The following is a 44,643-nucleotide window of genomic DNA, read 5'->3' as shown; positions in this document are numbered from 1 at the left end:
TTCCGCACGATCTCTTCCGCGGAATGCCGTTTCCGTCCAGCCATGGTTCTCAGTGTCCCCTTCCGGCCCCTCACCGGGGCCAACGGGACTCTAGTTCGAGGTGGTCTCATTCACCGGGGACAGGCCACTCCGACATGTCCGCGAGACTCGTGGCGAGACTGTCGATAGTCCCCGACCGATTCCAGCATCGAATCCACGGCCGACTTCCTCCGCCACAACTCCCGAGGATGGGGCGGTGCGGCGCGGTCGTCACCGAACACCGATGTCTTTCTCAACCAGCAGGAGGAATCGCAGCAATGATCAGGTTCGCTTTCGCCGGGCGGGTCTCCACCGAAGACCAGCAAGATCCGGAAGCGTCTCGCAACTGGCAGCTCGGACGAGCGAACGCTCTGGTCGGTCAGCACGGGCAGATCGTCGCGGAGTTCTTCGACATCGGGCAGTCGCGGTCGATTCCGTGGAAGCGCCGCCCCGCAGCCGGGCGGTTGCTCGAGCTGCTCAAAGAGCCCGAGCGAGGGTTCGACGCGGTCGTGATCGGGGAACCGCAGCGCGCGTTCTACGGCAACCAGTTCGGGCTGACGTTTCCGGTCTTCGTCCACTACGGCGTGCAACTGTGGGTGCCGGAGGTCGGCGGCCCGATCGACCCGGACTCCGAAGCACACGATCTGATCATGTCGGTGTTCGGCGGCATGTCCAAAGGCGAACGCAACCGCATCAAGATCCGCGTCCGCGCCGCCATGGCCGCGCAAGCGCAAGTCGAGGGCCGCTACCTCGGCGGCCGACCACCCTACGGGTATCGTCTCGCAGACGCCGGGCCTCATCCGAATCCGGGCAAAGCCGCCGACGGTAAACGGCTACATACCCTTGAACCCGACCCTGTCACCGCGCCGGTGGTGCAACGGATCTTCAGCGAGTACTTGTCCGGCATAGGGATTTTCGCTATCGCGCAACGCCTGACCGCCGACAACATCTTGTGCCCGTCGGCCTACGACCGCAGGCGCAACAGCCATCGCTCCGGCGCCGCGTGGTCCAAGAGCGCGGTGCGCGCGATCCTGGGCAATCCGCGCTACACCGGCTACGAGGTGTGGAACAAACAGCGCAAGCAGGAGTCCCTTATCGACGTCGATGACGTCGCCTTGGGCCATCACACCCGCTTGGCGTGGAACGCGAAGACGGAGTGGGTCTACTCCGACCAACCTGCCCATGGCGCGCTCATCAGCAAGGACGTCTTCGAGCAGACACAACTTCGGCTCGCCGCCCGAGGCCCGCAGTCGACGGGCAGGACCACTACCCGCCGCCAGCACCCGTACGCCTTCAAGGGACTGTTGTTCCACGACGCCTGCGGACGCCGCATGCAAGGCAACTGGAACCACGGGCTGCCGCACTACCGCTGCCGGTATCCCTCCGAGTACGCCCTCGCCAACAAGATCGACCACCCGACGACCGTCTACCTGCGCGAAGACCAGCTCAGCGCCCCGATCGATTCATGGTTGGCCGACATCTTCCACCCCGACCGGATCGAGCATTCGCTGACCATGCTCGAAGACGCCCAGACCGACAACACACCCGCCATCGAGAGTGCACGACGATCGCTTGCCGAACACGACCGCAAACTTTCCCGGTACCGAGCAGCACTGGAAGCGGGCACCGACCCGGCCCTTGTGGCGAGCTGGACCCAACAAGTTCAGCGCGAACGCCAGGCCACCGCTGCACAGCTCGCCGCGCTGGAAGCCGAGCAACGGTCCGATCACCACTTGAACAAGGAGGAGATCCACCAGCTTGTGACCTCACTCGGCGGGCTGGTTCACATACTGAAGGCAGCTGACCCCACCGACAAACTCGAGGTCTACCGGCAACTCGGCCTGAAGCTCACCTATGACCACGAAAAACGGGTGGTCGTGGCAGAAACTGCTCCACAACCACCCGTGTGCGTAGTGTCTGTGTCCGGAGGGGGACTCGGACACCCGGTTTGTCCCATTTCTGCACACTTTTCGTGTGCATGCCGTCACCATACCCCTTTGTCGAATCCTTTCGATGCTTCACCCCGAGAAGCCAACGGGTGCCGGACACTTCGGGCAAGTGGATGCGGTTGCCCGGTCACTGCGACCAACGCCTCCGCGCATTCGACTATCGACGCCTTCGTGTAGATCGGCGTCGCGGTGGCGCCTGGGTCGTGGTGGGCCGCATACCGGCGCGCAACTGCCTCGCCGAACTCGCGCTCGACGAAAGTGAGAGTCGTGTGACGTAGCCAGTGCACGGTCACACCTTTTGCCTCCGCCCAGGATAAGTGCCGATGGAACCGCTCGTGCAGGTTGTCGTAGCGCCGATCGGTGATCGGGTTGCCGCTGCGGGTCCGCAGCACTCGATGCCCGGCTGCAGCGTCGCTTCCTCCTCGGCGCTCGAAATGTTCGGTCAGCCTGCGCATCAGAGTCGGGCTGATCGGATGCCAGGCATCGACGCCGCCTTTGTGGTGCAGGAGGGCGGTGCAGTCGTCTGCGCTCAATTCGTCGATGCGTAGTCGCAGTACGGCGTCGCGTCGGCACGCCGTCTCGATGTGCAGCCGCAAGATCAACGCATCGAGTTCAACGTCGTTGCCGGTTCGCGTAGCGATGCGGCCAAGATCAGCGACCTGCTCAGGGGTGAGTCCGTGGCGGGTGCTCGCCGTCTTTCGGGGCATCGGCACCTTCGCGGCCGGATTGGCCGAGGGCCTGATCAGGTCCTCCATCACGGCGAACCGGTACACACACCGTATCGCATGCAGAAGATTCCGCGCCGCGCCGACGCCTCCTCGCCAGTTCGAGCGAACAACCGCATTTGCCTTGTGCCGGTTCATCAACCCAACGATGTCAGCCGGTTCCAGCTCGTCCAGTCGGCGCGCTTCCCACTCGCGTCGGACGATGGTCCAGTAGGTGCCATACGACTCTCGCTGCAACGCCGACACAGCGTTAGTCACGCGCGGAAGGTATTCGCCAAAGGTCGGCACCTCGACAGCAATGGTCGCTTGGTCCTTTCCGACCAGCTGCGAAATCTTCTCCAGCAACGCAGCGGCGTCTGCCTCCTTCACGAAGCCTTCTCCCAGAGGTCTGGATAGCATGCCCACAAGGCGGCGGTCAGTGCTTTGGGTGGGTACACGACAAGGAGATCGTGTTGGAGGGATGCCGCCATCAGGATCCGATCACCGGCATTGATATTGCTCCTATTGCGGACGTCTGCGGGAAGAACAAGGAATCCGTCGTTTCCCAACGGCCAGCCTGCACCTGACCGGCGAACCTTGACCAACGTCTGATCCACGTCGAATGAGAAGCGTTGTCCTGGTCCCCAGCCCAGCAGGCTGAGCAGGGACTTTGCTGACAGACGTCCCCGCCGGTTGATCGCGGTCACCGAACAGTGCAAGGCGGCGATCGGCGCCTCGTCCGGGCCTTCAGGGAAAGCAAAGTGGGGCGCTAACGCCTTCGGCACGTCCGAGCGCGAAGACCCGGCGTTGTACAGCCGGGCGAAATCGCTGAAAAATTCGTCGTCTTCGAGAGGGGACGATACTTGCGAACGTTCGATGGCAGGGGCATCGCCGTCAATGGCCGCCGGGACGAACCTCCTCGGCGCGGCGATGTGCGACTTCATCTCAGCGCCCCCTTCGGGACCAGACGCAAGGTGTTCGGTCATCGGCTGCTACTCGTTGTCTCCGGGATCTGCTGTGCAGAGCCATGTACAGGACCATCGCGGTATGGCATTGAGGACGAATCCAGCGGCGGACGAAGGTGTTGCCGACCGGCGCCTGGATCCGATTTACCAAGCATTCCTGCGTAGTACATAGGGAGTCAATAGCTTTAGCATGTACACCGTGGGTGATCTTTTCAAAATACACCCAGGCTGGGTGTACAATCCCATCGATCTAACCAATCCACTACGTCAGATCAGCCCGGTGCGGCTAGGTCAGCGAAGCCGATCAAAGAAAGACACCCACGCTGGGTACCCTTTCACAGCCAGTGATATCGAACTGATGATATCGCAGGCCGCAGGCAATGCGAATCCTCGGTCGCCTGGGTTCGGTAGGAGTTCGTCGGGATCAAACTGTCGTTCCATGAAGAGCGCTTCAGTTTGCGGATTTTATAGAAGCCGCGCTTGTCCCTCGTGCTTGTGAAGTCGCAATCCTGCGGTGCCGGTAATTGCGGACCAATTGGCTGCCTTCTCGTGTGTAGACGCAAATCCATGCCGGTCGATGCGAGGCTCACCGATCCTGGTGGCGCGTGCGCATCTTAAGCCCCGGTGTGTTGCGTCGAAGCGCAGAAGCTCTGTCGTTCTCCTCAGGGGGCTCAACTGGCAAGCGGTCGACTAAGCGAGCGTAGATATGTGCAGGATCGACACTTTCGCCGCATTCCGCGAACGGTCACCCGGAGTGGGTCCTTTTTCCGATTTCAATGATGGGCGCCGTCAAGCGCGAGTCAGCATTGTCGGGCAGGTGGACCTGTACACGCGGCGTGGGCGGGTACAGTGAGTACGTCTTGAGGTGGCTTGGCGGGAAGTGGGGGTCGGTTTGCCGCGTTTCGTAGATGTCGTCTTGGCCTGTTGTGGCATTGTAGATACCGACGGTTGTATCGTTGACGATCTCCGGCGGTGGGTCGTTTTTCCAGAGTCGTTCGAAATGTGGTGATTTCGCGCAGGCCGCGTAGATTTCGGCGAAACGCGCGGGGTCGGCGAATGGGCGGCATACACGCACGCCGAAGAGTAGAACCTGCACGCGCTCGAAGCGGTTTCTGATTCTTTCGGAGTCGGGATCGTTGAGCATCACATCGATAATGTTTACTGCGCGTCCAGAGCCTCTGGGTGCTGGCCGCAGCATCGGAAACACCTGCCCCCACAGCTCGTTTGCGCCACCGGCTGGGATATCGTACAGCGCCCCTTGGAAGCACGCGGGACCTTTGAAGTTTTCGAGGTAGGAGATGTCGTCGTCGGTGACCTCGGGCCATTCTTCGGTGGAGGCCGGATACAGGTCAGGGGTCACCAAGCCCCTCATGACCTCCGCGATGTACCACGGCACCTGCAATTGCTCGATGAGCAGCTCAACATAGGTGTCGGAGGGTGTCCGTTCGTCCCTGATCCACTTTTGAACTGTGTTGAGAGACGAATCGAGCAGTGCGCCCAGCTGTGTCAAGGTGAGTCCCTGTTCGTTGCCGCGGGGCGAGAGATGTCGGACCTTCTCGGGCACGACGCTGGTCAATCGGCACCAGTTGATGTATTCACCGAGCGTCGACGGGTTCGGACCGGTGCCGAGTGGCTGTATTCGCTCGACCAACTTCCTCATCGCTGCCCTCGTCCTTCTGTGGCGCTGCCCTCGAAATGTCCTGTGGTGGTCCAGAGGCGACCGAATTGTCATCAGCAGTACCCGGACTGTGCCGGAGTTGCCGTAAGAGGCTGCAAGCCAATGGAACTCGCTTCCGACCCGATCGTCGACCAACTCGCTGCTGTCTGTGGCCGCTCCGCGACCCGGGACCTCTTGACGTCGTCAACCCCCGCTCTGGTCCGCACAATCGAGGACAGAGAACGCGCCGACTTCGGTTCGGGCGACTATGTGACGACGGTCGGTAGTCGTTTCGTGACGAGGTCGAGCCGCTGCGCACTGCTCTGGTGACGCCTCCGTGGTCGCATGTGCCAGCTGCGGAATGCCCGCAGCGACGCTGCGGGGCCGCTGTTGGACAGTCGAGGGTTGCGATAGTCGTCATGGCCGATCTGTCAGATGTCCTCGGTGCCGTGACCGACGAGCGGTGTCTGGGAGCGAATGCGGATCTCGTCTGGGTCGTGGGAGACCGTGAGCACTGTCTCCAGCATCGCCAGTAGTGCGGACTTGTCGCTTCCGCCGCACCGTAGGCCGATGTGTCCGTCGGGGCGCACCAAGCACAACGAATCGGTAGTGGAATCGCCGTACAGGTCGAGGACATCGTTGCTTTCGGCAACCACGGCACCAGTCGACGCGGCCGCGCCGGCCTCTGAAGAAGTGATGACCATCACTTGCATTCGTCGACCGTAGGTCTGCGCAGCGTGTGCGGCCCACGCGGCTAGCCTGGACTGCGGATCTCGTTGAAGAACCAGCAGTGTGTAGCCGGGGTAGCGCAACTGGTCGTGTAGCGACAGCGTCGGAGTGATGGCCACGTCAGGGGCGCGGTCTCCCGCTCTGAGGCCGTCGAGCGGTGTGAGGCCGGGCGGCTGGGCGATGACTTCGCGGTACGTATACGACAGTCCCGAAATCTGCTTGGCGGCTGCTTCCTTGAAGCCTCGCGCTCGGATGATCGTGCGGCGGGCGTCCATGGATTCGCCGTGCGCCATCATGATGCTGTGCAGCCTATGGGTGCCGTCGATCACCTGTTCGGCGACCGGCCTCCGCTCCAACTCGTAGGTATTCAGCACCTCGTCCGGAGCCTGCCCCGTGGCTGCGCCTGCGAGCTTGTAGCCGAGGTTCAGCGCGTCCTGGATGGCTGCGTTCATGCCTTGGCCACCGGCGGGGGAGTGAACGTGGGCGGCGTCGCCGCACAGAAAGACATTGCCGACGCGGTAGCCGGAGCTCACCCGCCGCCAGATCTCGAAGACGGTACTCCATTTCGGCTCACCGAGTACGACTGCGCCGTCAAAGTGTCTGTCTACCGCCTCCTGAAATTCTGCGCGAGCGGCCTTGAGATCGGGTTTCGTCTTGCGAGTGGGCGTGGGGTCGTGGATCAGCACCCGATAGTTGGTGGGAAGCTGCGCGTCGGTGGGAAGCTGCGCCATAAGCAGCATTTCTCCCACATGGACGTCGTAATGGATGTCTGTGTCTTCGTGCGGCAGGCCGTACACCGGGACGTCCATCATCGTCATGCTGCCGCTGTACTCGTCGCCTTCGAAATCCAGCCCGAGGAGGGTGCGGACGGTGCTTCGTACTCCGTCGCATCCCACTAGCCAGTCAGGATGAACGATCTCGACTTCATCATCGTCGGCATTTGAATGGACAAGGGTCGCGGTGATGTGACCGGCGTCGCTACCGGTAAGCGAGCGGAGTTCGGTGTCCCATTCCACGGCAACACCGCGCGAAGCAAGTCGGTCACGCAGCACGGATTCCAAACGGTCTTGCTCGAGGAGGAGGATGCCGGGAAACCGGTCACTCAATTGCTCGAAGCCAAGCCGCTCCGCCTCCTGGTCTCCCTGGAAGTGGAAGACCATGCCACCGCACCAAATGCCCAGATCGACCAGGGGAGCGACGATGCCCGCCCTGTCGTACCCTTCCAGTGTGCGAATATGGACCGTAAACGACCTCGATGTCGTGGCAGGACCAGGCTTTCGGTCGATCACACGGCACGACAGCCCCCAGCGCACCAGCTCGTAGGCAAGGGTCAAACCCGCGGGGCCAGCGCCGACGATGAGAATTGAATCACGCGAAACAAGGCCTTGTGACATGGTAATCCTTCGTGCGGTACCTGTGGCGCCCAGTGACAATGGACCGCTCACCGGTATCGGACGTCGCCTATCCGTCACAAGAGAGCCGCTATTGCATTAGACCTCGTTCGTGAGACCATGGTCGCCGGGCACGACTCTCACATGGAACCAATGGGAATGGAATACGAAATTACCGGCAGGTACCTATCGAGCCACTTACCTACATCGCATGGTCGGGCACTTCGAGAACTGCGGTTTCAGCGAGACGAACACGTCCGCGGTTCCGATGACGACGCACACGGGCGAAGTGCGCTACTGCCGGTTCGTGACGACTGACCTCGGGTGTGGCTATGACAGCAGAGCAGGTGAAGAGTGATGACGAGGTGACCACCGTGCGTCGAACAGGGACATGCCGACTCCCACGGTGTTGCCGAGTCGGTGGAGGCGGCTGCGGTTGCTGTGGGTGGTGATGCAGCGACCTGTGATGGCTGGACAGACAGATGCAGTTCTGATCGCAGCCGAAGCGGGCGATCGCGGTTCTCCGAGCGCCTACAGTGATGCGTTGCAGCGCTGACGATTCTAGGTGGGCAACTCTGGTCGTTTTCGTGCCGCGGCCTCGACTTCAGGCATGTGATGCGCAGGAATCTTCGCCACTACGTCCCTGCGCGACGAGATTCGCAGCTTCGAGAATATGGCCGCGACTTGCGCGTCGATCGTTCGCCGGGATACCCCTCGAAGCTCGGCTATTGCTCTATTCGTGTACCCGGCCGCGACCAAGATTGCGATCTCGAGTTGGGGCTTCGATAGGGTGTGCCAGGGGGTCTCGGGTGCAGGGGGTGGCGCAGAGTCCATGATCAGCTCTCCGAGAGCGAGACGGTGCACCTCGTTGCCCGCGGAGCTGAGTTGGGCACCGCGTTTTTCGGCAGCTGTGTAGGCCGCACTGCCGAGTTCTTTGCGGGCGACGGCCGCAGCTCGGCGCGATTGGTCAGCGAACGTGCCCATCGACGCGATGTCGACGCCCAGGCGGGCTCGCACGGCACTCACACCTCCGACAAGGTAGGCGATTTTCACTGCCGCAGCCCGATTCCGGTGGTGGTCGCTGCTGTGGGTAGTGATGAGGGCTGCCAACGCCCAGATCCACAACTCAACCGCCCATGCCGCGCCCCACTGATCACGAACTAGCAGCTGATGGCTCATCGCGTGACGCAGGAGATCCAACGCCTCTTTGGGATCGCCGTGCTCGATCAGAACGACTGCCCGGCTCAGCTCAGCCCAGGAGGCCGCCCACTCCGCGTCCGATGCTCTGGCGTGTTCGAGGCAGCGCTCGGATATCTCGTGCGCCTGTTGTGGTGATCCCAGAAGGCCCGCCGCGAAGCCAGCGAACATGCCGGCCATCATTTCTCCGCCGGGATTGCCGAGGTCATGAAACTTGTCACGGGCCCGCTCGAGCACAGTGACCGCTCTGGGATCGCGGTTGTGCATGAACTTCTCAGTGCCGATAGCCAGTTCCAGCTGCGGGGGAAAACCGAAGTCGGTTTCCGGCTTGTCTCGCCAGCCGGCGCGGTCGGCATCGGGGAAGAATGCGGCGACGCAGTCCTCAAGCATGCGGTTGGCGTCGTCGGATTGTCCTTGGCGCACGGCCATCCACGCGGTCGTCGACCTGGCAGCGACCTGCAGTGCGGTAGGTTGCGGGGTTGCCGCCTCGGTGGCGGCCAGACACCGCTCGGTCCAGCGGCGGATATCTTGCATCCTCCCTCGCACGAAGGGGACGCGAAGGGCGATCAGTCCCATACAGATTTCCAGACCCGCCTCCGCCGTGCTGGGCGACGTCAGGGAGGTCTCGATAGCGGTGAGGATGTTGTCCCAGGATGCCCTGGCCCAGTCCACCAGGTCTCGTTCGTCCGGACTGAACCAGCGGGCGGCGGCGTCGGTGACTCGGTCTCGGTAGTAGCGCAGATGCCGGTGAGCAAGGCAGACCGATTGATCGACCCCGTCGCTCGTGCGTCCGCAGAGCTGTTGCCACGCGAACATCCGCAGACTCTCCAGCAGGCTGTACCGTACGGTTGATGTGGTGATGTGGACGGTCACCAGCGATTGATCGACGAGCCGCTCGAGCACGTGCTGGATCTCAGCCCGGGGCAAAGCCGTACGCGCCTGGCTGTCGTCGCAGTCGTCTGCATCGTCGCCGCAGACGGCTTGGATCGCGGCGAGGTCGGCCCCTACCTCTGCGGCGGCGGTGCTCGCGGCGTTGTCGTCGGGATTGGTGTCGTACCCCGCGGCGAAGACCGACAGGCGGTCGAACAGGAGTCGTTCCTGGTCGGAGCACAATTCGTACGACCAGCGGATGACATGGGTGACCCTCCTGTGCCGGGGATCGACTCCCGAGCGGGGCCCGGTCGACCAGTGCATCCGCTGGTCGTCTGCTCGGCCGCTGAGTTCATCTCGAATACCTGCCAGCGACTGGTATCGCCGCCGCGCGGCGGCCAACTGAATATAGAGAGGGTGGTGATGGACATGCCGGCAGATTTCCGCGGCGATCTGGACTTCGTCCTCGCCAGTGACCTCGTGGCCGGTGAGTTCGACGCGCTGCTGGAACAGAGCCAGAGCTTGTTCCTTGGTAAGCGGTGGAACGTTCTTCACGTGCTCATCGATCCAGCCAAGATGGGTCCGGCTGGTCGTCAGGACGGTCAGGTCCGGGACCGCATCGAGGAGATCGGTGACGAACTGCAGGAGAGGGTCGAGCACGTGTTCGCAGTTGTCGAATACCACGATGGTGCGCGGCGGGTGGCCTGCATCATCGACTCTGGTCAGAGTGTCGAGCAGAGCTTCCCACCCGGAGCGTTGGGAGAAGTCGGCTTCGATTACTACTCGGGTGGTCTCCCGTTCCACTGCGGCATGATCCGAGCCGGCCGGCAGCCGCGCCAGCCGAACCCAGTGCACGCGAACGCCGCTGTTGTTGGCTTTGACACGTCGGATCGCCTCCGCCGCCAAGCGAGTTTTCCCGATACCGCCCGGCCCGGTCAGGGTTATCAACCGCGTGCTCAGCAGTAGGTCATTGAGCTCCTCCAGCTCACGACTGCGGCCGACGAAGTTCTGAGTCGGCGCCGGTAAACCTCCCACACGCCCCGCCCCTGGTTCATGCATACGCCGAACTATACAGCCCGAAAAAGGATGGTCGGTCTTTATAGCGCTGCTGGCATTCGAAAGCTGGCGGTCGTCAACAGCTGTCACCACCCGAGCAGAAACAGCTCATAGCGGTGCCGCTCGTCTCGATACGGACGCCTTGTCATGCCGATCGACGCCCGGGTCTGCTGCGCGAACTGTCGACTGGCGCCAGGCAGGGAACTGGCGCAGCGCTCGCGAACGGTCAAGATAGGTAAGTAACTCTGTAGGTAGTAGCCTATGCGGCCGCAACTCTGAGCGTGAGGCAATAGTGCCCCGCAATCGGTGCACGCCGCCGGCCGGTGCCATTACTACAGCCGACGACCGTTTATGCGAAGCCATGAAGGCGGTGCTCGGCAATAGGTAGGTACAACCGTCGGTAATTCTCTATTCCTGTGGAGGCGACGGCTATGGCAATGTGTCGCTGGTCCGCGTCGATAAGTTGCTGGGCGCTTGAGCTGAGGACGATAGTGGTCGTCGCGAAGTAGTTGGTGTGACGACCTCGCTCCCTGCACCGGGCGCCGACGGCGCTACTGGTTGTCTGGGCCAGGACGGATCGGTTGTGTCATAACAGCTGAGCTGCGAGGCCATCGAGCACTGGGAGGGTAAGGATGCAGGCCGGACGACCGAGTAGAACTGCCATGGCGGTAGCGCACGCACGTGCATACCATCAGATTGCCGAGGAGCCACGGGTATTCACCGATCCGTTCGCCATACCGATCCTCGGCGAGTCCGTCATGACCGAAACCTATGTCGACCACGGTCTCGACCCAGAACTGGTTCGTCACCGGCGATTGTTCATCGCAGCGCGCAGTCGATTCGCCGATGACACCGTCGCGGCCGCAATCGTTCGGGGCACGGATCAGGTCGTGATCCTTGGCGCGGGGCTTGACACCACCGCCTACCGCCATTCCAACACGAATGTGCAATTTTACGAAGTTGATCACCCAACTACCCAGGAGTGGAAGCGGCGTCGACTGTCACAGGCCGGGATCGCGATCCCGGACGCGCTAACCTTCGTTCCGGCTGATTTCGAGAATACAACGCTGGCAGCCGGATTGGCAGGTGCAGGGCTGGACAGCAATCGCAGCGCGGTGTACGTCTGGCTCGGCGTTGCTGTGTACCTGACTCGAGCGTCAGTCGACGGTACCCTCCGTTACATCGCCAGCCACGGCAAGTCTGAGCTGGTCTTCGACTACTTCTACCCTATCGCCGCGACACCGCACGATCCTACGGCCGCACAGCTACAAGCACGCGCCAATCGAGTCGCCGAGGCAGGCGAGCCGTGGCTTACGTTTTTCACCTCGGACGAAGTCCGCGACAGCTTGGTGTCCGTCGGCTACAGCCGTGTCGAAGACCGCTCCGCGACAGAGCTGCTCACGTTCTACGGTGTCCCGACAGACGCTCCCGCATCGAATGCGGGACCGCACCTGGTTCATTGCGGCACGGCGTGACATTGTCCACTGCCCATCTCATCACCGCGGACTAGCGTCGCTACCCATGGACGTTGGCAACGGCATGGCGAGCAGGGTAAGTCTGCGAAGTTGTTGCATTCGTGGTACGGCCGCAGATGCGAGTGGGCCTTCTTCGGGCTTCCGTGCCAGTCGCGCCGTCAGGGTGACTGTGCCGTCATGGCGGCCGTTCGCCTCGGCCGTCGGTCGTCTACGCGATCATGGCAGCGCACTTTCACCGAGTGCAGATCCATCTGTTTGTGGCGTGATGGCAGTCTCCAAAGGTCCGTACGGTCGTCGACTAGGTTGTAGCGGCCGCCGACGGTAGGCGGGCCGACCCACCGATGGCACCAGCAAGACCTGAATCCTCCTCCGACGCCGCGCCGATGTAGCGGTACGCCGCGCGCTGCTCCTGCCGGTCCGGCTACTGGTGTACGCCAGTGATGATCGCTGTCGCGCGATTTGCCTACCCGCATGCGGCTACTTCGGTGACGGTGAGTGCAGAACGTGCTCGTACTACGCGATTACCCGACCGTGGGCCATTTGCGATGAAAAAGGTACCCAGCGTGGGTGACTTTTCCCGGGATCTGTCGGCGGCGCGGACGGTGCGGGTGCAATTCGACAAAATGTGTACAAAGTGGGTACCAAAACAGCGTTGACACACACATCTTGCTGCCGAAGACTGCTAGTAGTTCAAACATTCAGCATCTGATCGAATATTGCAGTGGCCTCGGTCACGTGATATCGCATCTGTGCAGGGATGTGTAGGGCTGCCAATTCGCCGGGGGCGGTGGGGAAGTCGTGTATGTCGTGCTGGGTTGCGTTCTGCGCGGGTACCGACTGTTTCGATCGCGCCTGCGGTTGGCGACAAATAGAAGACGGCCCGATATGAAACGCAGCCTTTTACTTTCGGGCCTTCAGGACTGATACGCGGATGGTCGTGCGTCAGTAAAGAAAGGAAATCCTAACTCATGGACATTCTCGGGCTCGCCTACACCGTTTCCAGCATCGTCAACAACGGCATACAGATCCTCATCGGGGGGCTGAACCTGCTGCGGTCATTCGGCTTGCCGGTCTGACGGTCAGACGGGATCTGGTCGTTTGCCGCTGCGGTCCGGGTCTCGGGCGTCCTCACGGGTTTCCGGGCTCGACGATGAGCCCGGGAACCCGCGAAGACGTCATCACACATGCGGCGTAGATCCCGCCACCAATGCTTGTGGCTTTCGAAAGAGGAATTGTGTTGCGACGCTTGTTTGCTCGATCTGGCTGGAAGATGCTGGCTGGCGTTCATGGCCTGATGCCGGCGGCGCGTGGGATGGATTGCTCTGCTGGTGCTGCTGCGCTAGTCGGCGATGCCCGCAGCGTTGGTGTGGGGGTGGGCGCGTGAGCAGGCATCGGCGCCGTCGTAGGAGCGCCCGGGCTGGCGCATGGGGTGCGGTCGCGGTGACGACTGCGGCGGTCATGGCGACCGGCGCGGGAACGGCGGCCGCAGAAGAGCCTGTGCCGTTGCCGGGCTGTCCGGCGCTGCTGGTGTTGGGTGTGCAGGGGACCTCGGAGTCCTCGCCGACAGCGTCCCCGAGTGTCGATTCCGGGATGCTCGGCCATGTATTCGGCCCAATGCTCGCCGAGGGCGCGAGCGTGGATCGGGTCCTCATTCCCTACCCAGCGAGTTTCGGTGGTGTGATCGGCACCGGGCCGGGGGTCGACCCGTTTGCGGCGTCGACGGACCAGGCGCGTGCCCGCTTGGATGCCACCGCCGCCGAGGTTGTTGCCCAATGCCCGCACACGCAGATCGGCGCGGCAGGGTTCTCCGGTGGGGCGGCCGTGATCTCGGAGTTCGCACGAGACGTCGGCGCGGGTGTCGGTCCGGTGCCTGCAGATCGGGTTGCCGGGGTCGCGTTGCTGAGTGATCCGACCCGGCCTGCCGGGGGTCAGCAGCTTCCGGGCCGGCCGGGGCAGGTGTCGCCGAGCGCGCCCCCGGGCACCGACGGTGCGCACACTTCGCAGGTGCGGCTGGCGCCGGTGCCGGCCAGCGGTGGCATCGCCGATAACGGCACTGATTTCGGTGACTTGGCAGGGAGGGTAGGCGAGTTCTGCGCTTCCGGTGATCTGGCGTGTGACGCACCCGGTCACGCGGCTGCGCTGCGCACCGCTGCAGGGCTCGCCGCCCAGGCGGACCTGCGTGATCCGCTGACTGCTGCCTCGAGCCTGGCAGGTGCCTGGGGCCAGACAGTGACTGAGGCCAGCAACACGGTGGTGCTCTCGGACGTAAGTGTCGAAAACGGCCAGGTGAATTACGCACCGGCGGAGACGGTTTCGCAGCGGCTGGCCGATGCCGCCGATCCGCGCACGCCCGCCGCGTCACCGGAGCAGACGCAGGCCGCAGCGGAGAAGGTGGCGCAAATCGTCGCAGCGATCGCCGCGGACCCGCTGGGGCAGATTCCCCGTCTGGCCGGACAGATCGGCGCTGCGATCGGTGCGGAACTTGCCGCCAACGCGGACCTGCTCAACCCCGCCACGTGGGCGCATTACGCGACGGTCCCCGTCGCCCACACCGGATACGCAGCCAACGGACAGACCGAAGCGGCGGCGGACTGGCTCGCCGCGCTCTCGCATGACCTGTCGGAGACCGGTCAATGAGTGCCCACGGCGATCAACCGCACAACCAGAATCAGGGTCGCTCGACGCGCGGTTGGCTGGACCTGTACGGGATGCCCACGTGGGGTTTGCCCGCCGCGGATCTGCCTGTCGCGGAGGACGGGCTGGCCGGGATCGAACGCCGTGAGAGCTTGGCGGGTGAATTCGATCTGATCCGCCGGATCGTTCGGGCCGCGGCCGCCGCCAGCTGCTCGGAGGCCGAGTTCGCGCGCCGGCTGCGGACCCCGAAGGTGATGCTGCAACCCCGGCTGAGCGCGGTGGATAACAGTGTCGTCGGGTATGGGTTGCGGGATCCGCGGACCGCGCACATGGGCCCGGAAGTCTCTGATCGCGAACTCGGCTCGGATTGCCTGCTCGCCGAGTTGCGCCTGGAATGGGACACCAGTGATCAGGCTCGGCTGGAGGCCTCGGCCGAGTGGCGGCAGGTCGGCATCCTCGGCCGGTGGCAGCGGGAATCGGTGGTGTTGACCTCTGCGGTGATGTGGCGGCGCGCGGTCGCGGATGCCTCGGCCTTCCACGACTGGCTGCAGGGGCTGGATGACTGGGACCATCACAGCTGGCAGTGGGCAGCGGGACGGGTCGCCGGGGTGCTGGCGATCTGGTCGTTGCGCACCGAACCCGGCTCCGGTGGCCCGTTGGCTGCCGCGTCGGAGCAGCTGGCGCATTCGGCGTGGATGGCAGGTGCCCGTCGTCGCCCGCAACACGGTGAGGTTCCCGCGCCGGGTTTGGCGCGCACAGCCTATGTGCTGGCCCAGCAGTCCAGTCGCGCGCGCGATGTGGAGTGCGAGGCGCTGCTGGCCGGGAAGCTCACCGCATCGGTGATGAGTATCGCGAAGAGCTATCGCCGTCGCGGCTGGCTGGGCGGCGCGATAAGACTGACGGAGAAAGCGCTGACGCCGCTGCACGACGTCGAACGCCAACTGCACGAGCAGCTCGATTCGCTGCCGCGCGAGGACGACGGTTCGGTCGGGTAGTGCGATGTCCGGCTACCACGGGACCGACACGATCGCAGCCGCGGTGCACTCCGCGCGCGCGGTGATCGACGCCGCGCAGGCCAGCGCCGGTGGTGTTGTGATCGTTCTGTTGCGTGAGGGTCGCTCGGTGGCGGTGCTGTGGCAGGCCGGTGGCGAGCTGGAGTTCTCCGCGATCACCGCGGCCGCGCGGCAGGCGAGCACGGCGGTGGTGATCGTGGTCGGGACCCCGCGGGCTCTGGGTCCGATCCTGACCCACTTGGACGCGCTACAGGCGCAGCTGTCGGCCGCCGGGATCACCGACCTGATGGCCGTCCACATTTCCAGCCTCGACGACGGCGCCGCCGTGGTGGGTCTGACCCACGCCCGTGATCGGCTCATGCCCCCGGCACGCCGCACAACGCCGCGACGCTGGGGTCGGCTCACCGCGATCCTCGGTGCGCGCCGCAACGCCAGCCAGAGCAGGAGAGCGTAATGCCTGATGAGATTACCGATCCGAGTATCGCCGCTGCACCGTTGAGGCGACGGTGGACGGCGCTGAGTGTGCTCGCCGCCGTCGCTTCGGTCGTCGCGGTGGTCGCAGTGGGGTGGGCGGCGTTCTGGTCGCCGGCAGCCGAGCCGGTGGGGTGCCGAACCGACACGGTGATGCTCATGCCCGCCACGGTCCCCGACGAGAGCAACGGATGCGTCGGCGGAATCGGTTGCCTGCTGTGGCCCGAGACGGGTGTGCCGATGGGGGTGAACAGGTGAGTGCGGATGTGCTGATTCTGGCCGCGTTGCCGGTCGCGGCGGTGAGCATCAACTGCGCGATCGCTGTCGCCGCCTCGACACCCCCGGCTGCCGTACCCACGGAGACACGCGGGACGGCACCTCGAGGCGAGGTGACGACGTGATGGGCGTGCCCGGCGTGCTGTATCCAGGCGCGATCGCGGCAAGCACGGTCGTGGTGGTGAATGTGGCGCTCGTTGCCGGCGGGCATCAACCCCGCACCGAAGCCCGCGACCGCGTTCGTCTGCACGGGAGCCGGCGCCGATGAGCATCCCGGATGGCCCCGATCAGGCCCCAGAAGCCGACATTGTCACCCCGACAACGAATTCGGTGCCGCGTGGCCAACCGGCGGGGGAGAGCGCGGCGTGGGTGCTGGTGGAGACCCTCGGTGAGAGCGCGCCGCGGTGGGTGGTGGCCGAGGGGGCGCATCCCAAACGGTTCACTCGCCTCTCCCGCACCCGTCTGGCGGGCAGCGCCACGGTCGCGCAGCATCTCCCGGCGATCATCGAGCAGACCGTCAGCAGCCGCGAACCGCAAGTACGGTCGATCTACACCCCGTCCGGTGCGGGGATGCGCGTGTTCGCTGTCCCCGTGCTGGGGCCCAGGCAGCAGGTGTGGGCGGTGCAGTTGTGGGCGGGTCCGCGTGGTAGCGCGGTGCCGCTGCGGCCGGAAGTCGGTGCGCTGATCTGGACCGCGGCAGGCGGCGGGTTCGTGTCCACCACCGCCGAGCTGGAGCGGCAGCTCGACAGCGATTCCGTACGTGCGGCCACCCGCACGTTGCCGGATCTGATGCGGCACGTCGAGCGGTTCGACGACCGGGCCGGGTTTCTCCGGCTGTTCGGCGACAGCAGCGAGCCGCGGATATGGTCGGGCACAGCGGTCACTGCTGGAGTGATGAGTCAGGCGCGGCGGCAGTTGTCGATCGCCGCGTACGGCACAGGTGTCGGCCGTGACCGCGCCGTCCGTGCGGTCGTGGCCGACATCAGTGCCGCGCATCCGCCACCGGCCCCCGGAATGACGACACGGCTGATCCGTACTGTGCCCATCCCCGTCCAGCACGCGATCGGTTTACTGGATCTGCGGACCGGGCTTGTGCACGAATGGATCTCCCAAGGACCGCCGCCGCTGGATCGTTGGCTGCAGGAGGTCCCGACCATCCATCCCGAGGACCTCGGCGGGTTGGCTGTGCTGCGGGCACAGCTGCTCGGCGGCGTGGAATTTGCCCGCTGCCACTGGCGGATGCGCTGGGCCGGCGACGCGGACTGGATGATGGTCCAGGCCCGCTGGACGGTGCTGACCCGTGGCGATGCACCGCAAGCGATGCTGGATGTGTGGTTGCCGTCACCGCGGCGCGCACGCCCGACCCGGCGCCACCACCCGGATCAGCAGCCCGCGAGCCCCACCCGGTCGGAGGCCTCATGAGCCTCGATCACACCCACACCACTGCGCCGACACCACCACCGCCGCTGCGGTCGGGGCGGCATGCCGGGTTGAGCGTGGCTCAGATCGCGACCCGGTTCACCGCCGGGCCGCTCCCGGTGCGGATCACCGCCTACGACGGGTCAGCGACCGGACCCGCCGACTCCTCGATCGGGCTGCATCTGGCCAATCCGCGTGGGTTGACGTATCTGGCGACCGCGCCGGGGGAGCTGGGGTTGGTGCGCGCCTACATCGCCGGCGACCTGCGACCGATGGGGGTGCCCGACGGCGACCCCTACCGGCTGCTGGCGGTGCTGGTGCGGGACCTGAAATTCACGCGACCACCCGCGCGGGAACTGGCGCGGATCGCCGCGGGTATCGGCTGGCGAACCCTGATCCCCGTCGCGCCGCCCGGACTGGAGGCACCGCCGCGGTGGCGGCGAAACATACTGGGGTCGGCGCATTCTCGCGCCCGCGATGCGGCCGCGGTCGCTCATCACTACGACCTGCCCGCCGCGTTCTACCGGCTGCTGCTGGGTCCCAGCATGGTCTACACCTGCGCGGTGTATCCCCACGAGTCCGCGTCGCTGGATGTGGCGCAAGACAACAAGATGCGGCTGATCTTCGACAAGCTTGCGCTTCGCCCTGGGGATCGGGTGCTGGATATCGGTTGCGGCTGGGGGTCATTCGTGCGCTACTGCGCGCGTCGCGGCGTGCACGCCCTCGGAGTCACCCTCTCCCGTGAACAAGCACAGTGGGCGCGCGAAGCGATCACCACTGAAGGGCTGGCGGGGCTGGCGGAGGTCCGCCACGGCGACTACCGCGATATCCGCGAGGTCGGGTTCGACGCGATCACCTCGATGGGGGTGACCGAGCACATCGGTCTGTCAGAGTACGGCCGCTACTTCGGGTTCATCCGCCGCACGCTCGCTGCGGGTGGACGGCTGATCAACCACTGCGTCACCCGCCCCGACACCCGGGCCGCGGCCCGCGGTAGCGCGTTCACTGACCGGTACCTGTTCCCCGACGGCGAACTCGCCGCCCCCGGCCGGATCATCAGCGGCATCCACGACGCAGGCCTCGAGGTCATCCACGCCGAGAATCTGCGCAGCCACTACGCGCTGACGCTACGCGACTGGTCCGCGGCGCTGGCCGCGCACTGGGACCAGGCCGTCGCCCTGGTCGGTGCACCCACCGCCCGCGCGCATGCCCTGTTGTTCGCCGGTGGACGGCTGCGGATGGAAGGCGGCTACGTCCAATGCCACCAGGTGCTGGCGGTGCGCCCCGACCGCACCGGTACCCCGATACCGCTGAACCAGTGGTGGGACCGCAACGGAAAGGCAACCCTGTGACAGCGAACTCTTGTATGGCCCAGCGGTGGGGGCTAGGCGCGATGCCCGCCAGCACCGGTAGCGCGCGCTCAGCATCCTCCTTGAGGAGGCTGGTGATCATGCCCACGGACGCGGCCGCAGCGGCGGTCCGAGGCTAATTCGGGGGTCATGGGTGCGGGGTGTTCCCGTCACACAGCACATCAATCGATCACGGCTGGAGCGGGTATCGACAGCTGATGCGGTGAGGCAACAGCATGGATTCAACAAACACACAGATCAAGGTCGCCGTCATCGGCGCCGGGTTCGGCGGGTTGGCGGCGGGCATCGCGCTCAAGCGCGAACACATCAACGATTTCCTGATATTCGAAGAAGCCCACGATCTCGGCGGCGTCTGGCGCGAAAACACTTACCCGGGATGCAATTGCGATGTCCCCGCACATCTGTATTCGTTGACCGCGCAACCCTATCACGGCGATGTGCGCTACCCCGGCGGCGCGGACACCCTCGACTACCTGCACCAGGTCGCCCACGACCAGGGGCTGGATCCGCATCTGCGGTTCAACACCGCCATCGCGTCAGCCTCTTTCGACGAAGACCACGGCGGCTGGACCCTCGTCACCGCCACCGGACAGATCATCCGCGCCGAGATCGTCATCTGCGCCACCGGAATGCTGCATCGTCGCTATCTACCCGACATCCCCGGCCGCGACGATTTCACCGGCCCCTGGTTCCACTCCGCGCAATGGGACCACCGCCAAGACCTGACCGGCCGCCGGGTCGCGGTCATCGGCACCGGCGCCAGCGCCGTGCAGCTGATCCCAGAACTGGCCGCCACCGCGGCGCAGGTGCAGGTCTATCAACGCACCCCGACGTGGGTGCTGCCCAAACCCCGCGCCCGATTCGGGCGTGCCACCCGCTGGCTCTTGCAGCGAATACCTCTGGCGCACACGGTGTATCGCGCGGCCGTCTATTACGCCGCGGATCTGGTGCTGGCGCCGATCATGACCGGCGGCTGGTCGGCGCGCCCCGCCGAATTCGCCGCCCGCGCCCACTTGTTCTGGCAGGTCCGTGACCGGCAGCTACGGGCTGCGCTGACTCCCACCCACCCGATCGGCGCGAAACGAATTCTCCTGTCCAGCAACTACTGTCGGGCTTTCGGCAGAGACAACGTCGAGCTGATCACCACACCTATCCGCAGTGTCACCGCCACCGGGATCCGCACCACCGACGACATCATCCATGACGCGGACGTGATCGTCTATGCCACGGGGTTCACCGCCACACAGTTTCTGGCTCCGATGGTTGTCTCCGGCCGGGGCGGACAGCTCCTGCACCAGCACTGGGCCGACGGTGGTGGAACCTTCCTCGGTGTGGCAGTGCGCGGCTTCCCCGATTGGTTCATCCTCGCCGGACCCAACACCTTCAACTCTGCCGGCAGCAGCATCGACATGAAAGAACGTCAGCTGCATTACATTACGGCGGCGATCCGGTTGCGCGAGCAGTCCGGCGCGGCTGCGCTCGAGGTCAGTGAGCAAGCCACGCGCCGCTACACGATGTGGCTGCACGCCGCGCTCGCCCGCACGGTCTGGCCCACCGCGGGCTGCCCCAGCTGGTACAAGGACACCGCCGGGCGTATCACTGCCCCGTGGCCGTCGACCGCCCGCGCCTACGCGCGCATGACCCGCCGCGATCCCGCGCTCGACCTCGTTCCCGTCCGCGTCGGCGGCCAGGTACGCCGACCGCCGCGACATGAATGCCGGCTCCCGCATCCACAAGCCAGCAACACGAGCGCCGGGACGCCCACCACGGCCACATCATCACCTGAATCGAGGACCCACCCGTGACCACGACAACCCCGCCTGACGGCCGAGCCTATCTGCGTTCCCTGCATTCCACCACCGTGCACCGCCCGGCGAGCGCCGCGCTGCGACACCGCATCGCGGGAACCGGCCTGCCCGAAAAGGAACGCGTCCGCGACATCATCCACAACCTCGGTGACCTCCCGGTCCCCGGCCGCAGCTACACCGACACCGCCCGCCACGGCTACACGCTCATGGCCCAGCTCGTCGCCGCGCTCGGAGGGTCGGCCACCGCCATCGCCCGCGACTTCGACTTGTTGTGCGCCATCTACGATCACTCCGCGATCGAAGCGCCGCGGCTGCTGACCGTCCTGCACAGCTTCAACCTCGGCATTACACCCGTGCTGAACCTCGGCACCGGCACCGCATACCAGCGTGCCTGCCTGGACGCGCTCGAGGACGGCACCGCCAGCGGGGCGTTCGCAGGCACAGAACTCGGCCACGGCACCGACCTGCTCGGGGTGCAGACCCAGGCGATCTGGCAACCGGGCCCGCGGCGGTTTCTGCTGCACACCCCCAGCCCGGACAGCATCAAATTCCTGCCGAACATCGCTGAGGAGACCGTATCCAAGATCGGTGTGGTCTTAGCCCGGCTGCTGGTCAGCGGCGTAGACGAAGGCGTGTGGCCGTTCCTGGTCGTCCTGCGTGGCCCCGACGGCACCCTCACCGACGGTATCGAACTGCGGGCGCTGCCGCCGTCGGTCGGTGGACCGGAAATGGACCACGCCGGATTCCGGTTCCGCGAAAAGCCACTCCCCGAAGACGCGCTGCTGTGCGGGAACCTGGGTCGCTTCGACGAAAACGGCCAGTTCCACTGCGAGCTCAACCGGCACGAGCGTTTCCACGCCAGCATCGGCACCCTGCAAACCGGCCGCGCGCTGTATGCCGGTGCGGCACTGGCCAGCGCGCGCGCCGGCTGGTGCATCACCACCCGCTACGCCCACCAACGCCGCACCGCAGGCGGTGTGCTGCTCGGCGAGCGCGACGGCATCCGGCGCAGCCTCATCTCCTGCGCAGCCCAGATCGCCGCTGCCACCGCACTGACCACCCTCACCCGAGCGAGATTCACCAGCACCGAACCCGACCCCACCGCCGCACCCATGGCGATGCTGGCCAAACCCCGGGCCACCGACACCGCCGCCCACGTACTGGAGATCTGCCGAAGAATCACAGGCGCACAAGGGCTTTCGGGGCTCAACTACCTCGGTGACTACACCCTGCGCGCCGCTGGGATGGTCACCGCCGAAGGAGCCAACTCCGCGCTGCTGGTGGCTACCGGCCGCACCCCCGCGCTCGTCGCCGCCGGACGCGCACCCCGGCATATGGACATCTCCCAGCTGCAGGTCCTCGACACCCCTGATGGACTGCCGTGGTGGAACGCCATGCTCCACGAACGCGAACAGGCCATCGTCGCCGCCGCGAAAACCGGAACCCTCACCGGAGTCGCCGCGATCGGACCCGACTCCGCGGCCACCGAAATCGCGATCGCGGTCACCGACCGCCTGACAGCCGACGCGCTATTCGCGTGCGCCGCCGAAACCGACGAGCCCCAAGCCAAAACAATCCTCACCGACCTCGCCGCCGTGTATGCCCTCGAGCGCATCAACACCCACGCCCGCTGGTACGCCGCCCACCACCAGCTACCAGCCAAACGCGCCACCGCCATCGAGCACCAGCTCACCACCCGATACACCGCGCTCGCCCCCCACCTGAGCACAACCCTGCTGGAAGGTTTCGACGTCCCGCGCCTGCCAGCACTCATCGACCAACCCGACTACATCACCGCTTGGACCACACAACTGGGCTGGCACACCTCCGACTTCGCCGACACCACCACAGGACACCCGCGCTAGACCCGCAATCCGCGCACCGTCATCCACATCGCCACACCCGGACCTCGCCGCTGACCAACCATCAGGAGTCCTATGTGGAACTGGAGCAAGACTGTCGCAGACCATGCAACAGCCGCGTCTTTTATCGGCTGGCGGCGACACCCCGCAGAACACACCACAGCGGCGGTCCCTCAACGCAAGCGGCGGAAACTCAGAGTTCGGCTGCGGCGCAGAATCTCCCGCCACCAACACAAGCCGAACTCGAATCCACCGGCTCCAAATGGTCCCGAGCGGTAACTAGTTAGGAAAGCCTGTCCGCTTCGATCGAATCCGCTGAAAGCGCATCCTCGCCCGCTCCAGCCAGCCACGCGGTCGGCGACTGCTCGGGCGAAGGGGCGGCAGCGGCGGAAATAACTGCTGGAACCGGACAGCATCATCGGCAGCCTGTGCACGGATCCAGGCGCTGTCCTGGCAGGTGTAGACGAGCGGCGGCGAGGTGTGGTGTAGGCCAGGCACCCGGAATGACTCCAAGTACGCCAGGTCGCTGTCGCTGACGCCGTCTATTTCTTCCATGGCCGGGTCCCCTCCTGGTGGTGACACCGAGCTCCGCCCCGTTGGTGCTGCCCGGTGTGATTGTGCTGTCGCTACAGCGTAACGGCTGAGATCAGGCTCTACCGCTGCGTGAGCAGATGAAACCGGGAGACTGTCCCAGCTCGGCTGCAAAACTCCGCCGCGGCCGCAGCGACCAGCTCACGACTGCCGGGTGTGGGGGCGACACACACCAGTCGAGGTGACGAAGTCTGATGTGTAAGCGCAGATCCGGCGCTGTCTCTTTGGGGGGAAGGCGACAGCGCCGGTCGAGAACTCTGCTCGGGTATCGGCCGGATTGCCCGGCGAATTAGAGTCTCGAATTTCTCGCCAGCAGAAGAATTGCTCTGCCGTATCACACGGTACTCCGCGCTGATAGCGGTGTGTCAATGCCTGAAGCACACCCGCTTTGGGTGTCTTTAGCGGCTTTCGTTTCATCTGAAAATGTCACCCAGCGCGGGTGTGTTTCGAAGTGGGAGTCGATACGGTTCATCAACCGCAGGCATACGATGACGGTTCTCGGTGTTCGATGCTCGATTGCGCAAATACCAGAGCAGCCAAACGATCACCGTTCTGCGGCCATTCGTTATTGCGGTGAACGGCTGATGGGCATACAGTACGAGTGCGCCCTTTTTCGATGGGTTTCCCGGTATCTCGCTGGTGGCGGAACTGGATGCAGCGTCGTTTCACTCTCGGCTCGCGGTCGATGAGGTCGAGCGGCTTTCCCGTATCGAGTGAATTCCACGCGGTGCAGGGGTGTCGGTTGCCGATGCCTGGCAGTTGTCGCCGGGACCGCGGATTACCCCGTTCGCGTTCCAGTCGAGCGCGGTCGCTGTGGCGTTCACAAGACTCATCGAATGAGGAGTGTCAGACAATGGACCAGCGTAAGCGAGGTCGCCTCCGGCGAGCTGTGTTGCTCGGTGCGCTGCCGGTGGGTATGTCCGTCGCGTTGAGCGGAGTCGGCACTGCCGATCCTGGACAGGGCTCGACGCCGGTGAGCGGATATCACCTCACGGTGCCGGCGGGCAGCACGCAGGTGCTGGCTTCGGAACCAGCAGTGGCGTCATCGCAGGCTACTGCGGCTGAAGCAGTTCCCCTCCCCGCGCCGATGCCCGATCCGATGCCCGACATCGCACATAGCATCGTCGGCGCGATCACCTCGATGGTCGAGGCATTCGCTGGTTTCCTCGGCCATTTCCTCGGATGGCCGCCGCTGTCACTGGGAGGCGGGCGGTGAACCCGCAGGCCGTGCGTCGCAGTCGAGGACAGCGAGGCCAGTTCGTCTCCTTCCCACACGGTCACTGTGTTGGCGGCCGACACCAAGCTCGCGGCCTCATGACTGACCCCCGCAAATATCTGCCCACGCTGACTGATTCGTGCTGGTGAAGCCGGAGCGAGGATCTGAGGAACCTATGACTATTCAACGCAAGCCGATGCTGGCGTTCGCGGCGACAGCTGTCGTCGCCGCGCTCGCCGCGGGACCGGCATATGCCGCCCAACCGGGTCTGGAGTCGCCAGGACAAGGACAGCCCGGTTTGAGCACGACACCCCCGCCGCCACCGCCTCCTGCGCCGCCGGAGGACACCCCGACGGTTGTCGATCTGCTGCCCAAACCCGCCCGGCCGCGCCCGAGTCAACAGACGCAACCGGTGGTCACGACGCGGCCGCCTGCGCCGGCACCCGAAGCGGATGACGAGGCCCAGGCGCAGCAGGCCGAGGAAGCCCCCGCCACCGAGCCGGGTCCGCCGCCTCCTCCGCCGCCGCGGACGATGCGGACGATGCGGTTCGGAACCGACACGGTGGTGGTGCCGGATTGGGTTCCGCCGGAGGCGCAGGCTGTGGCGCAGGATCTGGCCGACACCGCCGAGTGGTGGATCGCGGCCGGATTCGACGCGGCCGGGTTGCCGATCGATCAGTCCGACCGGCGCGCGGCCGCGACGATGGTCGGTGGTGTCGCTGGTTGGAGTGTCGGCGCCGGCGCGGGCGGGTTCGTCGGCGGTTTGGCGGGCTGCGCGGCGGGCATGGTGGTCGGCGGTGTCGCGGGCGGTGTGATCGGCGGCGCCGTGTCGGCGGGAGTCGCGGCGCCGCTGGGTGCGTTCGTCGGCGGTGTTGTCGGATGCATGACCGGCGCTGCGGTGGTGGGGATTCCCGCGACCGTCGCCGCGGGCGTCGTCGGCGCGGGTGTCGGCGCGGCCGCTGCCGCGGCCCTGGGCTCGGACACCCATCTCGATCCGGCCCAGCAGCCTGAGGACCAGACACCGGAAGACAGCCCGGATGTCCCCACTGAGCCGGAGCCGGAACCCGACATCGCGGCCACCGACGAGGAAGCTCCCGCAGAAACTGGCGAGGAGTGCGCGTGAGTACGCTGCCGCGGCGGCTGCTGGCGGCCGCCGCCGTCGGTGTGGCCAGCACCGCGGTGGTGGCTGGCGTTCCGGTCGCCGCGGCGCAACCGGCGACCGGTCAGGATTGTGCTGCGTTGCTGGTGCTCGGTGTGCAAGGTGCGGGGCAAGCTGCGGCGGACGCGGCACCCGACACCGACTCCGGGGTGTTGGGGCAAGTGTTTCGGCCGATGCTGGCCGACGCTCCGCAGGGATCGGTGCAGCGGTTGTATGTGCCGTTGGCTCTCGACCCGGCCGCTGCCGGTGGGGCCGGTGCAGGCGGCACGGCGTATTCGCGCGGTATCGAAGACGCGGTGGCGGCGTTGTCGCAGACGGCGTCGGATTTCGTGGCGCGCTGCCCAGAAGGTCAGGTCGCGGTAGCCGGGGCTGGGCAAGGAGCGCAGGTCGCGTCGCAGTTCGCGCAACTGGTCGCGCGCGGCGCCGGCGGGGTCCCGGCCGATCAGGTGGCGGGGGTGGCGCTGTTCGGTGACCCGAGCCGAAACCCTGCGGCAGCGCTGTTTCCCGGCCGGCCCGGCAAGACGGTTCCGGACGCAGCGCCAGGGACATCGGGCGGTGCGGTGGCGCGGATGCAGGCGTTGGCGCAGCAGCCGTTGACCGGCGGCGGGATCGGCCCCCAGCGCGGTGCGCCCACGGATTTCGGTGCCTTGGCCGGGCGGGTGGCGAGTTTCTGCATCGCCGGGGATCTGGCGTGCGACACCCCGGAGCAGGCACCGATCCTGCGAGTGGTCTCCAATATCGTCGCCGCGGCCGATCAGTCCGGCGGTGACCCGCTGCGGGCTCTGGCGTCGGTGACCCAGGCGTTGGCGTTCACCGCCATCAAGACCGTGACCAACGTGGTGAACAACGACATCCACGGCAATTCCCTTGCCTCGCTGTCACTGTCGACCAGGACGTCGCTGTCGGCGCGTATGGCGGAGGCGTCTGACCCGCGTACCCCGTTGCAGATCAACGACGTGTTGAAAGCGGTACTGAAAGTCGGCACGATCGCGTTGAATTCGGTGATCACGGTGGCCAAAGCGGTCATCACACCCACCAACATCGCCGAGATCGCTGCTGCCGGGTTGGCGAATCCAGCCGCCGGTTTGGCGGTGCTGGGGCAGAAGCTGCTGGGCGCGCTGCCGCAACTGGTGCCCCCGACCACGGTGTCGCGGCTGGTCAATCAGGCATTCGAAGCAGTGGTATCCAACGTCGCCGAGAACACCGGCCTGGTGGACACCACGACCGGGGTGAAATACAGCGACGCGATCACCAGCCGCGGCGCCTACACCGCCCACCCGGTCGCCGCCGACGGCGCCACCCCCGTGCAGTTCACCGCCGACTGGTTCAGCGCCCTCGCCCACGACCTCACCGCCACCAAACCGGCACCGAGCACGCCGCGCTCGTCCACGCCGACACCTGCGGCCGGAACCTCGACCACCGCCACGCCCACACCGGCGAGGAGTCAGACACCGAACGGGGGAGGGCTGTTCGAAACCTGGCCCCCACGCCCGCAGCCGACACCGTAAAGCAGTCCCGGCGCGCGGTCGCGTACGTGATCAGACGGAAGGAGGACCGTTGACCGACGACACCAGCGAATTCGCCGTCCCCGACGTGTACTCCGCACCGTCGGCCGAATGGCCTGAGCCGACCGATCTGGACGCCCTGTCCCGCCAGGCGTTCGTCCGCGCAGGCGCGGCCCGGCCGGACTACACCACGTGGCTGCCTCACCCCGCCGCCGCGCACCCGGCCGAGCCGACCGAGCAGCCCGCTGGTGTGCAGGAACCGCCGATCCGTCAGCGCCACATAGCATCGCGCCCGCGGCGGGGGGCGGTGGTCGGCCTGCTGTCGATGATCGGTGTGGCCGCCACCGTGTCCGCCGTTGTGTGGGTGTGGCCTGCCCAGCCCTCGCCCCCGACGGCATCGGCGCCTTCAACCGGTTCTCCCGCACCGGCGACCGCGCTGCCACCTACGTCTTCGACCGTGCCGGTGGCCTGGTGTGAGAGCCGATTCGGCCCGGAGCGGGTCAGTGGCAACAGCGCGGGATCGGCCGCGTCAGGGCCGGAGGTGATTCTGGCGCTGGAGTACGCGTACTACACCCGACGCGACGCCACGGCGGTGCGGACGTTGCTGGCGCCGGACGGGCGTTTCGGCAGTGACGCGGAGATCCAAGCCGGAATCGACGCCATCCCGACCGGCACCACCCATTGCGTGGACATCATCCCCGCCGGTCCGGATCGGTGGGCGGTCACCGTGACCGAGCGATGGCCCAACGACTCCAGAGTTGTTCACCGCCAATTCATCTCGACCACCAGCCGCGACAACCGCACCCTTGTGGTCGCGGTGGAACCGGCGTGAGGGGCGGCCGCGATGGACATCATCACCCGCTCCACCAACCACAACCGCCCCACTATCGCGGGTACGGGTCATGCACGCACACCGTCGGCGCGGGCGGTCGTCGCTCCGCCGCGCGCACTGCAGGCTCCGGTGTGGGATCGCCCGGTTCCGGTGCGCCCCAATGTGGTACCGGAGGGGCGTCCGCCGCTGCTGTGGTTGTTGGGCGCGCACGGTGGTGCCGGGACCACGAGCCTGGAGCGGCTGCTGGCACCGGCTGCGGATTGCCATCGCCGCTGGCCTGCCCCGATCGGTCGGGAGTCGCCGTATGTGCTGGTGGTGGCACGCGCGACCGTGTCGGGGTTGGCGGCCGCGGATGCGTTGCTGCGTCAGCATCATGCGGGCTTGGCAGGCGAGGGCAGCGTGGTGGGGCTGGTGACGGTCGCTGCGCGGCCCGGTCGTCTCCCGGCGCAGATCCGCCGCGACCGCGACCTCTACAGCGGACTGGTCGAGCACGTCTGGCACCTGGACTGGCACGAGGAATGGACACTCGCCGGTCACGACGCGCTGCCGGTGTGGACCCCCGGCGACCAACCCCCGGACTCAAAACACCGCGTCGACGCGCTCACCACCCCACCGGCGGATGTCCGCGAGCTCGGGCGCGAGGTGATCGACGCGATCACCAGCCTTCATCACACCGCGACCACACAGACAGGAGAAGGATCATGAGCTGGGTCCTGGCCGCCGCCGAGCACACCATCGTGCTTGCCCAAACCGAGAACTTCGCCCCCGAAGCACCGCCCGGCACAGAAGGCTTGAAGATGTTGGTGCGGTGGCTGATGTGGTTCGTGCTGCTGTCGGGGGTGAGCGCGATCATCTTCGCCGGTGGCCGTTTCGCGTGGGAGAAGTGGCACGGCGGCATGCTCGAGTCCCCGAAGATGGTCGTCGGCGCGCTGATCGGCGGCATCGTCGCCACCAGCGCCGGAACCATCATGAACCAGATCATCGCTCAGGGCTAACGGCTGATGATCGAGACGGTTCTGGCCTATAAGGACTTGCCGCCGGAGGTCACCGACCAGCTGCGGCAGATGTTCCAGTGGCTGCTGTGGGGGGTGGAGACCGGGTTGATCGCGCGTTTGGCCTGGGTCAGCGGGCGCGCCGGATGGGAGTACTTCCGCCCGCCCCCAGGCCCGCCAGCCGCACCCGCTGACGTGATGCGCGTGCTGCTGTCGTGGGTTTTCGCCACCGTCGCCTGGCCGATCGCCGGATCCCTGCTCATGGACCTCGCCCTCTAACCCGGACCTGTGTGAAAGAGACTGAGTATGAACATATTCCGCACAACTCCCGGCATAGGCGGCCTGATTCTCACGCTCGCTGCCGTGGTCGCGGTGGGCGGCTGCGGCCACGACGACAGCGAGCACCCGCCGGTCCCCGCCGGCCCGGATCTCGCGGCGGCCCCGGCCGATGTGCGGTGGGTGAACTACCAAGGTGTGCGCCTTCCGGTCGGCGCCGACGGCCCCCGCAACATCGATCCCAGCGCGGCAACAGGATTCAGCCACAGCCCGCAAGGCGCGGCGCTGGCGGCGATCGTGCACACCGTGCGGATGTCTCTGGCTCCGGATGAGCATTGGGCCAGCATCGCCGCCCACGAAATCGCGGCGGGCGCGGGCAAGGACGCCTGGGCCAGCTCCCGGGTGCTGCTGTCGATCCAGACCCCCGCCGACCCCGCCACCGCGCCACGGGTGCGCGGCTACACCCTCACCGACTACAACCCCGCCACCGCGCGGGTGGAGATCTACACCTCCTTCCCCGACGGCTCGATCGCGGTGAACACCGCGACGGTGGTGTGGGTGGCCGCCGACTGGCGCCTGCGACTGCCGGACCCCGACGCCACCGAACCCGCCGTACGAGAAGCAGCGACCCTGGACGCGGTAGTCAGATTGGAAGCGCCGCAATGACATCCGGTCAACACAAACCATCCCCCGGCCAGCGGCCGGTCAACGTCTGGACGGTGGCGTCGGTGTCACTGCTGGCGCTGATCATGATCGCCGCTTCGATCGCGTTCGCGGTGCGCCGCACCGACACCGCGACCAGCGCCAGCCCATCCGCCGCCACCGATACCACCAGCGCGCCGCCCGCGGTGACGGGCGAGGGATTCGATGTACCCGAGGTCGATGCGTTCGGCCGCCGCGTGGACATCCCCCGCAACCCGGCAGGACAGCTGCGCGACCAAACCGTTCGCGGTCGCCAGCCCAGCGACCCGGACTGGCTGTCCGCGCCGCCGGCCGGTTTGCGGGAGCCCGGTGGGTGGCAGCGTGTCCACGGCGCGGTCGTTCCGTTCTCGACCTCCGACGGCCCCACGAGGATCGGGGACGGGCTCGCCGCAGGCTATGCCCGCACGCCGCAAGGCGCGGCGTTGGCGGCAGCCGCGAGCGTCAACCAGGTCGCCGCCCGGCCCGGGGACCGCGCGGTCGTCGCCGCCCGCATGGTGTTGACCGCCGCCGACCAGGCCGCCTTCGACGCCGGCATCGCCGCGGGGAAGTTGCCGCGCCAGCAACCGGAGTCGGTGACCCGCACTCTGCTCGCCCCCGACGGTTTCCGCATCGACAGCTACGCCGCCGATCTCGCGGTGCTGCGGCTGGCCGCCCACGCCCAACGCGAACCCTCCGGCATCCGGTCATGGCTGACGGTGACGGTGCCGATGGTCTGGCACGACGGGGATTGGCGCATCCGCGGCAACGGCCGCCAGTTGCCGACCGAGACCGTCACAGATCTGACCGGGTGGACGCTATGGTCGTGATCGGGTGGCGTCGGGTCACCTTTACTGTCCTCGCGGCCATCGCCGTGATGGCCGGTGCCTGCGGTGGCGCCGCAGCCCAACCGGCCACCCCCGCACCACCTCCTGCCGATCCCGGAACCTCCACCACCTACGGGTTCGACCAGGTGTGCAATCAGATCCACGATGTGCTGTCGTCGATCCCCAATCTAGGTGGCTTCGCCGGGGATCTGGGGTCGGCGGTGTGTAAGGCGGGCAATGCCGCCTCCCATCCAGGCAGCGCGATCGAGGCGACCAAATCCAAGCTGTGGGATTCCACGTTCGGGCAGGTGACCGAGATCTTGCTCGATGGTCTCGGTGACGCCATGTCCTGGAGCATGCTGTGGGCGCGGCTGCCCAACGACCACGTCCTCGCAGATCCGGGTACCGGCGGGGAAACGTTGTGGCAGCGTATCGACTCCTATACCCGGCAGCTGCAGACGTGGCTGCTGGCGTTCTCGATCCTGGTCTCGGCGTTGCGGATCGGCATCGCCCGCCAGCACATGGCCGCCGAGCACGCCGAAGAAGCCTTCCGGACGCTGGTACGAGCGACAGCGACGACCTGGATCGCCGGATTCGCCATCCTGGCCGGCGCCCGGCTGACCGATGCCTTCTCGCTGTGGATCATCAACGACGCCACCAACGGCAACGCGCGCGGCGCAGCGGAGTTGTTGGTCCGCACCGACCGCTTCGGCGTCTACGGGCCCGGGCTGGTGTTCGTGGTCGCACTCGTCGGCATCCTCGGCGCGCTGGCCATGACATTCCTGACGATCATCCGCCAAGCCCTGCTCGTGGTGGCGGTCGGGATCTATCCCTTGACCGCCGCGGCGTCCGGGATGAGCGGCGGGCGCGCGGCATTCCAGCGCCTGGGCGCCTGGATCGTCGCATTTCTGCTGTTCAAACCGGTGGCGGCGCTGGTGTACATGATCGCGTTCGTCACCGCCGATTCGACCAACACCGCCGTGGAGCAGGGGGAGCCGGGCTCGGCGGACTCCGCGCACCGGGCGCTGGTCGGCATGGTGTTGCTGTGCAGTGTGGCGTTCGTGCTCCCGGCGCTGGTGCGTTTGGTGGCCCCCGCGCTGAGCATGGTCGGCTCGGGGGGCAGCGGCGCATCCGCCGCTGGCGCTGCAGTGGGCGCGGGCGTCGTCGCGGTCACCGGAGGAAAAGCGTTGCTGGCCCGTGGCGCGGTGTCCGGCGGCGCCGGGTCTGCCGGATTCGTCGCCGGAGGGCCCGGTCCCGCCCCCACCGGACACAGAGGCCCCCCGCCATCCGGTGGTGGCCCCGGAGGGGGAGGGGGATCCCCGAAACCGCTGCCCGGGCCGCGCGGGGCTGGGGGCGCATCGAAACCGTCCGCGGCGCTGGCGAACCCATCGGGTTCTGGTGGGGCGGGAGGACGTGCGATGCGGGTGTCGGCGACCGCGAGCGGCGCGGGGCGGGCGATGGAGCGCCTCGGTGACGACGTCGGCGGTGGCGCGGGTTCGCCGTCTACCGGGGTGGTGCCCTACCGGGGCCCGGATTTGGGGCGTCATGACATTCCGCGCTGACCACGCTGCGCGGCAGCAGGTTTCGATTGGGAAGGAGTCGTCGCGGTGACGGCAGAGTATGTCGAGCGCACCTACAGCGCGGGCTCACGCCCGCGTACCGAGGGCTTGTTCGGGCTGTCGTGGGTGGCGATGCTCACCGCTGGTGGGGTGATCGTCGCGGTCGTGCTCACCCAGGCGATCCTGGGGTTGCGGGCGGCGGCGATCGTGGCGGCGGCGGGCACGGTGGTGACCGCGCCGCTGGTGATCCAGATCGGGGGACGCACCGGGTATGCGCGGGCGCTGCTGCTGTGGCAGTGGTGGCGCGGCGGCCGCCGCGGCGAGCACGTCTACCGGTCGGGATCGTTCTCGGCGATGCCCGGCGGAGCGACACGGCTACCCGGGTTGCTGGCCCCGTCACGGATGTATGAGGGCCAAGCCGTCGACGGGCACCGGTTCGGGATGATCCATCTGCCGCGTTTCGACGAGTACACCGTGGTGCTGCGGGCATGGCCGCAAGGCGGTGAAGCCGTCGATCAGGACGTGGTTGATCAGTGGGTGGCGGCGTGGGGGGCGTTTCTGGCCTCGGTGGGGTCGGCGCCGGATGTGAAAGCGATTGTGCCGGTGATCGATACCGTGCCCGAAACCGGGAACCGGCTGATGAGCGAAGTGTCGACGATGACCCACCGTGACGCACCGGAGTTGGCGTCCACGGTGATGTGGGAGCTGGCCGCCCAGCTGGCGCGCCAACGCGTGCAACTGGAACCGCGTATCGCGATCACGTTCGAAGCCACCACCCCCGAACGCAGGAAGGTCCCCGCCGAGCAGGCCCTCGAGATCGGGCGCCGGCTGCCGGGCATCCTCGCCGCGCTGGCCGAGGCCGGGGTGCGGGCGGAACCGATGACCGCCGACCAGATCATCGCCGTCGTGCGCCGCGCCTACGACCCAGCCGCCCAGCCAGACCTGGAAGCCGCCGCAGCCGAACCCGACGGGCACGGCGTGACCTGGGAAATGGCCGGCCCACAGGACGAACAGCAACGCTACGACCGGCTGCAGCATGCCGGCGCGGTCAGCATCACCTGGGAAATGACCGAACCACCGCGCGGTGTCATGACCGAACGGGTGCTGCAGCGACTGCTGGAACCCAATCCCGACCTCCCACGCAAACGCGTCGCGATCGTCTACCGGCCGCACTCCGCGGCCGAAGCCACCCGCCTGGTCGACGACGACTACCGCAACGCCCGCGTCGCCGAGCAGAACACCCGCGGCGGGCTGGTCTCAGCCACCGCCAGCATCCGCGTCGCCGGAGCCGAACAGGCCCGCCAAGAACAAGCCCGCGGCCACGGCCTGACCCGCTACGGCATCCTGATCACCCTCACCGCGCCACGCGGAGAAGACATTCCCCGCATCGAAGCGCTCGTCAAAGACCTCTCCACCCAGGCGCGGCTGGCCATCCGCCGCTGCAACACCTACCACTCCGCAGCATTCGCCGCCTCCCTCGGCGTCGGCGTCATCCTGCCCGAACACGCCACCGTCCCCGAAGCGCTCGAGGGATGAGCATGACCAAACCTCCCGCGCCCCAACAACAAGACCGTGCCGCCACCACAACCGAGCAGTCGCCCGCGCGGCGTGGACCACGCGTGCTGGCCGACGACAAACGCGCCGTACTACTCGCGCGGCAGCGGCGCGGCGGAGTGCGTGGGGCGTGGGCGGGAGTGCTGCTGTCGCGCGATGACCACCGCCGCCGCAACGTCGGCGCGCTCGCCCGCGCCGCGGTGGACGACGACTTCGACCGGCCCACACTGCGGTTGACCGACACCGGATACGCCGGGCCGACCGGTGGGCGGGTGTCGGCGGTCGGGCGGCCCGCGGAATGGCGCGGCACCACCGCCCAGGTCGTCGGACTGTGGCCGTGGTCAGTCGGCGCCGGGGCTCCGCTGGTCGGCACCCCGCTGGGACCGCATCTGCGCACCGGCGCCCCGGTGTGCTTCGACCCGATGAACTGGTTTCTGCGCGGCGGCTTCATCACCGCACCAAGCCTTTTCGTGCTAAGCCTCAACGGATTCGGCAAATCGTCACTCGTGCGGCGCATCGTGCTCGGCGGCATCGCCCAAGGCATCACCCCGCTGATCCTGGCCGATGTGAAACCCGACTACCGCTCCCTGGTGGAACTGGTCGGCGGGCAGGTCATCGACCTCGGCTACGGCTACGGGCAACTCAACCCGCTCGACACCGGCGTCATGGGCAAAGTCCTCGCCCAACTCGAAGCCGCCGAAATGTTCGAACGCGCACAAACACTCGCCCAAGAACTCCGCGCCCGACAGATCGCCCTGGTCTGCGCGCTGGTGGAGCTGGTGCGCGGGCGGCGGGTGGCCGACTTCGAGGAAACCGTCATCGCCACCGCCCTCGCGGGCCTCTACCGGCCCACCGCCGACGGCGGACGCGGCTTCACACCACACAACCAGCCCATCCTCGACGACCTGCTCGAGGTGATCGTCGACGGCGGCCCGGAGCTGCAACTGGACGCTGCCGCCGACACCGAGGACAAGTATCAGGCCGCGGTGGTGCCGCTACGGCAATCGCTGCGCGCCCTCACACGCGGACCGTTCGGGCAGGTCTTCAACGGCCCCACCACCGTCGGCATCAACCTCGACTCGACCGCCGTGTGCATCGACGTCTCCCACATCCCCACCGGAGACCGCAAACTCAAAGCCGCGGTGATGCTGGCGTGCTGGGGCGCGGGATTCAGCGCCGTGGAAGCACTGAACATGCTCGCCGACGCCGGCTTGGCGCCACAGCGCTATTTCCAGGTCGTGATGGACGAGCTGTGGCAGGTACTGAGCCTGGGCGACTTCATGGTCGAACGCGTCGACGAACTCACCCGCCTGCAACGCCAAATCGCCACCGCGCTCATCATGATCAGCCACACCATCAAAGACCTCCAATCCCTCGGCAGCGACGCCTCGATCTCCCGGGCACTGGGATTCCTCGAACGCGCCCGCGCCAAAATCTTCGGCGCACTACCCGGCGAGGAAGTCAACCGGCTCTCGACATTCATCCCTTTCACCACCACCGAACGCGCGATGGTCACCAACTGGTCAGCCCCCCAAGCACTGACCGGAGAAGCCATCCGACCCGGCACACCACGCCCGACCCCACCCGGAACCGGGAAGTTCCTGCTCAAGGTCGGCGAAGGCCGCCAACCCGGCATCCCGTTTCTAGTGGAGCTCACCGACACCGAACGCGCCACCGGACTCCACGACACCAACACCCGCTTTGCGGCCTTCGGCACCGACGGTGACGCCACATGACGCCCACCACCGATATAGGTTCCCATGGCTTTTGTCGGTATTCCCATCCGCTTGTCGGTGATCTGTCGTTTACGACAAACCGATGGAATCCGACGTGGCGTCTCGTAACCCTTGTGTCAGGCGAAAGGAAATTCGGTGTCAGCCACGACTGATGAAATGCTGCGCGAAGTCGGTGACCTTGCGGCGGCGAATTCTGTTTGGAATTACTCGCCCAGTGAGAAAAACGAATCCGAGCGGCGTGAAGCCGAGGAACGAGCGCATTCGGCCGGAGTTTCCTGGACACGCATTGACAAAGTTCGTGTGGTCGGCTTCTTGAACCAGAAATGGCTCCACGTTCGAAACTCACCCCACTTCGAGGAATCGATTCGGGCGAGCCTTCTGGAAACAGCCAAGGCCGACGCGTGGCAGTTGCGCTACATGGTTGCGGTCGAGGTTCTCCGCAGCCGGCAACATCGAGTAGACAACTCCACCACACAGTCGCTGGCCGATACCGGGCAACAGCGTCGGAACATGGCCGGGCTCGCGGCGAACGTGGAGACTATCGCGGTCCTGATCGACATGACCGAGTCCGAGCGGGCCACAGTTCGCGCGAACGCGATGGACGACTGGCCGCGAATGATGGCTGGCACCGCTGAGGTTATGGACACACCCGACGCCATCGAAGAGGTGTGGCGGGACGACCTGGGCGACCCGTGGTTCCAAAGCCGATCCGACCGTATCGCCGACACCCTCCGCCACCCCATTCCCGAGCCGAACTCACGTGTGCTGGTGACGCCGGAAGAACTGGCGGCGCAGGCGAGACGAGCCTTGGAGGCAGAGCCTCCGCGCGCGCAACTCGATCGAGCGGTTCATCTACACGAAGCCGGCGACGTCGGCTTGTCGGCCTCGATCGAGGCGGCGATCCACCCCGCCACGGCCCTGGAATGGGAACCGGGCGGGGTTCCCGCCCCAGCTGCCGAGGCACCTGACTCACAGGATCCCGGGTTGTTGCTATGACCACCCGCGTCGACGAAGCCCAGGCCGCGCCGGATGCGTAGATCCATCCGATCGCTCCCGCCACGAGAAGGCGACAAGCCTATGGGAAAGCAACGGCGACAAACCCTTGGGAAAAACCATGATTCACCCACGAAATGAACGTGTCGAACGTCAACTATCGGCGAAACCTACAACCACCACCACCACTGTGGGTTCTCATGACTGATTGCGTCTTCTCAGTCATTTTGCGTCGGTCTTGCGTTTACGCAAGACCGACGAGAATCCTGCGGCGCGTCGGCGGTCCGTTCAGATGTTGGGCCGCGGTGATTTTCGACCCCAGACACGAAGAGGTTGCTGAGGGACGAGACCTGTTCGTGAATTCGACGTCACGCCTTCACATAGGTGTGGGTACGGGCGTACGGCTGAAAACCAATGCTGCGGTAGAGGTTCTGGGGGATTGGATATCCGTCGTCGCCCCTCGGCGAGACCACAGCCATGGCGGCCCCCGCATCGCGGAGAGCCGCCAGCGCGGTCAGGCACACTGCACGGGACAGACCTCGGCGACGGTACTGCGGCACGGTGCCGACGGGTTCGATCAGACCGACGCGGTTATCTTCGTCATACCAGATGTGGCAGTTCGCGACGAACTCACCACTCGGGGCTTCGACAATCCAGTCCAGCTCGGGCCGATATGGCCAGCTGGACATGATATCGCGATAGGACTGCACCGTCACGCGGGCGGAGTTCCACGCCTTCTGGTGCACGGTGACGCGGTCGCTGAGGTCTTCTGCTCCTCGCACGGAACATGCGATAAAACCCGCTGGCAGTTCGGGCTCGGGCAGGTCCAGCAAGGACCGGGTGTGATGAGTGAAGTACGGCCGGTCCGGCTGGCGCTCGTACCCGTAGCCAACCAACACCGTACACAGGTCTACCTGGTTATTCAGAGGGTTGAGTTGGCGCGGAGTCCCGTCGGCCACTTCGTCGAACCAGGCAATGACGTCGTAGACCAGCTCCGGGTACGCCGGGTCGACCTCCACCCTGAGGTCGTCGGGAAGGTTGGCCCACGCCCAGGCCACGAGACGAAAACCGTCGTGCCAGAGCGCGATCGGCCAGTCCGCCAGATCCGTGGTGTACATAAACCGGCCCCAAGCCAAGTCCCCGACGTGGTGGGAGCTAGTAGGCGACCACAGCCGCTGTGTCAGATCCTGCATTGCCCGCAGATCCACCCTGTCCGCGTAGAGCCGCATAGCTACACCCACGACGCTCATCCTTCCACATCGGTCGGGCGGCTCCGACCCAGGAAACGAAGAAGCGAAACGCGGGCTGTTCTCGTGCGGGTGGCGTCCAAATCATTTGTAGCCGAGCCGGATTGGCGCAACCTTGGCCGATTCAGGGTTGTGGACTTCGGTCGGTTGGCCCCCGCACCTACTCCCACCTCATTCCACGTACGGCCTCCGCTTCGCAGCTTGAGAAGTTCGCCCTCCAGAAGGAAGCGCAAAACCGGGTGAGAAACAACCGACGCACACCGATGGGAATCCGCATGATCCGGCCAGCTCAACACACGTCAGACCGCAAACAAGAACGAGGACTACAACCACCACCTCGACAGCAGCCTCAAACAGCGAGGGAATCCCAAGCCGTCGTTGTCGAGGTCACGTCAGGCGGCGACCCCGCAACAGCCACGTTGGGAGATGAAGAAGGTGACTGATCTCGATAGTCGAGGCTTGACCGGATGGAAAGCACGGTTGCTGGACCGTATACGAGACCTCGCGTCCGAGGAATGGCAGATCCACCGCGATAACGAACTTAGCCCGCCATGGCCCCAGAAACCCGACCCGGCGCTGAACCACTTGCGCGCACGAACGATCGAGCTGAGACGGCAACAGCACGACCTGGAGCTACGTGCCAGGGCGTGCGGAATCCGGCACGCAGATGTGAATGCGGCGGGCAACCTCAGCGTCTGGGGCCATCGCCGTGCACCGGTCCTGGAAGGGGACGAAGCGGTTCGCGCGCGGCTGATCGATGCGATAGCCGACGATATCTGGACTCTCGAGCACATGGCCGCCCTTGAGGTGGACCGGCGGTTCTATACCCGCGCCGAAGACCCGGCTCCTGGAAGGCAAGAACAGCAGCAATTCGAAAGCAACATGGCGGCGATCTGGGCACGAGCGGCGGCCGTCGCATCGTATGCCGGGCATAGCGACGATGAGCGATCCGACCTGTGGGGCCGGGACCACAAGGGGTGGGTCAGCTTGTTCGAGAACGCGATATACCCCTACGGCGACATCATGGATCGTTGGCGCGCACATTCAGCTTCCGACATGGTGGCCGATGCTAGCCGTCCAATGGGAACTGCAGAACTCGGTCTACGACAGTCGGCCGAGGCCGGTACACAGCCACCGTTGCCGCAGGTGCTCATCGACCGAGCGGTCGCCACGCTGGACGTGGAGATCCGTGAAGCCGGGTCCGAGGCTGAATATCGCGCGGACCGGGTCGAATGGTATCTCGGCGCGATCTACCCCGGCGACATGGACGGCGATCACAGAGGCGGGGGCAATGCGGCCCGCGCCATCGCGGCAGCCGGACTCGACGCCGACGTCGTTGCAGAGACGGGATTCGATCTCAGCGATGCCCTACCCGGCAACGAGGCGGCGGGGCTGCAAGCGCCGGAAGCCGAGCTATGACCCCCGGCGGAAACCTGCTCGACGAACTGCCCACCGAATCGGTTCCATTTCGGATGATCGCAGCGTTCGGCCCGAACGACTATCCGGCTATGCCGACGCCGGAACCCGCCCGCCTCCGGCCCTCGGCGGCCTCACCGTGCTGCCTCTCTCGATGGACGGCGGCCGAACGAAGTTGCTGCGCATCTACTACCGGTTCAATCCGGACGGCCATCAGGCAGCTGTCAGATCACTCCAACCACAAGAAGACGACAAACCGATGGGAAGAACACGACGACAAACCGATGGGAAAGCCGATGGTTCCCGCACGAAATGACGAGCGGAAACGGCAGTTACGGCCGGAGCCTACAACGCCTGGGGGATCTCATGACTGACTGCGTCTTCTCAAGCATTTTGCATCGCTCTTGCGTGTACGCAAAACCGGTGAGAACGCTGCGCAGAGTCTACCGCACGTCTTCGCACTGTAGCCCGCCAGCGCATCTACTGCCGCGCCACAGCCGACGGCTACCCGGCCGCCACCGGATCACTCCAACCACGAGAAACGGAACCCACCCATGACATGGGACACCCCGCATTCCCAACCCAGATTCAACGACCTGGGGGAATTCGTCGAGTTCTACCTCTTGCCGCTTTATCCGCGGATCCTGATCGAGGCCTCCGAACTGCCGTTGTTCCAGCGAACCCACCCCAACCTGGGGGACGCCGCATATCTGATTCGCGCCTGGTGCCCCGACTGGTGGAGACATACCGAAGCGGTGGCGCGACTGTATTCCCTCTGGCACGAGTGGGAGTTCATGCGCAGCAGCAGTGACGAGAGATTCAGCCTTTCATGGTGGTTTGTCCACCAGGCGGACCCCCACATGGCTGTTCTGATGTCGCCGTTTGGAGGCTTCGCTGGCTGTTCAATTGCCGGCGGCCACAATGGCGGCCAGAGCCTCGGCCCTCATCGGCGACGGCCTCAACAACTGCCCTCGACCCCGATTCCAGCAGATGTGCTGGCCGAATTCCACCACCGTCTCCCGCCTCCTGACCTCGACCCGCCAGCGGATACAGACGAGGAGATGACGGATCTGTGACAGTCCCTATCGCTGGATCACGGCCGAAAGGCGTTCAGCCACCGAGAAAAACGACAACTCGATGAGAAAAGCCACCGACAGAGCGGTGGGACACCTGGGCGAATCAGCAGATCGCAAGGGCTCCAGCCGACAAGTTCGACGAGAACCTACAACGCCGAGAGTGACCAGCTACCGAGTCGGTCCAGCCAGACAGGTCAGGCCATGACGGATCTACTGCCGCCAGTCCCGGAACCCGTGGTCGTCGCAGACCCGGCGCCCAGCGCTGTTGCCCTGCCGGAGACACCAGAGGCCGGGCCATGACCGGTCGACGAGCCCCTGCATCGACGGTCGGCCGCTATGCACGCATCGACGCCGCGGTCCGTGACGCGGCGATCACCGCCGTGCAGGCGCTGGAAGCGCGCGGGCAGTCCGAGTCAACGGCCCGCCGTGTCGTCGCCGAGCAGCTCGGGGTGTCGGCCAGCGCCATCCGTGACTGGATCCGGGTGGCCGAAGGCCGTCCTCGCAAGCTGGTGTCGGTTTCGCAGCTACGCCGCGAACTCGCCGATGCCCGAGCCCAACTCGACGTGGTCACTCAGCTGAACCGTGACCTCGTCGCTGAACTGCATGCCCGCCGCCACAACCAGGTCCGGCCATGAACATCAGAGGTGGACCATGAAGCCGGTCACCGTGATCGCGGGGATCGGGCTGCTGTATCTGTCGGTGATTCTGATGGTGCTGTTGCTGATGCTGGATGACCGCGCCGAAAACCGCTGCACCCCAATGACTGGTAGCTCGGGTACCGTGCCGCCGGGGACGCGGGTCGCGCCGTTGAAGGCAGGCACCTATCGGGTGAGCTCCGGTTTCGGCTACCGCGAAGGCGGGGAATTCCACCAGGGCATCGACTTCGCCGCCGCGGCGGGCACACCGATCTACGCCGCCGCTGACGGTGTCGTCGCCGCAGCAGGCGCAGCCAGCGGGTTCGGTACCTGGATCGTGATCGACCACAACATCGACGGCCGCGCCATCTCCACCGTCTACGGGCACATGTTCGACTCCGACCTACGCGTGGCCGCACGTGACCGCGTCCAAGCCGGACAGGAGATCGCGCTCGTCGGCTACAACGGGCAAGTCTCCCCACCCGGCCCCGGTGGGGCGCATCTGCATTTCGAAACCTGGCCTGGTGGCCGGTTCACCGGCGGCAAGGCCGCCGACCCTGAAACGTGGCTGGCCGGTGCCGCCGAACCCGCCCCTGACCGCGCTGCCGAGCCTGCCCCGAACCCCGGCGCCAGCGCTTCAGCGCGACCCGACATCGCCGCCGCGGTGACCGCACCGGGCGCGGAGCTGCCACCGTTGCCCGCCAGCATGGGATCGGAAGCCAATTTGCAGGCCGACGCGGTCCGGACGGCACGCGCGGTCGCGGCGACGTTCCCCGAAATCACCTCCATCAGCGGATGGCGCGAATCCGATCCCTACCCTGACCACCCGTCCGGCCGGGCGATCGACGTGATGATCCCCAACTACAGCACTGGAGAAGGAAAAGCGTTGGGCGACAAGGTCGTCGACTACGTCATGGCCCACGCGCAGAACTTCCACGTCGAGTACGTGATCTGGCGGCGCGAATACCGCACACCCGACGGTGAGGCCTCGCTGATGGAAGACCGCGGCGGCGATACAGCCAATCACTTCGACCACGTCCACATCACCGTCGTCGGCGGAGGGTACCCCGACGGATCCGCAATCACCGGCCCCGCCAGCCCCGCAGCTGCGGGCAGAAGTGACTGCGAGGCCGCCGCCGACCACGGCGACGACGACATCGCGCCAGGATCGGTGCCACCGCAGTTCGAGCAGTGGTATCGCCGCGCTGGTGGGCTGTGCCCGCAGATCAGCTCCGCCCTGCTGGCAGCCCAGGGCGAAGCCGAAAGCGGCTTCAGAACCGATGCTGTCTCCCCGGATGGCGCTCAGGGTCCGGCGCAGTTCATGCCCGAAACGTGGCCAAGCTACGGCGCCGACGACGACGGCAACGGGCAGGTGTCCCCGTTCGATATCGGGGATGCGGTCATGGCGCAGGGCCGCTACATGTGCGCGATCGCCGCCCACGTCGACGGCTGGATCGCCGAAGGGAAAGTTCACGCCCCCAACGGACGCACCGAACTGTATCTCGCCGCCTACAACGCCGGAGAAGGCGCCGTCCTGCACTCAGGCGGATTCCCCACCGGCTCAACGGATTACGTCGTTCAGACCCGGCCGTATGTCGACAAGATCCTCGCCACAGTCAACGAGTACAGCACCGCGCTGAGCTGACGAGAGAAACGGAGTACACCGATGACGAGCCCGACCACGACCCGCCTGCGACTACCGCATTTGCTGGCTTCGCGTCCTGACCCGGCAAGCACTCTGATTCAGGCCCGGATCGCGGTGAACCTGCTGCGCTGGCGAGCCACCCTCTCGGGCCTGTTCGCTCGCTACGACCGGGTCAAAGCCGATGAACGGCTCGACGACAAAACCCGCGAAACCGCGCTCGCACGCTTGCTGGACACCATCAACTCCGTCGTCGCTCAGGAGCCGCTGCAGCTCGATCAGCTGGAGCTGCCCGGCAGACAGCCGCCCGAGCTGGTCGACAGCGCCCAGCAGTATCTCGAAGCTCTGATCCTTGCAGCCAACCGCACCCCCTGTCCGCGAGGTGTGCTTGTCGAGGATTTGGTGCGGCGCTGGCTGGGAGAGCCGACCGCGGTCTCGGCGATCGCGGCCCTGGACGGTGACTGGCACGCCCAGATGCTGCACGACCTGGACACCGGACCGGCGGATGTCCGCGACGCCGTGACAGCGCTGGCCGCGTCGTGGCTGTTGGACACTGACCGCGCCGACGCTGCCCTCGACGAATGACGCGCGCCCGCAGCATCCTCGTCCTGTGCGGCGCCGCCGCGGCCGTGCTGCTTGCCGCGGCGGCATTGGCTGGTCCCGGCCGCGACACTCGCACCGACACATCGACGGTGGTGGGGGACGCCGAGCACGCCATCCACGGTCCGCAACCGGCGACCGCCAGCGCGCCGGAGGCTGCCGAACAGGCGCTGGCGGCGATGTTCACCTGGCAACCGGTCACCGACACCAGTCCCGGGGCGGCCCTGCCGAGGGCGCGGAGTTGGCTGGCCGGTGACCTGGCCCGCGCCGCCGACAGCCCACCGGCCCCCGGGGTGCGTGAACTGCCCGAATGGGCGGTGTGGCGGCGCTCCGGCGACATCGTCACCGCCCACGCCGACGCCGAGATCGCCAACGACTGCGACTGGCAACACTGCACCATCGTCGCGACAGTGACCCAGACCGTGCTGCACCGCGACGGCACCTCTACGCCCTACCGCGACATGCGGATCCACGCGCGCACACAGCACAACACCGAAGGCTGGCGCGTCACCGGCTACCGCGTCGTGGGATGACCACCATGGCGCACGACGAGCCGGAAGCAGGAGGCAGACCAACAGCGATGTCGGACAACAACCTTCAGATGCCCACTTCTCGATCAGGCTCGACTGAACCTGAAGCCGGCGACCGCGTGAAGCCGGGTGCGGGAGTACGGCGTGCGAGGCAGGGCGCGCACCGTGCGGATCTGAATCCACCAGCCTTGGGGCCGTACCTGCGCCAGATCCGCGAGTCCATCCACCAGGCCGGCACCAGCAAGCACCTGTCGAGGGAGAAAGCCGCGACCCGGATCGGGCTCAGCGCTGCCTATCTCCAGCAGATCGAAAACGGTGACCGCGTCCCCACCCCACAAGCGTTGCAGCTGCTGGCCTCTGGTTACTCCCTGTCGGCTGCGCAGATCCAACACATCCGTGCACTTCGAGACCCCGCCACGGCCCTCGTCGGCCTGGAGGCGCTGCGCGCCCGCGTCGCACAGGTGCCTGCGATGCTCGAACGCCTCGACGACCTGGACCGAGTCGGCATGCTGGCCGGATACTTCTCACCGCTGTGGCATGTGCTCGCGGTCAACAACAGCCTCGAGCACGCGCTGCCGGGATTGCGAGAGGTCAAGTCCAAACGCGTGGTGTATTGAGGTGATTGCCGCGTGATCCTTTCGGTCAGGCGGTCAGTGCTGGGGTGGTGTCCTCTTGTTCGTTGGGGTCGGTGGTACCGCGTGAGCGGGCGAGGACG

36 protein-coding genes and 1 pseudogene are annotated in these 44,643 nt (G+C 66.2%); 31 read left to right on the top strand and 6 right to left on the bottom strand.

All coding sequences use genetic code 11. The features are described 5' to 3' along the window. The first annotated feature begins 296 nt into the window (after positions 1–296). The gene (locus tag IU459_RS33780) at positions 297–2,144 is read left to right on the top strand and encodes a recombinase family protein (protein ID WP_228838889.1); all 1,848 of its coding nucleotides are present in this window, start codon (positions 297–299) and stop codon (positions 2,142–2,144) included. A 50-nt stretch (positions 2,145–2,194) separates the two neighbouring features. Here IU459_RS33780 and IU459_RS38920 read toward each other — a convergent pair. From IU459_RS38920 to IU459_RS33755, 5 genes and pseudogenes are all read right to left on the bottom strand, one after another. Then, positions 2,195–2,674, bottom strand: a pseudogene (locus IU459_RS38920) (tyrosine-type recombinase/integrase); the annotation flags it as partial. Positions 2,675–3,057: 383 nt separating this feature from the next. Beyond that, positions 3,058–3,615, bottom strand: coding sequence for an AbrB/MazE/SpoVT family DNA-binding domain-containing protein (locus IU459_RS33770; protein ID WP_195133659.1), 558 nt, complete (start codon positions 3,613–3,615; stop codon positions 3,058–3,060). A gap of 766 nt (positions 3,616–4,381) precedes the next feature. Further along, positions 4,382–5,296 (bottom strand): helix-turn-helix domain-containing protein, encoded by a 915-nt coding sequence (locus IU459_RS33765; RefSeq protein ID WP_195133658.1) that lies wholly within the window; start codon positions 5,294–5,296, stop codon positions 4,382–4,384. Positions 5,297–5,724: 428 nt separating this feature from the next. Then, entirely contained in the window at positions 5,725–7,416 is a 1,692-nt protein-coding gene (locus IU459_RS33760) for an FAD-dependent oxidoreductase (RefSeq protein ID WP_195133657.1), read from the bottom strand. A gap of 558 nt (positions 7,417–7,974) precedes the next feature. Then, the gene (locus IU459_RS33755) at positions 7,975–10,626 is read right to left on the bottom strand and encodes an ATP-binding protein (protein ID WP_195133656.1); all 2,652 of its coding nucleotides are present in this window, start codon (positions 10,624–10,626) and stop codon (positions 7,975–7,977) included. A 572-nt stretch (positions 10,627–11,198) separates the two neighbouring features. Between IU459_RS33755 and IU459_RS33750 the strand changes: the two genes are divergently transcribed. The 23 genes from IU459_RS33750 (at position 11,199) to IU459_RS33640 (ending at position 36,785) form a co-directional block, all read left to right on the top strand. After that, entirely contained in the window at positions 11,199–12,011 is an 813-nt protein-coding gene (locus IU459_RS33750) for a class I SAM-dependent methyltransferase (RefSeq protein WP_195133655.1), read from the top strand. Between the two features lie 1,440 nt (positions 12,012–13,451). Continuing rightward, positions 13,452–14,648 carry a cutinase family protein gene (locus IU459_RS33745; RefSeq protein WP_324199129.1) on the top strand — a complete coding sequence of 399 codons (1,197 nt, stop codon included), beginning with the start codon at positions 13,452–13,454 and terminating at the stop codon, positions 14,646–14,648. Further along, a complete protein-coding gene (locus tag IU459_RS33740) occupies positions 14,645–15,640 on the top strand; it encodes a hypothetical protein (RefSeq protein WP_195133654.1) in 996 nt (331 codons plus the stop codon). The genes IU459_RS33745 and IU459_RS33740 overlap by 4 nt, the downstream gene beginning before the upstream one ends. A gap of 4 nt (positions 15,641–15,644) precedes the next feature. Continuing rightward, entirely contained in the window at positions 15,645–16,112 is a 468-nt protein-coding gene (locus IU459_RS33735) for a hypothetical protein (protein ID WP_195133653.1), read from the top strand. Next, the gene (locus IU459_RS33730; RefSeq protein ID WP_195133652.1) at positions 16,112–16,387 is read left to right on the top strand and encodes a hypothetical protein; all 276 of its coding nucleotides are present in this window, start codon (positions 16,112–16,114) and stop codon (positions 16,385–16,387) included. Before IU459_RS33735 ends, IU459_RS33730 begins: the two co-directional genes overlap by 1 nt. Next, positions 16,384–16,530, top strand: a complete 147-nt coding sequence (locus IU459_RS33725) for a hypothetical protein (protein ID WP_195133651.1) — start codon at positions 16,384–16,386, stop codon at positions 16,528–16,530. The genes IU459_RS33730 and IU459_RS33725 overlap by 4 nt, the downstream gene beginning before the upstream one ends. Before the next feature lie 139 nt (positions 16,531–16,669). Beyond that, positions 16,670–17,827: a GAF domain-containing protein gene (locus tag IU459_RS33720; RefSeq protein WP_195133650.1), complete on the top strand. Its 1,158-nt coding sequence runs from the start codon at positions 16,670–16,672 to the stop codon at positions 17,825–17,827. Next, positions 17,824–19,176, top strand: coding sequence for a class I SAM-dependent methyltransferase (locus IU459_RS33715; protein WP_195133649.1), 1,353 nt, complete (start codon positions 17,824–17,826; stop codon positions 19,174–19,176). Before IU459_RS33720 ends, IU459_RS33715 begins: the two co-directional genes overlap by 4 nt. Before the next feature lie 233 nt (positions 19,177–19,409). Then, positions 19,410–20,999, top strand: a complete 1,590-nt coding sequence (locus IU459_RS33710; RefSeq protein ID WP_195133648.1) for a flavin-containing monooxygenase — start codon at positions 19,410–19,412, stop codon at positions 20,997–20,999. Further along, positions 20,996–22,867: an acyl-CoA dehydrogenase family protein gene (locus IU459_RS39870; protein ID WP_195133647.1), complete on the top strand. Its 1,872-nt coding sequence runs from the start codon at positions 20,996–20,998 to the stop codon at positions 22,865–22,867. The genes IU459_RS33710 and IU459_RS39870 overlap by 4 nt, the downstream gene beginning before the upstream one ends. A gap of 1,441 nt (positions 22,868–24,308) precedes the next feature. After that, positions 24,309–24,671, top strand: a complete 363-nt coding sequence (locus tag IU459_RS33700) for a hypothetical protein (RefSeq protein WP_195133646.1) — start codon at positions 24,309–24,311, stop codon at positions 24,669–24,671. Positions 24,672–24,846: 175 nt separating this feature from the next. After that, complete coding sequence (locus IU459_RS33695) at positions 24,847–25,794, top strand: hypothetical protein (RefSeq protein WP_195133645.1); 948 nt, start codon at positions 24,847–24,849, stop codon at positions 25,792–25,794. Continuing rightward, the gene (locus IU459_RS33690) at positions 25,791–27,338 is read left to right on the top strand and encodes a cutinase family protein (protein ID WP_195133644.1); all 1,548 of its coding nucleotides are present in this window, start codon (positions 25,791–25,793) and stop codon (positions 27,336–27,338) included. The genes IU459_RS33695 and IU459_RS33690 overlap by 4 nt, the downstream gene beginning before the upstream one ends. 49 nt (positions 27,339–27,387) lie before the next feature. Beyond that, positions 27,388–28,167, top strand: coding sequence for a hypothetical protein (locus tag IU459_RS33685; protein WP_195133643.1), 780 nt, complete (start codon positions 27,388–27,390; stop codon positions 28,165–28,167). 12 nt (positions 28,168–28,179) lie between these two features. Continuing rightward, entirely contained in the window at positions 28,180–28,872 is a 693-nt protein-coding gene (locus tag IU459_RS33680) for a DUF6668 family protein (protein ID WP_228838888.1), read from the top strand. After that, positions 28,869–29,162 (top strand): hypothetical protein, encoded by a 294-nt coding sequence (locus IU459_RS33675; RefSeq protein WP_195133642.1) that lies wholly within the window; start codon positions 28,869–28,871, stop codon positions 29,160–29,162. The genes IU459_RS33680 and IU459_RS33675 overlap by 4 nt, the downstream gene beginning before the upstream one ends. Before the next feature lie 6 nt (positions 29,163–29,168). Then, positions 29,169–29,438, top strand: coding sequence for a hypothetical protein (locus IU459_RS33670; RefSeq protein WP_195133641.1), 270 nt, complete (start codon positions 29,169–29,171; stop codon positions 29,436–29,438). Between the two features lie 27 nt (positions 29,439–29,465). After that, positions 29,466–30,101 carry a hypothetical protein gene (locus IU459_RS33665; RefSeq protein WP_228838887.1) on the top strand — a complete coding sequence of 212 codons (636 nt, stop codon included), beginning with the start codon at positions 29,466–29,468 and terminating at the stop codon, positions 30,099–30,101. Then, entirely contained in the window at positions 30,098–30,943 is an 846-nt protein-coding gene (locus IU459_RS33660) for a hypothetical protein (RefSeq protein WP_195133640.1), read from the top strand. Before IU459_RS33665 ends, IU459_RS33660 begins: the two co-directional genes overlap by 4 nt. Continuing rightward, positions 30,940–32,502 (top strand): hypothetical protein, encoded by a 1,563-nt coding sequence (locus IU459_RS33655; protein ID WP_195133639.1) that lies wholly within the window; start codon positions 30,940–30,942, stop codon positions 32,500–32,502. Before IU459_RS33660 ends, IU459_RS33655 begins: the two co-directional genes overlap by 4 nt. Positions 32,503–32,547: 45 nt before the next feature. Further along, positions 32,548–34,035, top strand: a complete 1,488-nt coding sequence (locus IU459_RS33650) for an SCO6880 family protein (protein ID WP_195133638.1) — start codon at positions 32,548–32,550, stop codon at positions 34,033–34,035. Positions 34,036–34,037: 2 nt separating this feature from the next. Next, positions 34,038–35,789, top strand: coding sequence for a hypothetical protein (locus IU459_RS33645; RefSeq protein WP_228838886.1), 1,752 nt, complete (start codon positions 34,038–34,040; stop codon positions 35,787–35,789). A gap of 135 nt (positions 35,790–35,924) precedes the next feature. Next, entirely contained in the window at positions 35,925–36,785 is an 861-nt protein-coding gene (locus IU459_RS33640) for a hypothetical protein (RefSeq protein WP_195133637.1), read from the top strand. 365 nt (positions 36,786–37,150) lie between these two features. On the opposite strand, the gene IU459_RS33635 is transcribed toward IU459_RS33640, so the two are convergent. After that, the gene (locus IU459_RS33635) at positions 37,151–37,900 is read right to left on the bottom strand and encodes a GNAT family N-acetyltransferase (RefSeq protein ID WP_195133636.1); all 750 of its coding nucleotides are present in this window, start codon (positions 37,898–37,900) and stop codon (positions 37,151–37,153) included. Positions 37,901–38,455: 555 nt separating this feature from the next. On the opposite strand from IU459_RS33635, the gene IU459_RS33630 reads away from it, so the two are divergent. The 7 genes from IU459_RS33630 to IU459_RS33600 all read left to right on the top strand — a co-directional run bounded on the left by IU459_RS33630 (position 38,456) and on the right by IU459_RS33600 (position 44,545). Further along, positions 38,456–39,448 (top strand): hypothetical protein, encoded by a 993-nt coding sequence (locus tag IU459_RS33630; protein ID WP_195133635.1) that lies wholly within the window; start codon positions 38,456–38,458, stop codon positions 39,446–39,448. A 551-nt stretch (positions 39,449–39,999) separates the two neighbouring features. Continuing rightward, positions 40,000–40,521: a DUF4913 domain-containing protein gene (locus IU459_RS33625; RefSeq protein ID WP_195133634.1), complete on the top strand. Its 522-nt coding sequence runs from the start codon at positions 40,000–40,002 to the stop codon at positions 40,519–40,521. A gap of 296 nt (positions 40,522–40,817) precedes the next feature. After that, positions 40,818–41,156: a transposase gene (locus IU459_RS33620; protein WP_195133633.1), complete on the top strand. Its 339-nt coding sequence runs from the start codon at positions 40,818–40,820 to the stop codon at positions 41,154–41,156. Positions 41,157–41,172: 16 nt separating this feature from the next. Next, positions 41,173–42,801, top strand: coding sequence for a M23 family metallopeptidase (locus IU459_RS33615; protein ID WP_195133632.1), 1,629 nt, complete (start codon positions 41,173–41,175; stop codon positions 42,799–42,801). A 21-nt stretch (positions 42,802–42,822) separates the two neighbouring features. Further along, the gene (locus IU459_RS33610; protein WP_195133631.1) at positions 42,823–43,383 is read left to right on the top strand and encodes a hypothetical protein; all 561 of its coding nucleotides are present in this window, start codon (positions 42,823–42,825) and stop codon (positions 43,381–43,383) included. After that, positions 43,380–43,931 (top strand): hypothetical protein, encoded by a 552-nt coding sequence (locus IU459_RS33605; RefSeq protein ID WP_195133630.1) that lies wholly within the window; start codon positions 43,380–43,382, stop codon positions 43,929–43,931. The genes IU459_RS33610 and IU459_RS33605 overlap by 4 nt, the downstream gene beginning before the upstream one ends. 185 nt (positions 43,932–44,116) lie before the next feature. Beyond that, positions 44,117–44,545 (top strand): helix-turn-helix domain-containing protein, encoded by a 429-nt coding sequence (locus tag IU459_RS33600; RefSeq protein ID WP_195133629.1) that lies wholly within the window; start codon positions 44,117–44,119, stop codon positions 44,543–44,545. Positions 44,546–44,643: the final 98 nt, after the last annotated feature.

The organism is Nocardia amamiensis (assembly GCF_015477605.1).
GTDB classification, from domain to species: domain Bacteria; phylum Actinomycetota; class Actinomycetes; order Mycobacteriales; family Mycobacteriaceae; genus Nocardia; species Nocardia amamiensis_A.
The sequence above is the reverse complement of the archived record's forward strand: the minus strand, read 5'-3'. Positions and strand labels throughout refer to the sequence as shown.

Bases quoted from the DNA above. Each gene is read 5' to 3' on its own strand.
- IU459_RS33780 (WP_228838889.1), top strand. From the start codon at position 297: ATGATCAGGTTCGCTTTCGCCGGGCGGGTCTCCACCGAAGACCAGCAA.
- IU459_RS33770 (WP_195133659.1), bottom strand. From the start codon at position 3,615: ATGAAGTCGCACATCGCCGCGCCGAGGAGGTTCGTCCCGGCGGCCATT.
- IU459_RS33765 (WP_195133658.1), bottom strand. From the start codon at position 5,296: ATGAGGAAGTTGGTCGAGCGAATACAGCCACTCGGCACCGGTCCGAAC.
- IU459_RS33760 (WP_195133657.1), bottom strand. From the start codon at position 7,416: ATGTCACAAGGCCTTGTTTCGCGTGATTCAATTCTCATCGTCGGCGCT.
- IU459_RS33750 (WP_195133655.1), top strand. From the start codon at position 11,199: ATGGCGGTAGCGCACGCACGTGCATACCATCAGATTGCCGAGGAGCCA.
- IU459_RS33740 (WP_195133654.1), top strand. From the start codon at position 14,645: ATGAGTGCCCACGGCGATCAACCGCACAACCAGAATCAGGGTCGCTCG.
- IU459_RS33735 (WP_195133653.1), top strand. From the start codon at position 15,645: ATGTCCGGCTACCACGGGACCGACACGATCGCAGCCGCGGTGCACTCC.
- IU459_RS33730 (WP_195133652.1), top strand. From the start codon at position 16,112: ATGCCTGATGAGATTACCGATCCGAGTATCGCCGCTGCACCGTTGAGG.
- IU459_RS33720 (WP_195133650.1), top strand. From the start codon at position 16,670: ATGAGCATCCCGGATGGCCCCGATCAGGCCCCAGAAGCCGACATTGTC.
- IU459_RS33715 (WP_195133649.1), top strand. From the start codon at position 17,824: ATGAGCCTCGATCACACCCACACCACTGCGCCGACACCACCACCGCCG.
- IU459_RS33710 (WP_195133648.1), top strand. From the start codon at position 19,410: ATGGATTCAACAAACACACAGATCAAGGTCGCCGTCATCGGCGCCGGG.
- IU459_RS33700 (WP_195133646.1), top strand. From the start codon at position 24,309: ATGGACCAGCGTAAGCGAGGTCGCCTCCGGCGAGCTGTGTTGCTCGGT.
- IU459_RS33695 (WP_195133645.1), top strand. From the start codon at position 24,847: ATGACTATTCAACGCAAGCCGATGCTGGCGTTCGCGGCGACAGCTGTC.
- IU459_RS33680 (WP_228838888.1), top strand. From the start codon at position 28,180: ATGGACATCATCACCCGCTCCACCAACCACAACCGCCCCACTATCGCG.
- IU459_RS33675 (WP_195133642.1), top strand. From the start codon at position 28,869: ATGAGCTGGGTCCTGGCCGCCGCCGAGCACACCATCGTGCTTGCCCAA.
- IU459_RS33670 (WP_195133641.1), top strand. From the start codon at position 29,169: ATGATCGAGACGGTTCTGGCCTATAAGGACTTGCCGCCGGAGGTCACC.
- IU459_RS33665 (WP_228838887.1), top strand. From the start codon at position 29,466: ATGAACATATTCCGCACAACTCCCGGCATAGGCGGCCTGATTCTCACG.
- IU459_RS33660 (WP_195133640.1), top strand. From the start codon at position 30,098: ATGACATCCGGTCAACACAAACCATCCCCCGGCCAGCGGCCGGTCAAC.
- IU459_RS33645 (WP_228838886.1), top strand. From the start codon at position 34,038: ATGACCAAACCTCCCGCGCCCCAACAACAAGACCGTGCCGCCACCACA.
- IU459_RS33635 (WP_195133636.1), bottom strand. From the start codon at position 37,900: ATGTACACCACGGATCTGGCGGACTGGCCGATCGCGCTCTGGCACGAC.
- IU459_RS33630 (WP_195133635.1), top strand. From the start codon at position 38,456: ATGAAGAAGGTGACTGATCTCGATAGTCGAGGCTTGACCGGATGGAAA.
- IU459_RS33625 (WP_195133634.1), top strand. From the start codon at position 40,000: ATGACATGGGACACCCCGCATTCCCAACCCAGATTCAACGACCTGGGG.
- IU459_RS33620 (WP_195133633.1), top strand. From the start codon at position 40,818: ATGACCGGTCGACGAGCCCCTGCATCGACGGTCGGCCGCTATGCACGC.
- IU459_RS33615 (WP_195133632.1), top strand. From the start codon at position 41,173: ATGAAGCCGGTCACCGTGATCGCGGGGATCGGGCTGCTGTATCTGTCG.
- IU459_RS33610 (WP_195133631.1), top strand. From the start codon at position 42,823: ATGACGAGCCCGACCACGACCCGCCTGCGACTACCGCATTTGCTGGCT.
- IU459_RS33605 (WP_195133630.1), top strand. From the start codon at position 43,380: ATGACGCGCGCCCGCAGCATCCTCGTCCTGTGCGGCGCCGCCGCGGCC.